57 protein-coding genes (2 of these 57 running past the window's edge) are annotated in these 55,676 nt (G+C 64.3%); 33 read left to right on the plus strand and 24 right to left on the minus strand.

What is annotated here, in order from left to right:
- A protein-coding gene (locus tag BMW89_RS13085) for a sensor histidine kinase (protein WP_177196019.1) crosses the window boundary here: on the minus strand, positions 1-1,081 show its 5' portion. It extends 716 nt beyond the left edge of the window; only the first 1,081 of its 1,797 coding nucleotides appear in the window; the start codon lies at positions 1,079-1,081; the stop codon falls past the left edge of the window.
- 116 nt (positions 1,082-1,197) lie between these two features.
- Positions 1,198-1,899, minus strand: a complete 702-nt coding sequence (locus BMW89_RS13090) for a response regulator transcription factor (protein WP_092026853.1) — start codon at positions 1,897-1,899, stop codon at positions 1,198-1,200.
- A 238-nt stretch (positions 1,900-2,137) separates the two neighbouring features.
- On the opposite strand from BMW89_RS13090, the gene BMW89_RS13095 reads away from it, so the two are divergent.
- From BMW89_RS13095 to BMW89_RS13105, 3 genes are all read left to right on the plus strand, one after another.
- Positions 2,138-2,872: a HugZ family pyridoxamine 5'-phosphate oxidase gene (locus tag BMW89_RS13095; RefSeq protein WP_092026855.1), complete on the plus strand. Its 735-nt coding sequence runs from the start codon at positions 2,138-2,140 to the stop codon at positions 2,870-2,872.
- Between the two features lie 78 nt (positions 2,873-2,950).
- Positions 2,951-5,539 carry a CHAT domain-containing tetratricopeptide repeat protein gene (locus BMW89_RS13100; protein ID WP_092026869.1) on the plus strand — a complete coding sequence of 863 codons (2,589 nt, stop codon included), beginning with the start codon at positions 2,951-2,953 and terminating at the stop codon, positions 5,537-5,539.
- Positions 5,540-5,842: 303 nt separating this feature from the next.
- Entirely contained in the window at positions 5,843-7,459 is a 1,617-nt protein-coding gene (locus BMW89_RS13105) for a phosphoenolpyruvate carboxykinase (protein WP_092026872.1), read from the plus strand.
- 163 nt (positions 7,460-7,622) lie between these two features.
- Here BMW89_RS13105 and BMW89_RS13110 read toward each other — a convergent pair whose 3' ends face one another.
- The 3 genes from BMW89_RS13110 to BMW89_RS13120 form a co-directional block, all read right to left on the minus strand.
- Positions 7,623-8,438, minus strand: coding sequence for an acyl-CoA thioesterase (locus BMW89_RS13110; protein ID WP_092026874.1), 816 nt, complete (start codon positions 8,436-8,438; stop codon positions 7,623-7,625).
- A 4-nt stretch (positions 8,439-8,442) separates the two neighbouring features.
- A complete protein-coding gene (locus BMW89_RS13115) occupies positions 8,443-8,784 on the minus strand; it encodes a hypothetical protein (RefSeq protein ID WP_092026877.1) in 342 nt (113 codons plus the stop codon).
- 98 nt (positions 8,785-8,882) lie between these two features.
- Positions 8,883-11,399, minus strand: a complete 2,517-nt coding sequence (locus BMW89_RS13120) for a glycogen/starch/alpha-glucan phosphorylase (RefSeq protein WP_177196020.1) — start codon at positions 11,397-11,399, stop codon at positions 8,883-8,885.
- A gap of 239 nt (positions 11,400-11,638) precedes the next feature.
- Here BMW89_RS13120 and BMW89_RS13125 point away from each other — a divergent pair, with 239 nt between their 5' ends.
- Entirely contained in the window at positions 11,639-11,872 is a 234-nt protein-coding gene (locus BMW89_RS13125; protein WP_177196021.1) for a hypothetical protein, read from the plus strand.
- Positions 11,873-11,896: 24 nt separating this feature from the next.
- Here the strand turns inward: BMW89_RS13125 and BMW89_RS13130 are convergent, their stop codons facing one another.
- Positions 11,897-12,760 carry a LysR family transcriptional regulator gene (locus tag BMW89_RS13130; protein ID WP_177196022.1) on the minus strand — a complete coding sequence of 288 codons (864 nt, stop codon included), beginning with the start codon at positions 12,758-12,760 and terminating at the stop codon, positions 11,897-11,899.
- Between the two features lie 110 nt (positions 12,761-12,870).
- Here BMW89_RS13130 and BMW89_RS13135 point away from each other — a divergent pair, with 110 nt between their 5' ends.
- Both BMW89_RS13135 and BMW89_RS13140 read left to right on the plus strand, forming a co-directional pair.
- A complete protein-coding gene (locus BMW89_RS13135; protein ID WP_092026887.1) occupies positions 12,871-13,779 on the plus strand; it encodes a DMT family transporter in 909 nt (302 codons plus the stop codon).
- A 12-nt stretch (positions 13,780-13,791) separates the two neighbouring features.
- On the plus strand, positions 13,792-14,568 hold the full coding sequence (locus BMW89_RS13140) for an MBL fold metallo-hydrolase (protein WP_092026889.1): 777 nt from the start codon (positions 13,792-13,794) through the stop codon (positions 14,566-14,568).
- Positions 14,569-14,667: 99 nt separating this feature from the next.
- Here BMW89_RS13140 and BMW89_RS13145 read toward each other — a convergent pair whose 3' ends face one another.
- The 3 genes from BMW89_RS13145 to BMW89_RS13155 all read right to left on the minus strand — a co-directional run bounded on the left by BMW89_RS13145 (position 14,668) and on the right by BMW89_RS13155 (position 20,145).
- A complete protein-coding gene (locus BMW89_RS13145) occupies positions 14,668-15,438 on the minus strand; it encodes a TIGR02186 family protein (protein WP_092026892.1) in 771 nt (256 codons plus the stop codon).
- On the minus strand, positions 15,435-16,352 hold the full coding sequence (locus tag BMW89_RS13150) for a sulfite exporter TauE/SafE family protein (RefSeq protein ID WP_092026895.1): 918 nt from the start codon (positions 16,350-16,352) through the stop codon (positions 15,435-15,437). The genes BMW89_RS13145 and BMW89_RS13150 overlap by 4 nt, the downstream gene beginning before the upstream one ends.
- A 280-nt stretch (positions 16,353-16,632) precedes the next feature.
- Positions 16,633-20,145: a tetratricopeptide repeat protein gene (locus BMW89_RS13155; protein ID WP_177196023.1), complete on the minus strand. Its 3,513-nt coding sequence runs from the start codon at positions 20,143-20,145 to the stop codon at positions 16,633-16,635.
- A gap of 274 nt (positions 20,146-20,419) precedes the next feature.
- Here BMW89_RS13155 and BMW89_RS13160 point away from each other — a divergent pair, with 274 nt between their 5' ends.
- Positions 20,420-20,596 carry a DUF2934 domain-containing protein gene (locus BMW89_RS13160; RefSeq protein WP_092027309.1) on the plus strand — a complete coding sequence of 59 codons (177 nt, stop codon included), beginning with the start codon at positions 20,420-20,422 and terminating at the stop codon, positions 20,594-20,596.
- A 188-nt stretch (positions 20,597-20,784) separates the two neighbouring features.
- On the opposite strand, the gene BMW89_RS13165 is transcribed toward BMW89_RS13160, so the two are convergent.
- Positions 20,785-21,162: a hypothetical protein gene (locus BMW89_RS13165; RefSeq protein ID WP_244547583.1), complete on the minus strand. Its 378-nt coding sequence runs from the start codon at positions 21,160-21,162 to the stop codon at positions 20,785-20,787.
- Positions 21,163-21,295: 133 nt separating this feature from the next.
- Positions 21,296-21,664, minus strand: coding sequence for a hypothetical protein (locus BMW89_RS13170; protein WP_092027311.1), 369 nt, complete (start codon positions 21,662-21,664; stop codon positions 21,296-21,298).
- A 161-nt stretch (positions 21,665-21,825) separates the two neighbouring features.
- Here BMW89_RS13170 and BMW89_RS13175 point away from each other — a divergent pair, with 161 nt between their 5' ends.
- Complete coding sequence (locus BMW89_RS13175) at positions 21,826-22,755, plus strand: helix-turn-helix domain-containing protein (protein ID WP_177196024.1); 930 nt, start codon at positions 21,826-21,828, stop codon at positions 22,753-22,755.
- Between the two features lie 34 nt (positions 22,756-22,789).
- On the opposite strand, the gene BMW89_RS13180 is transcribed toward BMW89_RS13175, so the two are convergent.
- On the minus strand, positions 22,790-23,392 hold the full coding sequence (locus BMW89_RS13180; protein WP_092026902.1) for a PadR family transcriptional regulator: 603 nt from the start codon (positions 23,390-23,392) through the stop codon (positions 22,790-22,792).
- Between the two features lie 207 nt (positions 23,393-23,599).
- On the opposite strand from BMW89_RS13180, the gene BMW89_RS13185 reads away from it, so the two are divergent.
- The 4 genes from BMW89_RS13185 to BMW89_RS13200 all read left to right on the plus strand — a co-directional run bounded on the left by BMW89_RS13185 (position 23,600) and on the right by BMW89_RS13200 (position 29,326).
- A complete protein-coding gene (locus BMW89_RS13185; protein WP_092026904.1) occupies positions 23,600-23,983 on the plus strand; it encodes a nuclear transport factor 2 family protein in 384 nt (127 codons plus the stop codon).
- A 39-nt stretch (positions 23,984-24,022) separates the two neighbouring features.
- Positions 24,023-25,813 (plus strand): acyl-CoA dehydrogenase C-terminal domain-containing protein, encoded by a 1,791-nt coding sequence (locus tag BMW89_RS13190; protein ID WP_092026906.1) that lies wholly within the window; start codon positions 24,023-24,025, stop codon positions 25,811-25,813.
- A 71-nt stretch (positions 25,814-25,884) separates the two neighbouring features.
- Positions 25,885-27,093 carry an acetyl-CoA C-acetyltransferase gene (locus BMW89_RS13195; RefSeq protein ID WP_092026908.1) on the plus strand — a complete coding sequence of 403 codons (1,209 nt, stop codon included), beginning with the start codon at positions 25,885-25,887 and terminating at the stop codon, positions 27,091-27,093.
- Positions 27,094-27,112: 19 nt separating this feature from the next.
- Positions 27,113-29,326, plus strand: coding sequence for an FAD-dependent oxidoreductase (locus BMW89_RS13200; protein ID WP_092026910.1), 2,214 nt, complete (start codon positions 27,113-27,115; stop codon positions 29,324-29,326).
- A 269-nt stretch (positions 29,327-29,595) separates the two neighbouring features.
- Here BMW89_RS13200 and BMW89_RS37875 read toward each other — a convergent pair whose 3' ends face one another.
- The 3 genes from BMW89_RS37875 to gstA all read right to left on the minus strand — a co-directional run bounded on the left by BMW89_RS37875 (position 29,596) and on the right by gstA (position 30,974).
- Positions 29,596-29,817 (minus strand): hypothetical protein, encoded by a 222-nt coding sequence (locus BMW89_RS37875; RefSeq protein WP_177196025.1) that lies wholly within the window; start codon positions 29,815-29,817, stop codon positions 29,596-29,598.
- 7 nt (positions 29,818-29,824) lie between these two features.
- Positions 29,825-30,133: a hypothetical protein gene (locus BMW89_RS13210; RefSeq protein WP_092027316.1), complete on the minus strand. Its 309-nt coding sequence runs from the start codon at positions 30,131-30,133 to the stop codon at positions 29,825-29,827.
- Positions 30,134-30,359: 226 nt separating this feature from the next.
- Positions 30,360-30,974 (minus strand): glutathione transferase GstA, encoded by a 615-nt coding sequence (gene gstA, locus BMW89_RS13215; RefSeq protein ID WP_092026912.1) that lies wholly within the window; start codon positions 30,972-30,974, stop codon positions 30,360-30,362.
- A 125-nt stretch (positions 30,975-31,099) separates the two neighbouring features.
- Between gstA and BMW89_RS13220 the strand changes: the two genes are divergently transcribed.
- The 3 genes from BMW89_RS13220 (at position 31,100) to BMW89_RS13230 (ending at position 33,763) form a co-directional block, all read left to right on the plus strand.
- The gene (locus BMW89_RS13220) at positions 31,100-31,597 is read left to right on the plus strand and encodes a MarR family winged helix-turn-helix transcriptional regulator (RefSeq protein ID WP_092026913.1); all 498 of its coding nucleotides are present in this window, start codon (positions 31,100-31,102) and stop codon (positions 31,595-31,597) included.
- A 102-nt stretch (positions 31,598-31,699) separates the two neighbouring features.
- A complete protein-coding gene (locus BMW89_RS13225) occupies positions 31,700-33,070 on the plus strand; it encodes a glutamate--cysteine ligase (protein WP_092026914.1) in 1,371 nt (456 codons plus the stop codon).
- A gap of 114 nt (positions 33,071-33,184) precedes the next feature.
- Complete coding sequence (locus BMW89_RS13230; RefSeq protein ID WP_092026916.1) at positions 33,185-33,763, plus strand: PAN domain-containing protein; 579 nt, start codon at positions 33,185-33,187, stop codon at positions 33,761-33,763.
- 183 nt (positions 33,764-33,946) lie between these two features.
- Here BMW89_RS13230 and lepB read toward each other — a convergent pair whose 3' ends face one another.
- Both lepB and tldD read right to left on the minus strand, forming a co-directional pair.
- Positions 33,947-34,723, minus strand: coding sequence for a signal peptidase I (lepB, locus tag BMW89_RS13235; protein ID WP_092026918.1), 777 nt, complete (start codon positions 34,721-34,723; stop codon positions 33,947-33,949).
- Positions 34,720-36,147, minus strand: coding sequence for a metalloprotease TldD (tldD, locus tag BMW89_RS13240; protein ID WP_092026920.1), 1,428 nt, complete (start codon positions 36,145-36,147; stop codon positions 34,720-34,722). Before tldD ends, lepB begins: the two co-directional genes overlap by 4 nt.
- An 89-nt stretch (positions 36,148-36,236) precedes the next feature.
- Between tldD and BMW89_RS13245 the strand changes: the two genes are divergently transcribed.
- Positions 36,237-36,725 carry a GNAT family N-acetyltransferase gene (locus tag BMW89_RS13245; protein WP_092026922.1) on the plus strand — a complete coding sequence of 163 codons (489 nt, stop codon included), beginning with the start codon at positions 36,237-36,239 and terminating at the stop codon, positions 36,723-36,725.
- A gap of 6 nt (positions 36,726-36,731) precedes the next feature.
- Here BMW89_RS13245 and BMW89_RS13250 read toward each other — a convergent pair whose 3' ends face one another.
- Positions 36,732-37,277, minus strand: a complete 546-nt coding sequence (locus BMW89_RS13250; protein WP_177196026.1) for an invasion associated locus B family protein — start codon at positions 37,275-37,277, stop codon at positions 36,732-36,734.
- Between the two features lie 446 nt (positions 37,278-37,723).
- Here BMW89_RS13250 and coxB point away from each other — a divergent pair, with 446 nt between their 5' ends.
- The 9 genes from coxB (at position 37,724) to BMW89_RS13295 (ending at position 44,760) form a co-directional block, all read left to right on the plus strand.
- Positions 37,724-38,566 (plus strand): cytochrome c oxidase subunit II, encoded by an 843-nt coding sequence (gene coxB, locus BMW89_RS13255; RefSeq protein ID WP_092026926.1) that lies wholly within the window; start codon positions 37,724-37,726, stop codon positions 38,564-38,566.
- An 88-nt stretch (positions 38,567-38,654) separates the two neighbouring features.
- Positions 38,655-40,280 (plus strand): cytochrome c oxidase subunit I, encoded by a 1,626-nt coding sequence (gene ctaD, locus BMW89_RS13260; protein WP_092026928.1) that lies wholly within the window; start codon positions 38,655-38,657, stop codon positions 40,278-40,280.
- A 59-nt stretch (positions 40,281-40,339) separates the two neighbouring features.
- Entirely contained in the window at positions 40,340-41,284 is a 945-nt protein-coding gene (locus BMW89_RS13265) for a heme o synthase (protein ID WP_092026930.1), read from the plus strand.
- Entirely contained in the window at positions 41,281-41,457 is a 177-nt protein-coding gene (locus BMW89_RS13270; protein WP_092026932.1) for a cytochrome c oxidase system small membrane protein, read from the plus strand. Before BMW89_RS13265 ends, BMW89_RS13270 begins: the two co-directional genes overlap by 4 nt.
- A gap of 5 nt (positions 41,458-41,462) precedes the next feature.
- Positions 41,463-42,095, plus strand: coding sequence for a cytochrome c oxidase assembly protein (locus tag BMW89_RS13275; protein ID WP_092026934.1), 633 nt, complete (start codon positions 41,463-41,465; stop codon positions 42,093-42,095).
- 77 nt (positions 42,096-42,172) lie between these two features.
- A complete protein-coding gene (locus BMW89_RS13280) occupies positions 42,173-43,030 on the plus strand; it encodes a cytochrome c oxidase subunit 3 (RefSeq protein WP_092026936.1) in 858 nt (285 codons plus the stop codon).
- Positions 43,031-43,126: 96 nt separating this feature from the next.
- Positions 43,127-43,528, plus strand: a complete 402-nt coding sequence (locus tag BMW89_RS13285) for a DUF983 domain-containing protein (RefSeq protein WP_092026937.1) — start codon at positions 43,127-43,129, stop codon at positions 43,526-43,528.
- Positions 43,525-44,277 carry an SURF1 family protein gene (locus BMW89_RS13290; RefSeq protein ID WP_092026938.1) on the plus strand — a complete coding sequence of 251 codons (753 nt, stop codon included), beginning with the start codon at positions 43,525-43,527 and terminating at the stop codon, positions 44,275-44,277. The genes BMW89_RS13285 and BMW89_RS13290 overlap by 4 nt, the downstream gene beginning before the upstream one ends.
- A 117-nt stretch (positions 44,278-44,394) precedes the next feature.
- Positions 44,395-44,760, plus strand: coding sequence for a Cif family virulence factor (locus BMW89_RS13295; protein WP_092027318.1), 366 nt, complete (start codon positions 44,395-44,397; stop codon positions 44,758-44,760).
- 2 nt (positions 44,761-44,762) lie between these two features.
- On the opposite strand, the gene BMW89_RS13300 is transcribed toward BMW89_RS13295, so the two are convergent.
- Positions 44,763-46,094: a histidine kinase gene (locus BMW89_RS13300; protein WP_092026939.1), complete on the minus strand. Its 1,332-nt coding sequence runs from the start codon at positions 46,092-46,094 to the stop codon at positions 44,763-44,765.
- A gap of 86 nt (positions 46,095-46,180) precedes the next feature.
- Here BMW89_RS13300 and BMW89_RS13305 point away from each other — a divergent pair, with 86 nt between their 5' ends.
- From BMW89_RS13305 to BMW89_RS13325, 5 genes are all read left to right on the plus strand, one after another.
- Positions 46,181-46,825, plus strand: coding sequence for a response regulator transcription factor (locus BMW89_RS13305; protein WP_092026940.1), 645 nt, complete (start codon positions 46,181-46,183; stop codon positions 46,823-46,825).
- 560 nt (positions 46,826-47,385) lie between these two features.
- On the plus strand, positions 47,386-48,804 hold the full coding sequence (gene thrC, locus BMW89_RS13310) for a threonine synthase (RefSeq protein ID WP_177196027.1): 1,419 nt from the start codon (positions 47,386-47,388) through the stop codon (positions 48,802-48,804).
- A complete protein-coding gene (locus BMW89_RS13315; protein WP_092026942.1) occupies positions 48,801-50,090 on the plus strand; it encodes a M16 family metallopeptidase in 1,290 nt (429 codons plus the stop codon). The genes thrC and BMW89_RS13315 overlap by 4 nt, the downstream gene beginning before the upstream one ends.
- A 39-nt stretch (positions 50,091-50,129) precedes the next feature.
- Positions 50,130-50,717, plus strand: coding sequence for a GNAT family N-acetyltransferase (locus BMW89_RS13320; RefSeq protein ID WP_092026943.1), 588 nt, complete (start codon positions 50,130-50,132; stop codon positions 50,715-50,717).
- A gap of 205 nt (positions 50,718-50,922) precedes the next feature.
- A complete protein-coding gene (locus BMW89_RS13325; RefSeq protein WP_502686391.1) occupies positions 50,923-51,519 on the plus strand; it encodes a hypothetical protein in 597 nt (198 codons plus the stop codon).
- A gap of 194 nt (positions 51,520-51,713) precedes the next feature.
- On the opposite strand, the gene BMW89_RS13330 is transcribed toward BMW89_RS13325, so the two are convergent.
- The 5 genes from BMW89_RS13330 to BMW89_RS13350 all read right to left on the minus strand — a co-directional run bounded on the left by BMW89_RS13330 (position 51,714) and on the right by BMW89_RS13350 (position 54,351).
- Positions 51,714-52,199, minus strand: coding sequence for a F0F1 ATP synthase subunit B family protein (locus BMW89_RS13330; protein WP_092026945.1), 486 nt, complete (start codon positions 52,197-52,199; stop codon positions 51,714-51,716).
- Between the two features lie 5 nt (positions 52,200-52,204).
- On the minus strand, positions 52,205-52,768 hold the full coding sequence (locus BMW89_RS13335) for a F0F1 ATP synthase subunit B family protein (RefSeq protein ID WP_092026946.1): 564 nt from the start codon (positions 52,766-52,768) through the stop codon (positions 52,205-52,207).
- Positions 52,769-52,830: 62 nt separating this feature from the next.
- Positions 52,831-53,061 (minus strand): F0F1 ATP synthase subunit C, encoded by a 231-nt coding sequence (locus BMW89_RS13340; RefSeq protein WP_007599451.1) that lies wholly within the window; start codon positions 53,059-53,061, stop codon positions 52,831-52,833.
- A gap of 53 nt (positions 53,062-53,114) precedes the next feature.
- Positions 53,115-53,864, minus strand: coding sequence for a F0F1 ATP synthase subunit A (locus BMW89_RS13345; protein WP_092026948.1), 750 nt, complete (start codon positions 53,862-53,864; stop codon positions 53,115-53,117).
- Positions 53,865-53,976: 112 nt separating this feature from the next.
- Positions 53,977-54,351 (minus strand): AtpZ/AtpI family protein, encoded by a 375-nt coding sequence (locus tag BMW89_RS13350; RefSeq protein ID WP_092026951.1) that lies wholly within the window; start codon positions 54,349-54,351, stop codon positions 53,977-53,979.
- Positions 54,352-54,426: 75 nt separating this feature from the next.
- Here BMW89_RS13350 and BMW89_RS37880 point away from each other — a divergent pair, with 75 nt between their 5' ends.
- The 3 genes in view from BMW89_RS37880 to BMW89_RS13360 are tightly spaced (at most 41 nt apart) and all read left to right on the plus strand, a layout consistent with a single transcriptional unit that may run on beyond the window.
- Positions 54,427-54,669, plus strand: a complete 243-nt coding sequence (locus BMW89_RS37880) for a hypothetical protein (protein ID WP_177196028.1) — start codon at positions 54,427-54,429, stop codon at positions 54,667-54,669.
- Positions 54,670-54,710: 41 nt separating this feature from the next.
- Positions 54,711-55,247 (plus strand): hypothetical protein, encoded by a 537-nt coding sequence (locus BMW89_RS13355; protein ID WP_092027320.1) that lies wholly within the window; start codon positions 54,711-54,713, stop codon positions 55,245-55,247.
- An 8-nt stretch (positions 55,248-55,255) separates the two neighbouring features.
- A protein-coding gene (locus tag BMW89_RS13360) for a secondary thiamine-phosphate synthase enzyme YjbQ (RefSeq protein ID WP_092026954.1) crosses the window boundary here: on the plus strand, positions 55,256-55,676 show its 5' portion. The gene runs 53 nt beyond the window's last position; the window shows 421 of its 474 coding nt (coding positions 1-421); its start codon is at positions 55,256-55,258; the stop codon falls past the right edge of the window.

The following is a 55,676-nucleotide window of genomic DNA, read 5'->3' on the forward strand; positions in this document are numbered from 1 at the left end:
TACGGCTGTAGAGGGCGTTGGTCATGTCGCGCAACGCGCCGGACAGATGCCCGATCTCGTCGCGGCGGCGGGTGAAGTCGGGGATCTCGACGCGGGTCTTGATGCGGCGGCGGACGCGCTCGGCGCTGTCGGCGAGCCGGCGCACCGGACCCGCGATCGTGCTGGCAAGCAGCAGCGACAGCATGATCATGACCGCGGCGGCGACGCCGCCGATCTTCAGGATGGCGAGGCGCTCTGCCGTCACCATCTGGTCGATCTCGTCGCCCTGGGTCGACAGCATCAACGCACCGTGGATGGCGCGCGAGCGCAGCACGGGGACTGCGACGGAGACGATCACCTCGCCGCGTGAATTGACCCGCACCATCGAGCGCTTCTGGCCCTGGAGCGCTTCACCGACTTCCGCGTAGCCATTGCCGTTCTCGCGCCCGAGTTCGCGATAGAGCGGCAGATCGCCGCGGTTCAGCCAGGTGCGGACCGCGACCATGCCGCGCTCGACCAGGCCCGGTTTCAGCGACGGCGGCGGCAGCGGGAAGGTCAGCACGTTGTCGAGGTCGCGGCTGTCGAGCAGCAGTGTCCCGTTGGGATCGAAGATCCGCGCGCGGGTCTTGGTCGGCGAGATCAGCGTGCGCAGCACCGGCGCCACGCGCTCCGGATTGATCGGGAAATCGAGTGAATCGTCCGTCCCGCCATAGCTGTCGCCTGTCTTGAGGTCGAGCAGGCGGTCGGGATCGATGGTGATGGCGTTGGTCTGCACGGTTGCGGAGGCCGCGATCGCGCCCGCGATGATCTCGGCCTGTACCAAAAGGCTCTGCGCTCGCGCGTCGATCAGGCCGGCGCGGAACTGCGACAAATACAGGATGCTCGCAACCAGCGCGACGAGGCCCGCAAGGTTGAGCGAGACAATGCGCCGGGTCAGGCTCGAGAAGGACAGCGCGAAGAAGAACTGCCCGGCGCGCTTGAGCCAGTTCAGCGGCCGCCAGCCCTGCGTAACAGGTTTGTCACCGGAAACGTGCTCCAGAGCGCCGTCGGATGCGATGTTCCCGGCGTTCTGGTTCTCGTCAGGCTGCGTTCGGTCAAGCAATGCTTACGCCCGCGTTAGGACAGCTGGTGCAACGGTCCCCGCATCCTAGAGCCATCCCGGTCCCGATGGAATCAGAACCGGCGCAGCACTCTGCTTTTGTGAAGACGCCTTGCGCCTCAGGCTTCCTTGAAGCGGTAGCCGACGCCGTAGAGCGTCTCGATCATCTCGAAATCGTTGTCCGTCACCTTGAACTTCTTGCGCAGCCGCTTGATGTGGCTGTCGATGGTGCGGTCGTCGACATAGACCTGGTCGTCATAGGCGGCGTCCATCAGCGCGTTGCGGCTCTTCACCACGCCCGGACGGGTCGCAAGCGCCTGGAGGATCAGGAATTCGGTGACGGTCAGCGTGACAGGCTCGTTCTTCCAGGTGCAGGTATGGCGTTCCGGATCCATGCGCAAAAGGCCGCGGTCGAGCGCCTTGGCGTCGTTCTCCTTCGGCGTGACGGTCGGGTCCTTCGGCGCCGAGCGGCGCAGCACGGCCTTGACGCGCTCGACCAGCAGGCGCTGCGAGAACGGTTTGCGGATGAAATCGTCGGCGCCCATCTTGAGGCCGAACAGCTCGTCGATCTCTTCGTCCTTGGAGGTCAGGAAGATTACCGGCAGGTCGGACTTCTGCCTGAGACGGCGCAGCGTCTCCATGCCGTCCATGCGCGGCATCTTGATGTCGAGGATGGCGAGGTCGGGCTGGGTGGTGCGGAAACCGTCAAGCGCGGAGGCGCCGTCGGTGTAGGTCATGATGCGGTAGCCTTCGGCTTCCAGCGCGATCGAGACGGATGTGAGAATGTTGCGGTCGTCGTCGACCAAAGCGATTGTGGGCATGAGCCTGCTTTCTGCTTTCCGTTTGGATCGTGGCTTAAACGGCGAGCAATCCAGTGGTGCGCCGCATACATGGGTGCCGAATTTGGCGTTCGAACCTTGTCACCGAGCAATGCAAGCTGGGCTGAAGTGTGACCAAGTTCCACGAAAGGCGGCAGATTCGCCGCATCTCGACCCATAACCAGACCCCCATTTACCCGAAATAAGGCCCCCCTTGCAACCACCTGAACCGAGAAAGCCGATGCAACCGACCCCCGATTTCGATCCCGGAAAGCTCGCCAAATCGCTGCTGCGGCGGTCGCGGCAGGGCGCTCTCGCAACATTGATGGTGGGGTCCGGCGATCCCTATTGTTCCCTGGTCAATCTGGCCAGCCACCCGGACGGCTCGCCCGTCCTGCTGATCTCTGGCCTGGCCGTGCACACCAGGAACATCCTGGCGGATGGGCGGGTCTCCCTGTTGCTGGATGAACGTGCCGCCGGCGATCCGCTGGAAGGCGCCCGGATCATGCTGTCCGGCCGGGCGGAACAGGCCGACGCCGAGAAGGATCTGCTTCAACGGAGGTATCTCAATGCCCATCCATCGGCGGAGGCCTTTGTTTCATTTAAGGATTTTTCGTTCTTCCGGATCCGGCCGACGGGAACCCATCTGGTCGCCGGTTTCGGCCGCATCGTCGACCTCAAGCCCGAGCAGTTCCTGACGGACCTTGCCGGCGCGGAGGATTTGCTGGCGGCTGAGGAGGGGGCTGTGGAGCACATGAATGCCGACCATCGCGATGCCATGGGCCTCTATGCAACAAAGCTCCTCGGCGCGGCCGCGGGCGACTGGCGCTGCACCGGCTGCGACCCCGAGGGTCTCGACATGCAGGACGGCCAGAGCGCCCTGCGGCTGGACTTTCCGGAGCGGGTGACCGACGGCACGGCGCTGCGCAAGATGCTGGTCCGCCTCGTGGGCGAGGCGCGCGCGAAGGCGGACTAAAGCGCGACAATTTGAACGCCGCTCCCGGTCGCTGCGACCCAACACCGTAATGGTTCGAGGTCGGCAGCGAGAGGGTTCATGACACGCCGTCGCTTGATGCTGGTCGCGGGTTTGGCGCTCGTGATCGCCGGATCGCTCACCACGCCGGTCCTCGCCCAGAAAGGTCTTGCCGCGGAGAGCGCGCGGATCAACGCGCTCATGAGCGCCGGCAAGTATTCGGAAGCGCTGCCGCTCGCGCAAGGCATGGTCGCGAGTCTGGAGAAGGACAACGGTCGCGAACTCGCCGCCGCGCTCAACAATCTCGGTCAGGTCTATGCCGGCCAGGGCCGCGACGATCTGGCCGAGCCGCTCTACAAGCGCGCCATCGCGCTGCTGGAGAAATCACTCGGTCTGGAAACGCCGCTGATTTCGGCCGAACTGACCAATCTCGCCGCGCTCTATCAGCGGCAAGGCCGCCTCATTGAAGCCGAGCCGCTGTTCAAGCGTGCGCTGTCCGTGAGCGAGAAGGGCCTGTCGCGCGAGCATCCCGATGTCGGCCGGGCCCTCAACAATCTCGCCACGCTTTATGTGAAGCAGGAACGGCAGGCCGACGCCGAACCGCTGTTCCAGCGCGCGCTTGCGATTTACCAGAAGGCCGGCGGCCCCGAGCATCCAGCCGTCGCCACAGTCCTCAACAACATCGGCCAGGTCGACCGCGACCTCAACCGCGATGCGGACGCCGAGGCGCCGATCAAGCGCTCGCTCGCGATCCGCGAAAAGGTGCTGGGGCCGGATCATCCCGATGTCGCGCGCTCGCTGAACAATCTCGCCGGGCTCTACGAGCACCAGCAGCGCTATGCCGATGCCGAGCCGCTCTATCGTCGTGCGCTTGCCATCCGTGAGCGTGCACTCGGGCCGGATCATCCTGACGTGCTGACCTCGACCGGCAATCTCGCCTATTTCCTCTATGTTTCCGGGCGCACCGCAGATGCGCTGCCGCTGGCGGAACGGACGCTTCGCGGCGATCGCGCGCAGCTGCGTGTGGTGCTGCCGATTTTGTTTGCCGCGCGGCAGCAGCATCTTCTCCCCGACGACAAGGCACTCGATGAAGCGCTGGCCGCGATCCAGCGCGGCACGCAATCCTCCGCCGCGTCCGCCGTGAACAAGCTCGCGGTGCGGCTTGCCGCCGGCAGCGACCGGCTCGCCGAGCTCGTGCGCAAGGACCAGGATCTTGCCGCCGAGACTGATGCGCTCGACAAGGCAATCATCACGGCGGTGTCGAAGCAGGCCGCGCAACGCGACGTCGCGGCCGAGCAGCGCAGCCGCGCGCGGATCGCAGCGATCGCGAGCGAGCGCGCCGGCTTGCAGAAGACGCTCGCCGTCGAGTTTCCCGACTATGCCTCGCTCTCCAACCCGCTGCCGCTCGCGGTGAAGGACATCCAGCCGCTGTTGTCGGCCGACGAAGCGATGGCGATCTATTCCGTCGTCGACAAGCGGAGCTATGTCATCGCCATCACGCGCGACGGCGTCGACTGGAAGGAGATCCCCCTCGGCGCGGACGCGTTGACGCAGAAGGTGACGGCGTTTCGCAAAGGGCTCGATGTCGGTAAGGCGCGCGATGCCTCCGGCAAATCGGGATTGTTCGACCTCGCGCTCGCCAACGAGCTCTATGTCGCGCTGCTCGGCCCGGTCGAGGCGCTGACAAAGGACAAGCGCAGCCTTTTGGTGGTGCCGTCGGCCGCGCTGACCGCATTGCCGTTTCATCTGCTCGTCACGGAGACGCCGCAAGCTGCGATCCCGGACAAGCTCGAAGGCTATCGCAGCGCGGCCTGGTTGCTCCGGCGTCAGGCCGTCTCGGTGCTGCCGTCGGTGATCAGCCTGAAATCGCTGCGTGCCTTTGCGCGCAGGGATCAAGGCGTCAAGCCGATGACCGGCTTTGGCGATCCCGTCTTCAACCCTGCGGCCGAAGGGCCTGCCGATCGTCGTGCCGCGGGCGGCAAGGTCGCCGCGCGCAGCGTCGCGACGATTGCCTATACCGACTTCTGGCGCGGTGCCGGCGTCGATCGCGCGCAGCTTGCCAAAGCGCTGCCGCAATTGCCTGACACCGCCGACGAGCTGAACGCGGTGGCCAAGGATGTCGGTGCGGGCGAGGCCGACATCCATCTCGGCCGCGATGCCAGCGAAACGACGCTCAAGCGTGCAGCGCTTGCTCAATACAGTATCATTTACTTTGCCACCCACGGCCTCGTTGCGGGCGACGTCAAGGGACTGGGCGAGCCCTCGCTTGCGCTCTCCATTCCCGATCAGCCCACGGAGCTTGACGATGGCCTGCTGACTGCAAGCGAAGTCGCCCAGCTCAAGCTCAATGCGGATTGGGTTGTGCTGTCCGCCTGCAACACCATCGCCGGTGACAAGCCCGGGGCCGAGGCGCTGTCGGGGCTGGCGCGCGCGTTCTTCTATGCCGGCGCCCGTGCGCTGCTGGTCTCGCATTGGGCGGTGGATTCGGAAGCTGCCACCCGCTTGACCATTTCGACTTTCGCTTTGCTCAAAAACGAACCAGGAATCGGTCGTGCCGAAGCGTTGCGCCGCGCAATGTTAGCCTACATCGATGACACCTCGTCGCCGCGCAACGCCTACCCTGCGATGTGGGGGCCGTTCGCGCTCATTGGCGAAGGCGAGGTACGATGAGCCGCCCCAGGGCAGAGATTGTGCGTCGCAATAGCCGTGGGAGCAATAACATCGGGAAACGCGGAATCATGCATTTGGTTGCGCGACCATCCCCGATTTTTTGATGCGCCTGCTCAGAGCTGACATGCGCGACGTTTGGCGCGGTCCTTGAATAAACCAAATCCTGCGGGATCAGCTTGGCAACGCCAGCGTTCACCGATATTAGGTCGTCCAACCGAGGCCGGATGGCCTGTTATTCACGGTGACCGCGATGGTGCCAAAGCTTGGTCGCGCTGAGTGTCGCGGGTTCTAGGAGGATTTTTCGTGCAAGAGACGGGCGTGCGCAACGGTGCCTTCGGCGCCGACAAATTCGGCTTAAAAAATCTCAAGCAGGTTCACTGGAACCTGGGTGCGCCGCAACTGTATCAATATTCGCTCGCCGCGGGCGAGGCGGTGCTGTCCGCCGACGGCGCGCTCTGCGCCGACACCGGCGAGTTCACCGGCCGCAGCCCGAAGGACAAGTTCACGGTGCGTGACGCCACCACCGACAAGAAGATGTGGTGGGCCGGCAACCAGTCGATCACTGCCGAGCAGTTCGAGACGCTCTATCAGGACTTCCTCAAGCACGCCGAAGGCAAATCGCTGTTCGCGCAGGACCTCTATGGCGGCGCCGATCCGGCCTACCGGATCAAGACCCGCGTCTTCACCGAGCTTGCCTGGCACTCGCTGTTCATCCGCACGCTGTTGATCCGCCCCGAGGCGGTCGAGCTGTCGAGCTTCACGCCGGAGCTCACCATCATCGACATGCCGAGCTTCCGCGCCGATCCGAAGCGCCATGGCTGCAAGTCGGAGAACGTCGTCGCGATCGACTTCGCCCGCAAGATCGTGCTGATCGGCGGCTCCTATTATGCCGGCGAGATGAAGAAGTCGGTCTTCACCACGCTGAACTATTACCTGCCCGAGCGCGGCGTGATGCCGATGCACTGCTCGGCCAATGTCGGCGCCAAGGGCGATGCCGCGGTCTTCTTCGGGCTGTCCGGCACCGGCAAGACCACGCTGTCGGCCGATCCGAACCGTACGCTGATCGGTGACGACGAGCACGGCTGGGGCCCGAACGGCATCTTCAATTTCGAAGGCGGCTGTTATGCCAAGTGCATCAAGCTGTCGCAGGAAGCCGAGCCCGAGATTTACGCGGCGTCGACGCGCTTCGGCGCGGTGCTCGAGAACTGCGTGCTCGACGAAGACACCCGCGTGGTGGATTTCGACGACGGCTCCAAGACCGAGAACACGCGCTCTGCGTACCCGCTCGACTTCATCCCGAATGCTTCGCGCACCGGCCGCGCGCCGCAGCCGAAGAACGTGGTGATGCTCGCCGCCGACGCCTTCGGCGTGCTGCCGCCGATCGCAAAGCTCTCGCCGGCGCAGGCGATGTATCACTTCCTGTCCGGCTACACCGCCAAGGTTGCCGGCACCGAGCGCGGTCTCGGCAACGAGCCGCAGCCGGAATTCTCGACCTGCTTCGGCTCGCCGTTCCTGCCGCTCGATCCATCCGTCTACGGCAACATGCTGCGTGACCTGATCGCCCAGCACAATGTCGATTGCTGGCTGGTCAACACCGGCTGGACCGGCGGCAAGTACGGCACGGGCTCGCGCATGCCGATCAAGGTGACGCGCGCGCTGCTCACCGCCGCGCTCGACGGTTCGCTTCGCAACGTCGAATTCCGCACCGACAAGTATTTCGGCTTCGCGGTCCCGACCGCGCTGCCCGGCGTGCCGGCCGAGATCCTCAACCCGGTCAACACCTGGAAGGACAAGGACGAGTTCGACAAGACCGCGCGCGCGCTGGTTGGCATGTTCCAGAAGAACTTTGCCAAGTTCGAAGCCCAGGTCGACGCAGAGGTGCGCGCTGCCGCGCCGGACGTGAAGCTCGCGGCGGAGTAATTTCTCGCTCTGTCTTCAATACAAAAGGGCGGCTGCAGGGCCGCCCTTTTTGTTTCTCGCGAGCTCTCTCCGTTCGTCATTGCGAGCGCAGCGAAGCAATCCAGAATCCCTCCGTGGAAACAGTCTGGATTGCTTCGCTTCGCTCGCAATGACGTGGCGGCAGCTACGCCTTGAAATACGCAATCTGCGTGCTGGTCGCGAGCAGTCTCCCGTTCGGCGACCACAGCTCGGCGTTCTGGTCGGCGTAGCTCTTGTGCATGATCTTCGAATCGGCGGTCGCCAGCACGCGCGTGATGTCCTCGGCCGCGAGCTCGTCGCTGTCGGTGTGAAAATACGTCGTCAGCGACACCGTGCCGAACGGCACCAGCTCGCGCCGGGCGTGGAAGATGCGGCCGAAGAAGGCGTCCGACATCGACATCAGCGACAGCATGTCGAGCTTGCGCGGCTCACGATCGCCGATCCAGATTTTCGAATAGGTGCTGGCGAGCTCGGCCTGCGGGGGGCCGATGCGCATCTCGCCCTCGACGAAGCGGAATTCATATTGGTTGGCCCAGACCGCCGAGATCTTTGGGAACGGCAGCGTCGCTTCGAACGGCTTTGCGCCAGGATATTGCGCCACCCTGTGCTCCCAGGACGGCCGGCGCTCGGCGAACACGGCGGTGGCGAGCGTAGCGACCTCGCCGCCGGCTTGCGACAGTTCGACGCTCCAGTGCTGGCTGGAGCGGTTAGCCTTCACCAGCCGCACATCCAGGTCAAACGGGCCCTTGGCGATCGGCGCGCAGTAATTGACGGTGAGGGCCAGTGGTTCACCGGCGCGCTGCGGATGCTCGATCAGCGCACGCAGGATGGTTGCAGCGGTGATGCCGCCGAACGGGCCGACAAAGGCCCAGTAGTCGTCACTGGTGTGCCCCTGCCAACTGCTGTCACCGGCGGTGATGCGGGTGGCGTCGTCAAAGGGGTGCGGGAGCTTGGCGTGCATGGAATTAGACCTCTACTGCGCTTCCATCCCAGCGGCGAAACTCCATCGTCTCGTCACTGGCGCCATATCGCCGCCAGCCCGAAACATCGTCGGCCGGGTCATCTGTGACCCAGACATCCGTGACCGAGCCCCCTATGCGCCTCATTGCGATGATGCTCTTGCTGCTGGTCAGGTCGGCGACGAAGTCGTCGATGGCAGCTTCCTCGTCCCTTCCCGAAAGACTGGCCAGGATGCTGCCGTGCGTATGCCAGGGGAATCCATCAAAACCCAGCGTCCAGTCACCGTCAGGACAGATGACAAGCAATCGAAGCTGACCATCCGGGCTGATGTATTCGCCGACGGGCATGATCGACTCCGGCTTGAGTGAATTCAAACCGTCATATGATGGCTATCCTGCCAAATCAATGACCTCGCAGGTAACGCCGATTTCACGCTGCGGAAAAATCAGCCGGCTGCGTCGCGCAGATTCGGCAGCAGCGGCGTGGTCGGGTTGACCGGCACGTTCCAGATCTCCTCGGCGTATTCGCGGATGGTGCGGTCGGAGGAGAACCACGCCATGCGCGCGACGTTGAGGATGGAGGCGCGCGTCCAGGCCGGCGCCACTTGCCAGCGCGCATCGACACTGCGCTGCGCCTCGTAATAGGAATCGAAATCGGCGCTGACCATGTAATGGTCGAGATAGCGCAGTGCGTGCGCGATGGATTCGAAGCGGCCGGGATCGCCGGGCGAGAACTCGCCGCCGCCGATCGCATTGATGGCGCGCTGGAGCTTCGGCGAATTGCGGATCACGTCGGAGGCGTCAAGGCCCTGCTTGCGCCGGATCATCACGTCGCCGGCTTCCATGCCGAAGATCGCGATGTTCTCGTTGCCGACATGGTCGCGGATCTCGATATTGGCGCCGTCGAGCGTGCCGATGGTGAGGGCGCCGTTCAGCGACAGCTTCATGTTGCCGGTGCCGGAGGCCTCCATGCCGGCGGTCGAGATCTGCTCGGATAGATCGGCCGCGGGAATGATGATCTCGGCGAGGCTGACATTGTAGTCCGGCAGGAACACCACCTTCAGCTTGCCGCCGATCGCGGGATCGTTGTTGACGACCTCCGCGACGTCGTTGATCAGCTTGATGATCAGTTTTGCGTATTTGTAGCTCGCCGCCGCCTTGCCGGCGAAGATCTTGACCCGCGGCACCCAATTGCCGTTGGGATCGTCCTTGATCGCCTGGTACAGCGCGACCGTCTCAATGACGTTGAGCAGCTGGCGCTTGTATTCGTGGATGCGCTTGATCTGCACGTCGAACAACGCGGTCGGGTCGACCTTGATGCCGAGCCGTTCGCCGATCAGGCGTGCCAGCGCGGTCTTGTTGTGAAGCTTGACGCTGCGGAATTTCTTCTGGAATTCGACGTCGCTGGCGCGCGCCTCGATCAGCGAGAGCTGGGTGGGATCGTCGAGCACGGCATCACCGCAGACCTCGCGCAACAAATCGGTCAGCTTCGGGTTCGCCAGCATCAGCCAGCGGCGGAAGGTGATGCCGTTGGTCTTGTTGGTGATGCGGCCGGGATAGAGATGGTTGAGATCGTGGAACACGGTCTCGCGCATCAAATCCGAATGCATCGCCGAGACGCCGTTGATGCGGTGCGAGCCGACGAAGGCGAGCTGGCCCATCCGCACGCGGCGGCCGCTCCTCTCATCGATCAGCGAGACCGAGGCGCGGAAGTCGATGTCGCCGGGGGCGCGCGCTTCGGCGAGCGCCAGATGCTGCACGTTGATGCGGTAGATGATCTCGAGATGGCGCGGCAGCAGGCGCTCGAACAGTTCGACCGGCCAGGTCTCCAGCGCTTCCGGCAGCAGCGTGTGGTTGGTGTAGGAGAGGGTGGCGACCGTGATCTTCCAGGCCTCGTCCCAGCGGAAATTGTGGTCGTCAATCAGGATCCGCATCAACTCGGTGACGGCGAGGCTCGGATGGGTGTCGTTGAGCTGCACCGCGACCTTGGACGACAGGCTGCGGAGCTGTCCGTCGGACGCGAGATGCCGCTTGATGAGATCCTGAAGCGAGGCCGAGACGAAGAAATACTCCTGGCGCAGGCGCAGTTCGCGCCCCGCGGGGCTTTCATCGTTCGGATAGAGGAATTTGCAGATCGCTTCCGCGCGCGACTGCTCGGAGCTGGCGCTGACATAGTCGCCCTTGTTGAAGGCATCGAGCTTCAACGGATCGGGCGAGCGCGCCGACCAAAGCCGGAGCGCATTGACGTGCTGGCCGCGCCAGCCGACGATCGGCGTGTCATAAGCGAGCGCCTGCACGGTCTCGGCCGGATGCCAGATCGCGCGGTCGCGGCCCTTGTCGTCGACATGCTCGACGCCGCCGCCGAAATTGATGTCGTAGATCACTTCCGGCCGCTGCAATTCCCAGGGGTTGCCGAAGCCAAGCCATTCGTCCGGATATTCCTGCTGCCAGCCCTGATTGATGATCTGGCGGAACAGGCCGTAATCGTAGCGGATGCCGTAGCCGATCGCGGGGATCGACAGCGTCGCCATGCTCTCCATGAAGCAGGCCGCGAGGCGGCCGAGGCCGCCATTGCCGAGCGCCGCATCCGGCTCGCATTTGCGCAGCTCGGGCAGCGACACGCCGAGATCGCCGAGCGCGACCTCGAAGATTTTCAGCAGCCCCATGTTGTTCAGCGCGTCGGAGAAAAGACGGCCGATCAAAAATTCGAGCGAGAGATAATAGACGCGCTTGCGCCCAGCGTCGTAGCTGTGCTTCTCGGCCGTGAGCCAGCGATGCACGATGCGGTCGCGCAGCGCCAGCGCCGCGGCCTGGTACCAGTCGTGCTTGGTCGCCATGCCCGCGTCCTTGCCGATGGCAAGGCGCAGCTTCGCCAGGATCGCGCCCTTGATCTCAGCCAGCGCGAGTTCGTCGATAGGCTGGCTCGGGGCGGGCAAATTTGGCTGGAACGATTGATCTTGCAAGGCCGTCACTTCCTGGTCGCGAGAACACCACTAAACTTACGCGTCTTGTAACTCCAAGCGTCTTGTAACTCTAAGCGTTTTGCCCCAGTCCCGGAACCATCGCTGGCGCGGCCGTGCACTGCGCTGGCGTAAAATTATGCAAGGAACGGGCCGGTTTGGGAACCCGGAGGAGCACGGGGAATCCTGAATTCGGTGCTAGATTGAGCGCAGATTCAGCCATCAGTATGGAGGAGCGCCCCATGAGACTGCTGATCGAAATCGTCGCCGCAGCCCTGCTCGTCATCTGCATCGCCACCTCGAGCGCGGCTTTTGCTGCGGGCAAGATGGGCCGCAGCGCCGACGGCCTCAGCTGCGGCTTTTCGGTCCCGCAAAATGCGTCGCCCGCCGCCCGTTGCGCCGCCATCAAGCGCCAATGCGGCGGCAAGTTCTACGCAAATGCGTGCGGGGACAGGCTGGTGTCGGCGGCGAATTGAGGCGCCGCCGTGCGGTTCGTAAGTTCAAGCCGCCTTCGCCTGCACCGCATCGCAAAACTCGGCGAGACGATCGGCAAGCCGCAGCGTTGCCGGGCTCGCATCCGGCGCGGCCATCAACGCGACCTCGGTCCTGTTGATCGGCGCAAAGCCGTCCTTCGCGGTCAGCACGCGGTGATCGGACTGGATCGACATTTCCGATAAAATGCTCAGTCCCATGCCGGCGGCGACCGCGGCCTGGATGCCGGCAAGACTCGATGACGTATAGGACATGTGCCAGATGCGCCCCGCGCTTTCGAGCGCATGGATGGCCCCGGCGCGATACAGGCAGCCGAGCGGAAAGCCGATCAGCGGCACCGACGCTGCGCCCGCATCGATCGGATGGCTCTTGCTGGTGACCCAGTGCACCCGCTCCGGCCACACCGCGATCGCGCCCTTCTCGCCGGCCTCGCGCTTGTAGAGTGCCATGTCGAGCTCGCCGCGGTCGAGATCGCGGGCGAGGTTCTTGCTCTGGTCGGCGCGCACATCGAGCCGCAGGCCCGGATGCGAGCGCGAGAACGCGCCGAGCAGTTTCGCCAGCCGGTAGGCGGCGAAATCTTCGGGGATGCCGAGCCGGATCGCGCCTTCGCTGTCGGGCTCGCGCAGCACGTCGCGTGCTTCTTCCGCAAGCGACAGCAGCCGCCGCGCATAGGACAGCAGCCGCTCGCCGGCCTCGGTGGGGCGCACGTCCTTGCCGTCCCGGTGCAGCAGCACCTGGCCGACATCCTCCTCCAGCCGCTTGATCTGCTGGCTCACGGTCGATTGCGTGCGGTGGACCCGCTCGCCGGCGCGGGTGAAGCCGCCGGCTTCGACCACCGAGACGAAGCTGCGCAGAAGCTCGAGATCGAGCATATCCACCTCCATTCGAAAATCCACTGAATGGCAGTTAATCATTTAATTTCCAAATGGCAAGCCGGCGCCCTAGATCGGAGGCCAGACAAAAAACATCCGAGAATGCCCCCATGTCGCTCGCCACCTCGCTCCCCGCAGCCCCCAGCCGCTTCAACACGCTGCCGTTCGCCATCGGTTTGTTTTGCCTGCTCTGGAGCTATGCCTTCGTCGCCGGCAAGATCGGCGTCACCCATTGCCCGCCGCTGATCCTGCTCGCCGCGCGTTTCTCGCTCGCCGGCATTTTGATCCTGGGGGCCACGATGGTTCGTGGTGACTGGTCGCTGTCGTGGCGCGATGCCGCGATCTTTGCCGTGCTCGGCATCGCCAACAACGCGCTCTATCTCGGGCTCGGCTATACCGGCCTGCAATCCGTCTCCGCCGGCCTCGGCGGCCTGATCGTCTCCGCCAATCCGGTATTCACCGCGGCGCTAGCCGCGCTGCTGCTCGGCGAGGGCATGACCTGGCGCAAGGCAAGCGGCCTCCTGCTCGGCATTGTCGGCGTGACGGCCATCGTCTGGCATCGCCTGGCGGTCGGCACCGACTCGTTTCACGGCATCGTCTTCACCCTGGCCTCGCTCGCTTCCATCGTCGCCGGCACCATCCTGTTCAAGCTGCTTGCGCCGAAGGGAAGCCTGTGGATCGGCAACGGCGTGCAGAATCTCGTGGCCGGCATCGTGCTGACGCCGGTCGCGCTCACCTTTGCCGATTTTCACGCGATCGATGTCACGCCGGGCCTGATCGGCGCCTTTGCGTTTCTCGTGCTCGGCGGCTCGATCCTCGCCTACTGGCTCTGGTTTCATCTCCTGAAAGTGTGTGGCGCGACCGCTGCCAGTGCCTATCATTTCCTGATGCCGCCGCTCGGCATGCTGTTCGCCTACATCGTGCTCGGCGAGCATGTCGAGGCGCGTGATCTGCTCGGCATCATCCCGGTCGCGCTCGGCATCTATCTCGTGACGCGGCCCGCCAAATCGGTCTCTTAAGAGGAGTTCATCATGCCCATTTCCATCACCCTGATCGGCGGCCCCACTGCGCTGATCGAGATCGACGGCTTTCGCCTGCTCACCGATCCGACCTTCGACGACGCGCACACCGCCTATCAGCTCCCGCATGTGACGCTGGAGAAGACGATCGGACCGGCGATGAAGGCCGACGCGATTGGCCCGGTCGATGCCGTGCTGCTCAGCCACGACCAGCATTCGGACAATCTCGACAATGCGGGCCGCGAATTCCTGAAGCACGCCAAGCGCGTGCTGACGACCGAGGCGGGCGCAAAACGCCTTGGCGGGCATGCCGAGGGTCTCGCGCCCTGGGCGGTCTCGCATCTGAAAGACCGTGACGGCAATTCGCTGACGATCACGGCAACGCCGGCGCGCCACGGCCCGGCCGGCATCGAGCCGCTGTCGGGCGACGTCATCGGCTTCGTGGTGTCCTCGAGCCGCAAGGACACCACCTCGGTCTATATCAGCGGCGACACCACCTGGTTCGACGGCGTCGCCGAGGTCGCGCGGCGCTTCAAATGCGGCGTGGTGCTGCCCTTCGCCGGCGCGGCGCAAACGCGCGGGCCGTTCCATCTCACCATGGACACCAACGACGCCATCGAGACCGCGCGCGCCTTTCCCGATGCGGTGATCGTGCCTGTTCATACCGAAGGCTGGGCGCATTTCCGCCAGAACAGCGAGGATCTGCGCAAGACGTTTGATGTGCTGGGTTTTGGGACAAGGTTGCGGCTGCTGGAGCCGGGCGTGCCGACGGTGGTGGAGGCGCCGTGATCGCACCACACCCGTCATTGCGAGCGTAGCGAAGCAATCCAGAGTCTTTCCGCAGAGGCAGTCTGGATTGCTTCGCTGCGCTCGCAATGACGGAGGAGGTCAGTCCTTCCGAAACACAATCGACGCCATCCATCCCGTCATCAGGGCCATCGCCGCCGTGACGAGGCCGTAGATCAGCCCGTTCTGCCGCGCGGTCGTTGCGACGAACTGCTCGAAGCCGACCTTGACGATCTCGAAGGCGGTCTCGGTCTTGCCGATGAACGCGCCGTTGGCAAACAGCTTGATCTCGACCTCATAAGTGCCGATCGGCACCTCCGCCGGCAGCGGAATGCCGGTGCGGAACAGTGTCGGCGTCAGGAACGTTACCGCGCTCGCATCCTCGCGATAGAGCCCGCGCTGGGTGCGCAAGCGAATGAACGCGGACCGAAAAGCGTCGTTCGGCACCACGTCGGCATAGTCGCCGCTGACCCGCTGGGTCAGGAGCACGTTGTTCAGCCCGATCTGCTGCCGCCGCGCGATCTCTGGCGAGGTGATGATTTCGAAGGAGCGGTTCGCGAACAGCGCCAGATAGCTCGGCACCTGCAAAAATTGTCGGTAGTCGGTGTTGATCCAGATCCCGAAGGTGCGCTCCTTGCGCCGCGTCACCATGTCGGCGCGCGGGCCCATCACGGTGACGACGAGATCGTAGGCGGTGCGGTCGGCAGGCGTCGTGGCGTCCTTCTCGACCGAGCCGAACAGCACCAGCTCCTCGCCCGAATAATTCGGCGTCACCGTGACACGGTGGTTGGAGACCGACACGATCAGCCGCTCGGCGTGCGCGACTGAGCCGAGCAGCAGAACAAGCAGGGCTGCGAGAGCTGCGCGTTTCATCCGCTCACCCCGAGCTCACGGATGGTGAAGAGATCCTCGGGCCGGATCACCAGCTCGACCGCGAAGCGGACGCCGACCGAGAGGATCAGCAAGCCCAGCAGCAACCGCAGCTGCTCGCCGCGGATCTTCTGGCCGGCACGGGCGCCGAACTGCGCGCCGGTGACGCCGCCGACCATCAGGATCAGCGCCAGCACGGCATCGACGAGATGATTGGTGACCGCATGCAGCATGGTCGCGAACAGCATGGTGACCAGCGTCAGGACCATCGAGGTCCCGATCACTGTCGATGTCGGCACTCGCAAGACATAGATCATGATCGGCACCAGGATGAAGCCGCCGCCGATGCCCATGACGGCGCCGATGAAGCCGATCACGATGCCGACGACCACGATCGGAATCACCGAGAGATAGATTTTCGAGCGCTTGAACCGCATCTTCAGCGGCAGGCCGTGGATCCAGTTGTGGGTGCGGCGCGGCGGCACGGTGCCGCGGCGGGTCCGCATCAGGGCGCGCAGGCCCTCGGAGAACATCAGGCTGCCGACGGTGGTGAGCAGCACGACGTAGGACAGCGCGATCATCAGATCGAGCTGGCCGAGCGCGCGAAGCTGCGTGAAGGTCCACACGCCGAGCGCAGTCCCGGTCACGCCGCCGCAGAGCAGGACGCCTGCCAGCGCCGGATCGATCGCGCGCCGCCGCCAATAGGTGAGCGCGCCGGAAAACGAGGAGGCCGCGATGTGGCTCGCAACGGAAGCGACCGCGGCCGCCGGCGTGATGCCGATGAAGATCAGCAGCGGCGTCATTAGAAAACCGCCGCCGATCCCGAACATGCCGGACACGAAGCCGACCGCCGCGCCCATCGCCAGCACCAGGAAAACATTGACCGGAAGATCGGCGATCGGGAGATAAAGCTGCATTGAACCACGCACCGGCGAGATGGATCGATTGCGCGGAATGCTCGCGGGAAGGACGGAACGATTGCCGCGTCCCTCAATAGCGGAAATCAGAGCGGTGCGGATCAGGAAATTTGGGCGTGGTGAATGGGAGTGTCGTCGGCCCCGACGCTCTCACTCCTCACCCTGAGGAGCCTGCGCAGCAGGCGTCTCGAAGGGCGAGGCCCGGATCGAGAGGCGGGCCTGCATGGTTCGAGACGCGCGCAAGAGCGCGCTCCTCACCATGAGGGGAGAGAGATGGGGCTCAACGCACCGCCGAAGCCGACTTCTTGGTCGCGACGGGCTTCGGCGCGGGCTTCGCGTTTGCCTGCGGCGCGCTGTCCCAGCCGCCGTTCGGGGCCGCAACATTGACGGCGTCGTCGGGCTGCGGTTCGGCGCTGAAGGTCTGGATCGCGAGCTTGGCGGCCGCGAGCGATTGCGGGTCGAGGCGCTTCGCCACATCGTCGCGCTTGGTCGCGGCGTCCGCGTCGCCCTGTGCGGCTGCGAGGGTGAACCATTTGTAGGATTCGGCGAGGTTCTGCTCGACGCCGATGCCGCGGGCATAGAGGATGCCGAGGTTGAACTGGCTGTCGGCGACGCCGCGATCGGCGGCTTTGCGGAACCACTGCGCCGCGCTCTTGTAATTGGCGCCACGTCCGCCGCCGTCGGCATCGAGCACCGCGAGATTGTGCATGGCCTTGGCGTTGCCGCGCTCGGCGGCCTGGGTGTAGTAGCGGCGGGCGATGTCGGCGTCCTTCTTCACGCCGAGGCCCTTTTCGTAGAGCGTGCCAAGGCGGAAGGTCGCGGGCACTACGCCGGCCTGCGCCGCGCGGTCATACCATTTCGCGGCTTCGTCGTAATTCGCAGCGACGCCCTTGCCTTCGGCAAAGCGCACGCCGACTTCATAGGCCGCGGTCGCGTCGCCCTTCATCGCGGCGGTGCGCAAGCCGGGGCCGCCGATACCGTCGGGCAGCCTCTCGCTCGGCGGCACCTGGATCATGCTGAGCCTGGCGCGGCTGGCGCCCGACAGCGCGCCGGTGACGTCGCTGGACGCAGGCGACGGCGCGACTGGGGCCGGCGGAATTTCAACCGAAGCCGAGCTGCCGGCGTTGGCGGGCAGGGCCGGCGCGGCATTGTTCTGCGACTGCTTGCCGATCGGCGTCGGCGAAGTCATCGATGGCGTGATCTGCTCGGGGGTCGCAGGCCTGGTCTCGACCGGCGGAGGAGCCTGCGGTGCGGGTGCCGGCGCGGAATTCTCCATGGCCTGCGGTGACGGCGGTGGGCTGCCGCCATCGAGCAGGTTCATCGCCATCTTGAAGGTGCCGAGCACGATCACGACCACGCTCGCGCCGACCAGCAGCGAGCGGATTTTTGAGGTGATGGTCGAGGCGCCTTCCTGGCCCTTGTCCTTGGCACGGGCGATGGCGGCCTTGGCGCCACGGGTGGGCTTTTCCGGCGGCTGCGCGGCCGCAGCCTGCGCGGCGCGGCGCGCGGCGGCGATGAAGCTCGACGACGACACCGGCTCCTTCGGCGCGGCGGGGATTTCGCTGATCGCACTCTCGGACGCGGCAATGCGCTCCGATGGCGTGGCAACGCGGCCGCCCGGCCGTGTGCCCGGCTCGAGCGGATGATCCGGCGGCAATTCCGGCGCGATCGCAGCACGCGCGGGCGCCGTGTGCGGCTCCAGGATTTCGCTGATCGCACGCGGCGGCAAGGGGGGTGTGAGTTGCTGCGCCATCGGCACTGGCGGCGGCGGTGCGGCCGATGCGGCGGCAGCGTGGAATTCGCGCGGCGCAGCGACGAATGCGGACTGCGCGTGTTGTGCAGCTGCCGGGTTGGGAAGCTCCGGCTTCGGATCGTAGTTCGGCTGCTGGTGATGCTGCTGCTGTGGCCGCGGCTCACGCGCCATCGGCGCGGGCTCCATCGGGGCGGCCATCGGCATCGTCATGGGCATCGGCGCAGGGGCCGGCGGCGTGCTGCGCACCGCGCGCAGATCGCCCTCGATCATCGACAGGCGATCGACGACATGGCCGAGCGCGCTGTGGACGGCGTCGAGCGAGTCCTGGGTGCTGCGGTTGGTCTCGGCGTGGCTAAAGCGGATGTCGGAGAGCTCGCGCTTGACGAGATCGGCCATGCCGGAATCGGCGGGCGGCGCTGAACTGCGGCTCTCGGCGAGTGCCGAATAGGTCGCCTGCTGCCGTTCCAGGTGCCTGAGGATGTCGTGTAACCCGTCCTCGACGCGGCTCAAATTGCCGTTGCGCGGATCGGAGGCGGCCTCGATCCGCTCCAGCAGATACGAGACCCGCTGTTCGAGATGCGCGAAGGTCGAGGCGGAATCGTTGCCCACCTGCATGCGGTCGAAACGGTCCGACAGCGCGCGGATCGCGGCTTCCAGATGTTCGCTGCTCTCGGTAGGCTGCGGCCGTTCGCGCGTTTCCAGCGCGGCGGTGAGCGCTGCGATGCGCTGCTCCAGCACCGCAAAGCTGTCGCCGGGGCCTGTCGAACGGGTGACCTGGTCGACCTTGGATGACAACAGCTGCACGTCGTCCGAAAGCCGTGCCAGCGCTTCGTTGGAGGCGACGTTGGAGACGATGCCGCGTAGCGCGGCGATCGCGCCTTCGAGCTGGCGCACCGTCGATGGATCGTCATTGGCGCGCAGGATCAGATCGAGCTTGGCGCCGAGATTGCGGATCGCCTCGTCATAGCCGGTGAGCTGCTCGGCCGGCGTCAGCGTGCGCAGCACCTGCTTGATGTCGGACAGCGCGTGCTCAATGCCGGACAGGACCTGACCGTCTGTGCCGGACGAGCGCGTCTCGTCGATGCGACGGTGCAGCGAGCGGATTTCGTTCTCGATCGATTCGATCGCACGGCGCGGCATCGCCTCGATGATGGCGTTGCGGATCTCGGCGAGCTCGGAACGGAAGCCGTTGATCGCCTGCTCGGTATTGTCAGGACGCTGGAGCGATTCGATCTGGCTCGTGATCTTGAGCAGATGGCGCTCGAGCGACGAGAAATCCGGCCCTGCTTGCGGAGGTGGCGGAGCATAGGCCGGTGCGGGCGGCGCCATCGGTGGCGCGTAAGGAGCGGGCCAGGGAGCAGCACTGGGCGCAATCGAGGGCGCAGCGCGCGGCGGCATCTGGCGCGGCGCGAAGCCGTCGAGCTCGCTCTGGCGCGCCGTGATCTCGGCAACGGCCACATCGAACGACGCGGGGCTCAAGGGAGGCGAGCTGCGATAGACCTGGGCTGCCGCGCGCTCGACCGCATCGGCCTGGCGCTGGCGCGTTTCAACGGGGGCCGGTGCCTGCCGCGGAGCCTGAGGCTGTTGCTGCGGCTTTGAAATTTGCGACAGGCGCGCGTCGAGCCGCGAGATCGCGTCGTTGAGCTGGCGCGCAACGCCCTGCTCGCGCGAGACGTCCGGTCGCGAAGCGTCCTGTCGTGAACCTTCCTGTCGTGAACCGTCCTGGCGCGGCGCGGGCTTTGAAATCCGTTCGATCTGCTGGGTGATCGCGTCGAGCCGCTGATGGATGTCGGCGACTTCGCGACTCTCCTGGCTCGGTGCTTGGCCCGGCATTTGCTGCGAACGCGGATCGGGACGCTGGTCCTGACGTGGATCTTGTCGCTGGTCGTAAGGTCCGCGAAAGTTTGGCGGGGCAGTCTCGCCGAGCGTGGAGTTGAGCCAATCGTTGAGTGACATGCCGGCGCGACGCGCAGCAGCTTCGGCCCGCTCCCTGACGGATGGATCGATACTGTCAACACTCCACGATACGCGCGAATTCATGACTCTGTCCGGTTCCGACTCCGGCGCCCCACCCGGCGCCTCCAGTCTCCCCACGCGTGCCGGTTGCAAGACAATCGGATTTGGCGCGGGTCGTCTGCCTCGAAAACCGACTTTTTCCTGTTACGGTAAATAACGGGTTAAGGAATGGGGGGCCGGTGTCTTAAAGTTGGGCGACCTCTGCCTGCCAGCCCGTCGGATACGATCGGAATCTCGCCTGCCAGGAACTCTGTGCGTGCTGGCAGCTTGGAACTGCGGCAACGAAGGATGGCTCAGGATGGCAGGTCTGACCGAGGAAGATGTTCGCAAGCGCGCCTATGAGATCTGGACACGTGCCGGTGAGCCCAGCGGGAAAATGGACACCTTCTGGTACGAAGCCGAAAAGCAGCTTCTGGCCGAGCGGTCAGCGCAAGGCGAGGTGCCGCCCGGGATGACCGACAATTTGCCGGTCTAGGGCGTGTATTCATGACGGTCGCTCACAAACGCGAGGCGGACGTCACCCGCTTTCGTGGATGCGACGGTCTTGACGACCGGCGCGCTCGTCACCTGGGTCGTCCCCACCGGATCCGCGAAAGCTCCTCGTGAAGCATTTTCGTGAACCGTCTATGAGTTCCTTTATTGGCGTCCCGTCGCAACATACGGCTACCGCGGCTCTACGGCGATGCGATAGGTCTGATGGCAGGCGACACAGTTGCGCATGGTATCGGCGAGCGTCTTGCTGATTGTCGCCGCGGGTGCATGGGCCTGGGCCTGATCGGCAACGGCATCGAATCCGTTTCGCACGGAGAGGAACATTGCCTTCCACGCATCGCTTTCCTTGGCCGCCAACGAGGGCGGCCGCGCCAGCGTGATATTGGCTTTTCGGCCGCGCGCGGCGGCTTCGCGCGCGACCAGATTCAAATCGCCGGTTCCGAGCCCTTCCTCGATTTCCGTGATCGAACTCAGAAGCAGCCGCATTTGATCGAGGACGAAGGCTTGCTCGGCCTCCGTCCGGAAAGCCTGCTCGCGCTGATCGACCATGTCATCCGCGCGACCGAAAGATGCGAGTGCGCCGAGGAGCAGGCAAGGAACGGCAAATGCCAAAGCCACGGAATGGCGCATCGTATCGTCTCCGGATGGTAAAGCAGTCGGTCGCTTGATTTCTTTGCGCTGCCTATTTGCGCTCGATTAGAAGGCCGTGGCAGTCCGCGTCCGTGACATTTTCGGCTGCATGCGAGGTCGTCATCGGACCGGTGCGGGCCTCGCCGGCTTTGGCCTTCAACTCACGTGTCGTGCCGTCGGAATTATGGACCTTCACCGTACAGTCATCGAGCGCGTAAGTAACAAAGGCAAGCGGGTGGGAATGCTGCTTGTCGGTCACGCCCTTCTTCCAAGTGGCTGAAATCACACGGAAGTTCTGATCTTCAAAGATGACCTTGTAGACGGTTGGGTCGGCCTCATAGGAGGGCGGCGCACTTTGCGCTGCCGCCGCACCAACCGAGACAAGGAACGCGCTCAGGCCAAGCAATACATATCGAGCCATGATCAACTCCAATGAAAATAATGTCAGAAATGCAAAGCGTCCCGCCACGGTGGGTCGCTCGACAAGACTATTCGCAGCTGTCCTCCCGTGGTCGGAAAACATTGCGCACATCAGAACTCGCGGATAGCGTTTCGACGGGGAATGGCAGCCTGGGGCAAACTGTGGAAAGAGACGAACTTGAGCGCCTCGTCGGCGGTCGATTGCGGCATAGCTTCGAGGAAATCTTGAACCATGCGTTGCTGCCGCAGGCTCGGCGGGCGTATCTGCACAGCTTTCTCAACGTCTACGAGGGCGATCCCTTTTTGGTCCGCCTTCTTTTGCAGGCCGGGCGCTTCCTGGTCTTTCACTGCGCCATGGTTCTGGAATCCTCCCATGACCTCACGCGACGCGAGACCTGGTTCACGGTCGCGGCGTTGAAGCAACAGTTGGCGATGTTCGGTTATGCCAGCGCGAGACAGGTGGATCATCTGCTGGCGCGTCTGCAGGAGGTCGGCTTCATCGAACAGCGCCGCGCGCCAAGCGACGGGCGCGTGCGGCTGCTCGCTACGACGGACAAGCTTCGTTCGCATCACACAGATTGGCTGGCGGCGCATTATGTGCCGCTTGCGACGCTCTATCCCGCGCATGATTATACGCCAGTGCTGACAGGCGACCGCGCTTTCCATGCACTCCATTGCAGTGCTTGCCTGCCGTTTACACCCCTAAGCGCGCGGATGATGGTGACGCTGCCCGATACGATGCTGTTCTTCAGCCATGCCGCCGGGCCACTGATCCAGAATGCGGTCCTGAAGGCGGCGATGGATGCCGGGGACCTGACCGCGGTGGTGCCGTATCTCGACGCTGCCGATCGCTTCGGCGTTTCGCGAACGCATGTCCGCAACTTGATGGAGACGGCTCAATCGGCGGGGCTGGTCGAAATCGTCGGTCGCGGCGGGCGCGGCATCGTGATCCTGCCTCGCTTCTGGTCAAGCTTCGACCGCGGGCTTGCCGTGGGCATGTATCTGCACGACGCCGTCAACTGCGTGGTCATGGCGCAGTGGACCAAGCAGAAGGCTGGGGTTGTGGCACACGAAGTGATGGCGGCAGGCTGAGGCGCTTCTTTGGAAGCCGGCTGCGCGAGCAGGCTCAGCCCTTCCCTTCGCGCTTGCTGTCCTCCAGCGGCACCACCGTCCCCATTCCCTTGTCCTTGCTGCTCATCGCCGACAGCGCCTCGAGTGCCTCCTCGCAAAAATCCGCCACCAGCTGCTCGTGGCGGGCGCCGAGCTGGAGCAGCAGCAGATTACCGAGGTCGAGCACGCCGGACGCCGTCCCTTCCGGAAAACGCTTCTTCAGGATGCGCTCGTAATTGGTGTGGCGGTCGCGGTGGTGCTCCAGCCGGGCCATCAGATCGGTGCGCATGGGCTCGATGTCGATGCTGTCGAGCGCATGCAGGCGGACCAGGAGGTCGTCCTTGATCGAGGGGGGTGTGCTTGGCCGCGCGGCCCAGTGCCGCAGCGCTGTTCGCCCTTCCGGAGTGAGCGTATAGATGAGTTTATTGGGTTTGCCTGATTGCACGACCTCGCGGCCCTGGATGTAGCCGCGGTCGCGCAGCTTGGAGAGCTCGCGGTAGATCTGCTGGTGGTCGGCCTTCCAGAAGAAGCCGATCGAGGAGTCGAACGTCTTGGCGAGCTCGTAGCCCGTCATCGGACGTTCCGTCAGGCATGCGAGGATTGCGTCGCCCAGCGCCATGACACCAGCTCCCTATTAGAAGTCTCGACCAATTGACTTGACTTTATGCGCATTGGTGCATATGCGTCAATGTGCATATGAGGTGACTTGAGATCGGGCCAAAGACCCGACCTGAAAACCTAGCGGAATCAACCTTCGCGCTACTGTGCATGGGGTTGTTTTCGCTTTTTTTGCCAAGGCCTTTGATCCACGGGAGGCACCCAGACAATGACCGGCCTCGATTCCTGGTACGGCTACATGAAGTCCCATGACAGCAAAGCGCTCTGGGACTTGCTGCATCCTGACGCCGTCTTTGAAAGCCCCGTCGTGCATTCGCCGCAGCGTGGCCGCGACATCACCTTCAAATATCTCGCCAGCGCCGAGAAGGTGCTCGGCGGTCCCGGCTTCACCTATGTCGGCGAATGGAAAAGCGCTGACGGAGCCGTGCTCGAATTCAAGAATGTCATCGACGGCATCGAGATCAACGGTGTCGACATCATCACCTTCGACGCCGAGGGACGGATCACCCATTTCAAGGTGATGGTGCGTCCACTCAAGGGGATCAACATGCTGCATCGCCTGATGGCGGAGCAGTTGGCCGCTCAATCGTAGAGAAATTCTTTCAATCAAAGCCCACGCCGGGAGACCACCATGCCGATCTATAAAGCACCCGTCGAAGACGTGAACTTCCTGCTCAACGACGTCTTCCAGATCGATCGCTACGACAATCTCGCCGGCTTCTCCGACGCGTCGAGCGACGTGCGCGAGGCGATCCTGGGCGAGGCCGCCAAGCTCGCGGAAGAAGTGCTCCAGCCGCTCAATCGTGTGGGCGATCTCGAAGGCTGCAAGCGTGCCGATGACGGCAGCGTCACCACGCCGAAGGGGTTCAAGGACGCGTTCAAGCAGGTCGCCGAGGGCGGTTGGCTTGGCCTGTCGGCGCCGACCGAGTTCGGCGGGCAGGGCCTTCCGGTGACGCTCTCCCAGGCGGTCAACGAATTCCAGATCTCCGCCAACATGGCGTTCTCGATGTATGGCGGCCTCACCATGGGCGCGACCGCGGCGCTGATCGTCCATGGCACGCCGGAGCAGAAGCAGACCTACGTACCGAAGATGGTGGCGGGCGAATGGACCGGCACCATGAACCTGACCGAGCCGCAATGCGGCACCGATCTCGGCATGCTCCGCACCAAGGCCGTCCGCCAACCCGACGGCAGCTTTGAGATCACCGGCACCAAGATATTCATCTCGGCCGGCGAGCATGACCTTGCCCCCAACATTATCCACCTCGTGCTCGCCCGCATCGAGGGCGCGCCCGCCGGCATCAAGGGCGTGTCGCTGTTCGTGGTGCCGAAATTCATGGTCAACGCCGACGGTTCGGTCGGGCAGCGCAACGGCGTGGTCTGCGGCTCGATCGAGCACAAGATGGGCATCCACGGCAATTCGACCTGCGTGATGAACTATGACAGCGCCACCGGCTGGCTGATCGGCGAAGAGAACAAGGGCATGCAGGGCATGTTCGTGATGATGAACGAGGCCCGCCTCGGCGTCGCTGTGCAGGGTCTCGCGCAGTCCGAGGTTGCCTATCAGAACGCGGTCGCCTACGCGCGCGACCGTATCCAGGGCCGTTCGCTCACCGGCGTGAAGGCGCCGGACAAGCAAGCCGACCCGATCATCGTGCATCCGGACGTCCGCCGCACGCTGCTCTCGATCCGCGCCTTCAACGAGGCCGCGCGCGCCTTCGTGATGTGGACTGCGCTGAAGAGTGACGTCGCTCACCGCTCGGAGGATCCCAAGGACCGCCAGGCCGCCGACGATCACATGGGCCTGATGACGCCGGTGCTGAAGGGCTTCCTCACCGAATACGGCTTCGCCAACGCGGTGCAGGCGCAGCAGATGTATGGCGGCCACGGCTACATCGCCGAGCAGGGCATGGAGCAGTTCGTGCGCGATGCGCGTATTGCGATGATCTATGAAGGCGCCAACGGCATCCAGGCGCTCGACCTCGTCGGCCGCAAGCTGCCGCGCGACGGCGGCCGCGCCATCATGGCGTTCTTCGGCGAGGTCGGCGCGTTCGCCAAGGAGAATGGCGGCGACGAGGCGATGAAGCCGTTCGTCACCCCGCTCTCGACCGCGCTCGGCCATCTCCAGCAGGCCACGACGTGGCTGATGCAGAACGCAATGATGAAGCCGGACAATGCGGGCGCCGCCGCAACCGATTTCATGCATCTCTTCGGCTTTGTCGCGCTCGGCTACATGTGGGCGAAGATGGCGAAGGTGACGCAAGGGAAGATTGTCGAGAGCGGGGCGACGCCCTATCTCTCGACAAAACTCGTCACCGGTCGCTTCTTCATGGAGCGGATGCTGCCGGAAACCGCGGCCAATCTCGCGCGCATCCAGGCCGGCTCCGCCACCATCATGGAACTGCCGGCGGAAGCGTTCTGAAAATTCACGCGCGGCCAATGATTCCGGCCGCGCGACGGTCATGACAAAATAACTGCAATCAGGAGGCTCCCATGGCAGATGCCTATATCTACGATCACGTCCGCACCCCCCGCGGCCGCGGCAAGGCCGACGGCGCGCTGCACGAAGTGACGGCGCTGGCGCTCGCCACCGTGCCGCTGAAGGCGCTCAAGGATCGCAACAACCTTCCCGAAGATTCCGTCGACGACGTCATTCTCGGCGTGGTCGATCCCGTCGGCGAAGCCGGCAGCGACATCGCGCGCTTCGCCGCGCTGAAGGCGGGTCTCGGCGAAGCCGTCCCCGGCGTGCAGATCAGCCGCTTCTGCGCCTCCGGCCTCGACGCCGTGAATTTTGCTGCAGCGCAGATCATGAGCGGACAGCACGAGCTGGTGATCGGCGGCGGCGCGGAATCGATGAGCCGCGTCGGCATCGGCGCCTCCGGCGGTGCCTGGCCGATGGACCCCTCGATGGCGGTGCCCTCCTATTTCATGCCGCAGGGCGTCTCGGCCGATCTGATCGCCACCAAATACGGCTTCTCGCGTGACGATGTCGATGCCTACGCCGTGCAGAGCCAGCAGCGTGCGGCGAAGTCCTGGGAAGAAGGCCGCTTCAACAAGTCAGTGGTGCCGGTGAAGGACATCAACGGCCTCACCATCCTTGCCAAGGACGAGCACATGCGTCCGTCGACGACGATGCAGTCGCTGGCGCAGCTGCAGCCGGCGTTCACGATGATGGCGCAGATGGGCGGCTTTGACGGCGTCGCGGTGCAGTCGCACCCGGAGATCGAGCGCGTCAATTACGTGCACCATGCCGGCAACTCCTCGGGCATCGTCGACGGCGCCGGCGCCGTGCTGCTCGGCAGCAAGGAGGCCGCCAGCAAGTACGGCCTGAAACCGCGTGCCAAGATCCGCGCCTTTGCGAATATCGGCTCGGAGCCGGCGATGATGCTGACCGGCCCGGTCGACGTCACCGAAAAGCTGTTCGCGCGCTCCGGCATGAAAAAGTCGGACATCGATCTGTTCGAGCTCAACGAAGCCTTCGCCTCCGTCGTGCTGCGTTACATCCAGGCCTTCGACATCGACAACGCCAAGATCAACGTCAACGGCGGCGCGATCGCGCTCGGCCATCCGCTCGGCGCCACCGGCGCGATGATTTTGGGCACCGTGCTCGACGAGCTCGAGCGCACCAACAAGTCCACCGCCCTGGTGACGCTGTGCATCGGCGGCGGCATGGGTACCGCGACCATCATCGAACGCGTCTAAGGGTAGGGGAGCAACCAACATGGCTTACAAGAACTTCAAGGTTGAGACCGATTCCGACGGCATCGCGCTCGTCACCTGGGACATCCCGGGTCGTTCGATGAACGTGCTCGACGAGACCTCGACCAGCGAGCTCGACGCGATCGTCAAGGACACCACGGCCGACGCCGCGGTGAAGGGCGTCGTCATCACCTCCGCCAAGGAAGCTTTCTGCGCTGGTGCTGACCTCTCGATGCTCGAAGGCATGAACCAGGCTTACGCCAAGGTGCTGAAGGAGCAGGACGAGACCGCGGCAAACCAGATGTTGTTCGACCAGGCCCGCCGCTTCTCGCAGGTGCTGCGCTCGATCGAGACCTCGGGCAAGCCGTGGGCGGCTGCGATCAACGGCCTCGCGCTCGGCGGCGGTTTCGAGATCACGCTGTGCTGTCATTATCGCGTGGCGGCTGAAAATCCCAAGACGCGTCTCGGCCTGCCCGAGGTCAAGGTCGGCCTGTTCCCCGGCGCCGGTGGTACGCAGCGCGTGCCGCGCCTGGTGCCGCCGCAGGACGCCATGACGATCCTGCTCAAGGGCGATCCTGTCACGGTCGAGAAGGCCAAGGCGCTGAATCTGATTCACGCTATCGTTCCGGCTGCTGATCTCATCAAGGCGGCAAAGGACTGGATCAAGGGCGGCGGCAAGGCCGTCGCGCCCTGGGACGAGAAGGGCTTCAAGCTGCCGGGCGGTCCGGTGTTCTCCAAGGCCGGCATGATGATGTTCCCGGCCGGCAACGCGATCTATCGCCGCGAGACCTACGACAACTACCCGGCCGCCCGCGCGATCATGAGCTGCGTCTATGAAGGCCTCCAGTTGCCGATCGACGCCGCGCTGCGCGTCGAGTCGCGCTACTTCACGTCCGTGCTGCGCTCGAAGGAAGCGGCGGCGATGATCCGCAGCCTGTTCCTGTCGATGCAGGAGCTCAACAAGGGCGCGCGCCGTCCGAAGGACGTGCCCGCGACCAAGGTGAAGAAGATCGCCGTGATCGGCGCCGGCTTCATGGGCGCCAGCGTTGGCTACGTCTCGGCCCGTGCCGGCCTCGATGTGATCCTGATCGACCGCGACCAGGAAAGTGCCGACAAGGGCAAGGCGCATGCGCAGAAGATGATCGAGGAGCAGATCAAGAAGGGGCGCGCCAAGCCGGCTGATGCCGAGGCCCTGCTCGCGAGGATCACGCCGACCGCGGACTATGCCGCACTGAAGGACGTCGATCTCGTCATCGAGGCCGTATTCGAGGACCGCAAGGTCAAGGCCGATACCTTCGCCAAGGCGCAGGAGCATATGAAGCCGGACGTGATCTTTGCGTCGAATACCTCGACGCTGCCGATCACCTCGCTCGCCGAGGGCTTTAGGGATCAGGGCAAGTTCGTCGGCATCCACTTCTTCTCGCCGGTCGAGAAGATGATGCTGGTCGAAATCATCAAGGGCAAGAACACCGGCGATGTCGCGCTCGCGACCGCGCTCGACTACGTCCGGCAGATCGGCAAGACGCCGATCGTGGTCAATGACAGCCGCGGCTTCTTCGCCAATCGCTGCGTCGGCCGCTATGTCGCCGAAGGCAACGAGATGTTCCTCGAAGGCGTGCCGCCGGCGATGATCGAGAACTGCGCCAAGATGGCCGGCATGCCGGTCGGCCCGCTCTCGCTGTCCGATGAAGTCGCACTCGACCTCGGCCTCAAGATCATGAAGGCGACGGAAGCCGATCTCGGCCCCAACGCCATCAATCCCGATCAGAAGAAGCTGATGGTGGAGATGGTCGAGAAGCAGGGCCGCCTCGGCCGCAAGAACAGCAAGGGTTTTTACGACTACCCCGAGAAGGGCAAGGGCTCGAAGAGCCTGTGGCCGGGTCTCTCCGCGCTGCAGCCGAAGCAGCTCGATCCTGACACGCTCGACATCGAAGAGCTGAAGCAGCGCTTCCTGGTGGTGCAGGCGGTGGAAGCCGCGCGCACGGTGGAGGATCACGTCATCACCGATCCGCGCGAGGCCGATGTCGGCTCGATCCTCGGCTTCGGCTTCGCGCCGTTCACCGGCGGCACGCTGTCCTACATCGACTTCATGGGCACCAAGACCTTCGTCGAGCTCTGCCACAAGCTCGAGGCGAAATACGGCTCGCGCTTCACGCCGCCGAAACTGCTCGAGGAGATGGCGGCGAAGGGCGAAACCTTCTACGGCCGCTTCGCACCGAAGAAGGCGGCTGCCTGAGGCGCGCTGTAGCCCGGATGGAGCGCAGCGAAATCCGGGCTACGCATCAAGGTTGTGAAACAGCTGAGGCCGGATCACCGATCCGGCCTTTTTCTCTTGCGCAACCGAATCACGGTTGCGTCAGATATGTTCCCGCTTGTGGAACCGGTCACAGAATCCGCGTAGGAACCGTGCCAGAGTCCCCGCTGCCGCGGTGTCGCGCAATTGTCATAGGCGCGTCAAAGCGGCGCCGTTCTTTCGCTTGGCCCTGGCACTAGTTTTGCTCCGGGTCAGGGGCACGAATCCGGTTGGGACGCTTGCCGATCCATCGGCAAGTCGAAGACGAAATAAGAAAATAAGAAAGTGTCCTTGATGAACTCTTTGGTGCTGCGGAAGATCGCGCGCGATCGCGATCTTCCCGGAAAATACGCTGTTGCGTCCGCGCCGGCGCGCCCCATGCCGGCGCAGAAGCCCGCGCGCTTGCGGCGCAAGGGGCCGGTGTTTTGGGCCATGCTGGCGTTACTCGTGCTGGCGGCCGATTTTGCGCTCGCCCTGCTCGCCTGGCTGGCCGTTGATCTCGTCATGAATTGAGATGTGCCGCGCATCCAGCAGAAAGGTCGCAGCCAGATAGGCGAGCTGGCAGATGGCCAGGCAGGCGGCAATGACGCTCACGCCTGCGAGCATCCCGAACTCGTAGGATCTGAGCACGACTGCGGAAAGGATTGCGATGACCGGCGCGATCACAACCAGCGCCCAGATCCTGAAAAAATAACCTGTCGCTATTCCCACCAATGCGCTTGCAACGATCAGGACGATGGCAATCGTCAAGTTCAACCCCGATGCGAGTCCAAATATTCTTTAATCAATCCCGGCAAGCTCGCCCGCTTTGCGGGTACTGACAAGACAGCACTACTTACTTTTGGCGAACAGTAGTCCATAAGTCTAATCAAGGTGCGATGATCCGGCGACGACGGGCCGCCGCCGCATTGTCCTCCGGCAGCAAAAAGGGCCGGATCGTCGACCCGGCCCTTCGTTGATTGATCGCTGTCGCGTCTCAGGCGGCCTGGATCAGCCCTTCCTTCTTCAATGCCTCCTGCACCTGCGGCCGCGCGGCGACGCGGGCCTTGTAGGCGGTCAGGTTCGGCATCGCCGAGAGGTCGAACTTCATCCGGTCGCCCCAGGTCAGCATCGTGAACAGGTAGCCGTCGGCCACCGTGAACTGCTTGCCCATCAGGTAATCGCGGCCGCCGAGCTGGCTGTCGATGTATTTCAGCTTGCCCATGACACGGTCCTTGAAGAAGGCCTTGGCCTCGTCGTTCAGCGCCGGCGCGAACATCGGACCGAAGCTCTTGTGCACCTCCGAGGTGAGGAAGTTCAGCCATTCGAGCAGCTTGTAGCGCTCGGAGCTGCCATGGGCCGGCGCCAGCGCCTTGGCGGAGGCCTGGTCAGCGATCATCTGGACAATGACCGGGCCTTCGGTCACGATCTCACCACTGTCGAGGCCCAGCGCGGGGACCTGACCCTTCGGATTTACCTTCAGATAATCCTCACCATTTTCGAGCTTCTTGGCCCGGAGATCGACCTTGACCAGCTCATAGGGCAGGCCGGCTTCCAGGAGCGCGATGTGGGGGGAAAGCGAGCAGGCGCCGGGCGCGTAATAGAGTTTCATGGAATTTCCTCCTCTTTTGTCTTGGCTCAGGCGAAACTACGCCTACATGCACCTGCATGAAATAGCAAGATTGATGCAGATGCATCGAATGGGGTAAGAAGCGGGCGACGAGTTTGAGCGGGACCATGAAACGAAAGCCATCGACCGAGGCAACTTCCGCCTGGATCCGCCTGATGCGGGTGCAGAGCCGTGTGCTCGATTGCGTCGAGCAGGACCTGAAGAAGGCGGGCTTCCCGCCACTGGCCTGGTACGACGCGCTGCTCGAATTGTCGCGCGCGCCGAGCGGAGAGCTGCGGCCGGTGGAACTCGAACGGCAGATGCTGATCCCGCAATATTCCACCTCGCGCCTGATCGACCGCCTGGTCGACGAGGGCCTCGCCTGCCGGCGCGAATGCAAGATCGACAAGCGCGGCCAGTTCGTGGAGATCACGGAGGCCGGCCGCGAATTGCAGAAGCGGATGTGGGGCGCCTATTCGGCCGCGATCGAGAAATATGTCGGCTCGAAACTGTCCGATGCGGATGCCGTCAAGCTCAGCGGTCTGCTCGACCGCCTCGGCTGCTCGTGCGGCGAGATGAAGCTGCCGCCCATCGTCCACGCCAACGAAACCACGCCGTCGCGATGATCGCGCGGCATACCAGCTCGTCCGTGCGCCCGGTGGGTTCGCGGACCATCCCACCTCACCCGCGCGCCTTCGGTCGAAGCGCCCTTTTGATTAGAGTTTGATATGGCGCGAGACCAGATCGATATGACGCCGCTGCAATCGCGCGACGAGCTCGTCGCGTGGTTCGAGGCCGGCTGCAAGCCGCCGTCCGAGTGGCGGATGGGCACCGAGCACGAGAAGACCCCGTTCACGCTCGATGGCCACCGTCCGGTGCCTTACGAAGGCCCGCGCGGCATCGGCGCGTTGCTCGAAGGCATGAAGCTCCTGCTCGGCTGGGAGCCGATCATGGAGAAGGGCAACATCATCGGCCTCTACGACGTCACCGGCGGCGGCGCGATCTCGCTGGAGCCCGGCGGACAGTTCGAGCTCTCCGGCGCGCCGGTCGAGAACGTGCACCAGACCCAGAGCGAGTTGATGGCGCACTTGGCGCAGGTGCGCGAGATCGCGACCCCGCTCGGCATCGGCTTCCTCGGCCTCGGCATGACGCCGTCCTGGTCGCGCGCCGACATTCCGGTGATGCCCAAGGGCCGCTACAAGATCATGACCAATTACATGCCGAAGGTCGGCCAGTACGGTCTCGATATGATGTACCGGACCTGCACGGTGCAGACCAATCTCGACTTCTCCTCGGAAGCCGACATGGTCAAGAAGCTGCGCGTCTCGCTCGCGCTCCAGCCGGTGGCGACCGCCTTGTTCGCCAATTCGCCTTTCACCGAAGGCAAGTCGAACGGCTTTCTGTCGTTCCGCTCCGAGATCTGGCGCGACACCGACAATGCGCGCGCCGGCATGATGCCGTGGGCGTTCGAGGATGGCATGGGCTTTGAGCGCTATGTCGACTACGCGCTGGACGTGCCCATGTATTTCGTCAAGCGCGACGAGGATTACATCGACGTGTCGGGCTCCTCGTTCCGCGCCTTCTTCGACGGCCGCAACAACAATCTGCCCGGCGAGCGTCCGACGCTGTCGGACTGGGCCAACCATCTTTCGACGATCTTCCCGGAGGTGCGGCTCAAGCGCTATCTCGAAATGCGCGGCTCCGACGGCGGCCCGTGGGGCCGTTTGCCCGCGCTGTCGGCGTTCTGGGCCGGGCTGCTCTATGACGACGTGTCGCTCGATGCGGCCTGGGATATCGTAAAGCACTGGACCACACCCGAGCGCCAGGCGCTGCGCGACGACGTGCCGCGCTTCGGCTTCAAGTCGCGGATCAAGGACCGCTATCTGTTCGAGATCGCCAAAGAATGCCTCGTTCTGGCACATGCGGGCCTGCGCCGGCGCGGCCGGATCGACCAGCTCGGTCGCGACGAGACCCGACACCTGGAGCCGCTCGACCGCATCATCGATTCCGGCCGGACTCCGGCCGAGGAAATGCTCGAGAAGTTCAACGGCCCCTGGAACGGCTCCGTGGAACCGGCCTACGCGGAATACGCGTTCTAGGCCGCGAGACCGACGAGCAGGACTATAGGCCGTTCATCGCCCATACAGGTTTGCGGCGATCAAATGACCGGCTGAAAAAACCTGAGCGTCGTCAATAACTCGAAAGCTGTTCCGATGGGGAAGGGCCGCCTGTCCGGGGCCGTCATGGCAAAGGTCATGGCAAGCGTCGTGGCTTTTGCCACGCTGCTTTCGCTCGTGCTTGCGAGCTGGCCTGCGCGCGCCCAGACGGCGTTCGACCGGCCCGGCGGTGACTATTTCAGTCAGCCGATCACATCAGGCGATCCCGAGGATTGCGCGCTGCTCTGCGAGCGCGACCGCAAGTGCCGCTCGTGGAGCTTCAGCTATCCCGACATCGACGGTGCCGCTGCGGTGTGCTGGCTCAAGAACACGGTGCCGGCGCGCGTGCCGGGCAGCTGCTGCATTTCCGGTGTGCGCGGCGCCGGCGTGATCGAGCCGCGCGTCGAAGGTGTCGAGACCTCCATCGACCGCCCCGGTGGCGATTTGCGCAACTTCGACCTCAAGGAAGGCGAGGGCGAGGATGTCTGCAAGGCCGCCTGCACCGCCGACAACAAGTGCCGCGCCTTCACCTATGCCCGCCCCGGTTACACCGGCCGCGAAGCGCGCTGCTTCCTGAAAAAGGACATCAAGCCGCCGCGCAGGAAGGCGGGGTTCACGTCGGGCGTGGTGCGATAGGCCTTGGTCTCGTGCCCCGGACGCAACGCAGCGCCCTTCAGCGCTGCGTTGCAGAGCCGGGGCCCATGTCACCGGGCTTTCCGTTGCATCCTGGGTCCCGGCTCGGCGACGCATCGCTTCGCAATGCGTCTTGTCCGGGACACGTGAGAACTACAAGTCCGCCGAATGTTCCGCGCTTGGGGCTCAATGCACGGCGGTGAAGAACCGCGCCATGCGGAAGCCGGAGAGCCAGGTCCAGACCGGCTGGCCGCGCATGCCGAGATCCCAGGAGCCGAGCACGGCATCCGCGCGACCGACCAGATTGTCGATCGGCAACAGGCCGACGCCGCCGGAGCGCAACGGCACGCGGCTGTCGGCGGAATTGTCCCTGTTATCACCGAGCACGAAGAGATGGCCGGGTGGCACTTTCACTTCCTGCGTGTTGTCGAGCGGGCCGTTGTCGCGCATCTTGAAGATCAGGTGCGACACACCGTTCGGCAGCGTCTCGACATAGCGGTAGGCGGGCTCGCTGCCACCATTGTCGTCCTCGGCTGCGCCAAGGCCATCCGGCTTCAGCTCGGCGGGACGGTCGTTGACGAAGAGCTGGCCCTGACGCATCTGGATGCGGTCGCCGGGAAGTCCCACGACGCGCTTGACCCAGGCCTGCGAGCGGTCGCCCGGCCAGCGGAACACCACGACATCACCCTGCTTCGGCGTTTCGGCGAAGACGCGACCGGTCTCGGGCAGGTTGATCTGGATCGGCAGCGACGAGGTGCCATAGCCATAGGGGAATTTCGAGGCGAGCAGCGCATCGCCGATGAGCAGCGTCGGCTCCATCGAGCCCGACGGCACGTAGAACGGCTCGGCGAGCGCGCCCTTGGCGATGAACACGGCGGCGACGATGCCAGCAAGCTGCATCAGCTGGCCAGCCCAGCCGCTGCTCTTCCGCTTGGGAGCGACAGTTACCTTCTCAACGCTCATGCGCCCGTTCCACCCACCGTAATGCGTTCCATCAGAAGTGACGGCTGGCCGACGCCGACCGGCACGCCCTGGCCGTTCTTGCCGCAAGTGCCGATGCCGGTGTCGAGCGCGAGGTCGTTGCCGATCATGCGGATGCGATGCAGATCGGTCGGCCCGTTGCCGATCAGCATGGCGCCCTTCAGCGGCGCGCCGATCTTGCCGTTCTCGATTTTGTAGGCCTCGGTGCACTGGAACACGTATTTGCCCGAGGTGATGTCGACCTGACCGCCGCCGAAATTCGCGGCGAAGACGCCGTTCTTCACCGAGGCGATCATCTCGGCCTGCTCGCGGTCGCCCGCGAGCATGTAGGTGTTGGTCATGCGCGGCATCGGCACATGGGCGTAGCCCTGGCGGCGGCCGTTGCCGGTCGGCTTCATGTTCATCAGCCGCGCGTTCTGGCGGTCCTGCATGTAGCCGACGAGGACGCCGTCCTCGATCAGCACGGTGCGGTTGGTCGGCGTGCCCTCGTCGTCGATCGACAGCGAGCCGCGGCGCGAGGCAATGGTGCCGTCGTCGACCACGGTAACGCCCTTGGCCGCGACTTGCTGGCCCATCAGGCCGGCAAACGCAGACGTCTTCTTGCGGTTGAAGTCGCCTTCGAGGCCATGGCCGACCGCTTCATGCAGCATCACGCCGGGCCAGCCGGCACCGAGCACGACGTCCATCTCTCCAGCGGGGGCGGGGATCGATTCCAGATTGACCAGGGCCTCGCGCAGTGCGCCGTCGGCGGCGTCGCGCCAGTTCTTGCTCTCGATGAATTCGGCATAGCCGGCGCGGCCGCCATAACCCTTGCTGCCGCTCTCCTGACGATCGCCCTGGCCGGCGACGACGGAGACGTTGACGCGCACCAGCGGGCGGATGTCGCGATAGCTCTCGCCATCGGGCCGCAGGATCTCGACCACCTGCCAGGTCGCACCCAGGCTGACGCTGACCTGCCGCACCCGCGGATCCTTATCGCGCAGGTAAGCGTCGATCTCGGCGAGCAGTTTGACTTTCGTCTCGAAGCCGGGCGCATCGAGCGGATTGTCGTCACTATAAAGCCGCACGTTTGTATGCGCTGGCGGGGCCGCAAAGTTGCCTGAGTAGCCGCCTCGCACCGCCGCGACCGCGTCAGCGGCGCGAATCAGCGCCGGCAGCGACACGTCGGAGGAGTGGGCGTAGCCGACCGCGTCGTCCTTGACGGCGCGCAGGCCAAAACCCTGCGAGGTGTCATAGGTCGCCTGCTTCAGCCGCCCATTGTCGAACATCAGCGCTTCGGTCTGGCTGTATTCCAGGAACAATTCGCCGTCGTCGGCGCCGGCAAGCCCGCGCGCGAGCTCGAGGCGAACCTGGTCGCGGTCGAGATTGGCGCGGTCGAGCAGGGAGGTTGTGGCAGGGTTGGTCATCGATCACCCATTGTCGGAGAGATGTCAGGCAAGATAATGGCTTCCCGGCCGTTCGGCGAGAGGGTGGACCGTCACATTACGGAAACGACATGATTGAAATCATTGCAATATCTGAAGCGCATATCGAAAGCTATCATCTGGCGCTGGATACGGTCGCGCGGGAACGGCGCTATCTCGCCTTTCTGGAAGCACCGCCGCTGGAGGCGACGCGCAGCTTTGTCCTCAACATGATTGCGCAGCGAAATCCGCAATTCGTCGCCCTCTCCGGCGCTGTCATCGTCGGCTGGTGTGATGTCCAGCGGTTCTCGCGCCCGATGCATGCCCATGCCGGCAGCCTCGGTATGGGCCTTTTGCCGCCGTTCCGCGGTCAAGGCCTCGGAACGCGTTTGATCACGACGACCCTCGCCGCCGCGCAGGCTGCCGGCTTGTCGCGGGTCGAACTGTCCGTTCGCGAAAACAATTTGAGCGCGATCGCGCTCTACGAAAGGGTCGGCTTTACTGTCGAGGGATTGTCGCGCAATGCCGTCAAGGTCGACGGCACGTATGAGAACGTGATGCAGATGGCGCTGCTGTTCTAACTAGCCCTACGGCAGCTTGTCATACCCCTCACCCAGCCCATTCAAGCTGAGCGGGAAGCCAATTCCCTCTTCCGGCGTCTCGAAGATGATGAATGTCGCGGTCTTGGCGCTGCGGAGTTGGCCGAGCAGCTTGTCTTCCAGCACGACCTCGGCGACGCAGCCATTGGGCAGGCAGCGGACGAACCCTGCCTTGCCGACGTCCTGGTTGTCGAGCTTGAGACCGAGGCCGGAGGGCAGCAGGACGCCGAGCGGGGCGACCACACGCATCAGGCGGCTCTTCTGGTCGGCAGTCTTCAGAAGGATCACGGTGAGCCCGGCATTGGAGCGGTCTTCGGCCACCACGCTCTGGATCAGTGCGCATTGCTCGGTCTGGGCGCCCGGCGGGGTGTCGCAGCGAATCTGCCAGTCGCCATGGACGGAGCGCACCGCGCCCTGCGCATGGGCGAGGCCCGGCAGCGCCATAAGGGTGACCGCAGCCAGCAGAGCGGCCAGAACGGTGAGGCCGCTAGCCTGCTTTTTGGCCCGCCTTGCCATGCCTCTCGAAAACCCCATCGGGTCGGTCCCTTTGCTCGCCTGGGTCGCTCGCGCCTGGCGGACTGATACGGGAATGACGGCGTCTTGAAGGCGATTCGCAAGCAAATTCCGCGCCGCCCACACCGCCATCGCCCGCACGAATCAGGTTCCTGCGCGGCTGTCTGCCAGTGCCTACCGCGCGCAATTCCGCTGTCAAGCCACGGCATCCCGGGAAACGGTATTTTTGTCTGATCTTACTAGGAAATATCTTGCGGGTGATGGCTGGCAGGCGTGCTTCAAGACTGCATTGCGATAGATCAAGAATTATGGTTTGAGAGGCTTGATTTCGGCGTTCTCACGATCCGGCCCCAACTCCTCTTAGAGGTATTCTTGCGTGGCGGTTTGTCAGACGGACGGATCGAATAAGCGTTTCCCGCAAATAGGGGAGTGCACTTGGGGTGATTTCGTTAGGGGAGCGCGACGGCATGAGGATGTCGATGGGCCGGGTCGGCCGACACTTGCTGGGATTGGCCGTGGCGGGTCTGACGCTGGCGACGGGTGGCGCGGCATACACCGCTGAGCTCGGGCAACCGGCGCCGTGGGAGTGGACGCTTCAGCAATCCGCCTCCCCGGTGATGGACAACATCGTCTGGTTCCACAACTTCCTGTTCGTGCTGATCACCCTGATTACGCTGTTTGTTCTGGCGTTGCTGGTGATCGTGGTCGTGAAGTTCAATGCGAAGGCCAATCCGGTGCCGTCGCGGACCACGCACAACACGCTGATCGAGGTGGCCTGGACGCTGGTTCCGGTGCTGATCCTGGTCGGTATCTCGGTGCCGTCGTTCCGCCTGCTGTTCCTCGAGCTCGACGTGCCGAAGGCGGATATCACCATCAAGGCGACCGGCAAGCAGTGGTACTGGTCCTATGCCTATCCTGATAACGGCAAGTTCGAATTCGACTCGCTGATGGCCCAGGACAAGCAGCCCCGGCTGCTCGGTGTCGACAACGAGATGGTGGTGCCGGTCAACAAGGTGATTCGCGTCCAGGTCACCGGCGCGGACGTCATCCACGCCTTCGCGCTGCCGGCTTTCGGCGTCAAGATCGACGCCATTCCGGGCCGGCTGAACGAGACCTGGTTCAAGGCAACCAAGGTCGGCATGTTCTACGGTCAGTGCTCGGAGCTCTGCGGCAAGGACCACGCCTTCATGCCGATCGCGATTCGCGTCGTGGAGGACCAGGAGTTCGCCTCCTGGGTTGAGACGGCGAAGAAGAAATATGCGAGCGGCGGCACCAGCAGCTACGCCTCCGCGGCCGGCCCGACGCAGTAAGCGCCGGGCGGCGGCTCGAGGGGACTGAAAGCGATATAAAGGGCGGGACCGCATAAGGTCCGCATGGGACGCAAGGCAGGATTTGAAAATGGCAACGAGCGCAGCGGCACACGGCGATCACGCGCAAGACCACGGACATGACGAGCACGCCCATCCGACCGGATGGCGGCGCTACGTCTATTCGACCAACCACAAGGACATCGGCACGATGTACCTGATCTTCGCGGTCATCGCCGGTGTCATCGGTGCCGCGATGTCGATCGCGATCCGTGCCGAGTTGATGTATCCGGGCGTGCAGATATTCCACGAAACGCACACCTATAACGTGTTCGTGACCTCTCATGGTCTGATCATGATCTTCTTCATGGTCATGCCCGCGATGATCGGCGGCTTCGGCAACTGGTTCGTGCCGCTGATGATCGGCGCGCCTGATATGGCGTTCCCGCGCATGAACAACATCTCGTTCTGGCTGCTGCCGGCCTCCTTTGCGCTGCTGCTGATGTCGACCTTCGTCGAGGGCGAGCCGGGTGCCAACGGTGTCGGCGCCGGCTGGACCATGTACGTGCCGCTGTCGAGCTCCGGCCATCCGGGCCCGGCCGTCGACTTCGCGATCCTGTCGCTGCATCTGGCGGGCGCCTCGTCGATCCTCGGCGCCATCAACTTCATCACCACCATCTTCAACATGCGCGCGCCGGGCATGACCCTGCACAAGATGCCGCTGTTCGTGTGGTCGATCCTGGTGACGGTGTTCCTGCTGCTGTTGTCGCTGCCCGTGCTCGCCGGTGCGATCACCATGCTGCTCACCGACCGCAACTTCGGCACGTCCTTCTTCAACCCCGAGGGCGGCGGCGATCCCGTGCTGTTCCAGCATCTGTTCTGGTTCTTCGGCCACCCCGAAGTGTACATCCTGATCCTGCCGGCTTTCGGCATGGTCAGCCAGATCGTCTCGACCTTCTCGCGCAAGCCCGTGTTCGGCTATCTCGGCATGGCCTACGCCATGGTCGCGATCGGCGGCATCGGCTTCGTGGTGTGGGCGCATCACATGTACACGGTCGGCATGTCCTCGGCGACGCAGGCCTATTTCGTCGCTGCGACGATGGTCATCGCGGTTCCGACCGGTGTCAAAATCTTCTCGTGGATCGCCACGATGTGGGGCGGCTCGATCGATTTCCGCGCGCCGATGATCTGGGCGGTGGGCTTCATCTTCCTGTTCACGGTCGGCGGCGTCACCGGCGTCGTGCTGGCGAATGCCGGCGTCGACCGCGTGCTGCAGGAGACCTATTACGTCGTCGCGCACTTCCACTACGTGCTGTCGCTCGGCGCGGTGTTCGGGATCTTTGCCGGCTGGTACTACTGGTTCCCGAAGATGTCGGGCTACATGTACAACGAGACGCTGGCCAAGGCGCACTTCTGGGTCACCTTCATCGGCGTCAATCTGGTGTTCTTCCCGCAGCACTTCCTCGGCCTGTCGGGCATGCCGCGCCGCTACGTCGACTATCCCGACGCGTTCGCGGGCTGGAACCTGGTCTCGTCGGTCGGCTCCTACATCTCCGGCTTCGGCGTGCTGATCTTCCTCTACTGCGTGATCGACGCCTTTGCGAAAAAGGTGCCGGCAGGCGACAATCCGTGGGGTGCAGGTGCGACCACGCTGGAATGGACGCTGCCCTCGCCCCCGCCCTTCCATCAGTTCGAAGTGCTGCCCCGCGTGCAATAATCGATCTCCCGCGGCGCCCGTCACGGGCGCCGCGGCTCTACAACGAAGCGAGTCAAATAGTGTCCGTCCTCGACCACAACGCCATCGACATCAATCCCCGCATCTCCGAAGCGGAGGTGGGCGACTATCTCGCGCTGCTCAAGCCGCGCGTGATGTCGCTGGTGATCTTCACCGCGCTGGTCGGGATGGCGATGGCGCCCGGGCATTTCCACTGGGTGCTGGCGATCACCTCGCTGCTTTGCATCGCGGTCGGCGCCGGCGCCTCCGGGGCGCTCAACATGGCGCTCGAAGGCGACATCGACGCCAAGATGTCGCGCACGATGAACCGGCCGATCCCGCGCGGCCGCATCACCCGCCCCGAGGCGATGGCGTTCGGCATGACGCTCGCCTTCTTCTCGGTGATGACGCTCGGCATCCTCGTCAACTGGATCGCGGGCGCGCTGCTCGCCTTCACCATCTTCTTCTACGTCGTGATCTACACGATCGGCCTGAAGCGCTGGACCGCGCAGAACATCGTGATCGGCGGCGCCGCCGGCGCGCTGCCGCCGGTGGTGGCCTGGGCCGCGGTCACAGGCACGGTCGACGTCGAGCCGCTGCTGCTGTTCGCCATCATCTTCTTCTGGACGCCCCCACATTTCTGGGCGCTGGCGCTGTTTCGTTCCGACGACTACGCGCGCGCCGGCATTCCGATGCTGCCCAACGTCGCCGGTCCCGACGCGACGCGCCTCCAGATCCTGCTCTACACAATCGTGCTGATCGCGGTGGCTGCGGCGCCCTGGGCGCTCGGCTATTTCGACGCTGTCTACGGCGTGGTTTCGCTGATCCTCGGTGCCGGCATGCTGGTGCTCGCGATCAACGTCTACATGCGCCGTGAGCGCAGCCAATCGCTGCGTGCGACGCGAAAACTGTTTGCCTTCTCGATCCTGTATCTGTTCGCGCTGTTCGCGACCCTGCTGGCCGAGGTCGTGGTCCGGGCGCTTGCTCCGATGGTTGGGGGCGCATGATCGCAGAGATGGCCGACAAACCCGAGATTGATGGAATCGTCCTCACCGAGGCGCAAAAGAAGAGCCGTCGTCAGCGCTCCATTGCCATTGCTTTGGCGCTCGGCGTGCTCGTGGTGCTGTTCTTCGCCGTCACCATGGTCAAGGGACCGGCAGTTCTAATCCGGCCGATGTAGGGAAGATGGATCGAGAGCCCACCATATCGCGGGATCAGAGCCGTAAGGCCAGCAAAGGTATCGGCCGCGATGTGCTGGTCGCCTCGATCTGCGGCGGCGTGGTCGCGCTGATGGTCGGCGCCTCCTACGCGGCGGTGCCGTTCTACAACTGGTTCTGCCGCGCCACCGGCTTCAACGGCACGACCCAGGTCGCGACCTCCGCGCCCACCACAGGGCCGATCGCCCGGAAGATTGCGGTTCGCTTCGATTCCAATGTCGCGCCCGGCCTGCCCTGGAAGTTCGAGCCGGAGCAGAACGAGATCGAGGTCAATATCGGCCAGGTCGTCACCGTCTTCTACACGGTGACCAACCAGGCCGCGCGCACCACCGCAGGTCAGGCCGCCTACAACGTCGCGCCGCTGACGGTCGGGTCGTACTTCCAGAAGATCAACTGCTTCTGCTTCACCGAGCAGACCATGGCGCCCGGAGAGAAGCGCGAGATGCCGGTCGTGTTCTATGTCGATCCGTCGATTGCCGCCGATCACGAGAACGACGGGCTGAACACGATCACGCTGTCCTATACGTTCTATCCCGTGAAGGATCCGGTGGTGAAGCCGCTGGCATCGGGCAACGACGACAAACGCAAGGGAAATCTCTGATCGCGGGCTCACGCCCGAGGGGTTGGACACAAGGGGATAAGTGCCGGACAGGCACGGGTTGAGGAGAGAGACCGCAAATGGCAACGGCGCACACCAAGCATCACGACTACCACCTGGTCGATCCGTCTCCCTGGCCGGTGGTCGGCTCCGTCTCGGCCTTTGTCATGGCGGTCGGCGCGGTCACCTGGATGCACCACATGTTCTCGGCCGCGCCGATCATCTTCGGTGCCGGCACCATCGGTGTGCTCTACACCATGGCGAGCTGGTGGGGGGATGTGATCAAGGAAGCCCAGTACAAGGGCGACCACACCCGCGTCGTGCAGATCAGCCACCGCTACGGCATGATCCTGTTCATCGCCTCCGAGGTGATGTTCTTCGTTGCCTGGTTCTGGGCCTATTTCAACGCCGCGCTGTTCCCGGCCGATCCCGTTCATGCGACCCGCGAAGTCCTGTTCGGCGGCGTGTGGCCGCCGAAGGGCATCGAGACCTTCGATCCCTGGCATCTGCCGCTGCTGAACACGCTGATCCTGCTCACGTCAGGCACCACGGTGACCTGGGCGCATCACGCCCTGCTCGAGGGCGACCGCAAGGGCCTCAAGTACGGACTGATCATCACCGTCGTGCTCGGCGCGCTCTTCACCTGCGTGCAGGCCTATGAGTATAGCCACGCGGCGTTCTCGTTCGCCGGCAATGTCTACGGCGGGACGTTCTTCATGGCGACCGGCTTCCACGGCTTCCATGTGCTGGTCGGCACCATCTTCCTGCTGGTCTGCCTGTTCCGCGCTTACGCCGGCCACTTCACGCCGACGCAGCACCTCGGCTTCGAGTTCGCCGCCTGGTACTGGCACTTCGTCGACGTGGTGTGGCTGTTCCTGTTCCTCTGCATTTATGTGTGGGGACACGGCGCCGAGGCCATGGCGCACGGCGCGCACTGAGCCGCGATTGATCGATCAGAAAGGGCGGCCGCAGTGCCGCCCTTTCGCTTTTCGGCCGCCGGAAGTTTTGGCGGAAACTGTGATAGAGTTCGCGACATGAACGACACCGCCGGCAAGTCCGAGCCCGAGACCACCGTCCTGCAAAGCGCGATGCGCGGGCTTGCCTGCAAATGTCCGCGCTGCGGCCAGGGCAAGCTCTATGCAGGCTTCCTGACGCTCGCGCCCAGCTGTAACCGCTGCGGCCTCGACTATGCCTTCATCGACACTGGCGACGGTCCGGCGATTTTCATCATCATGCTGGCTGGCGCGATCGTGGTCGGCTGCGCGCTCGTCGTCGAGGTCAAATACCAGCCGCCGTACTGGCTGCACGCGGCGCTCTGGCTGCCGTTGATCCTCGCCACCACGCTGCTGCCGCTGCGCGCGATGAAGTCGCTGCTGATCGCGCTGCAATTCCATCACAAGGCGGCGCCGGGCCGGCTGGTCGACCGCGCGAAATGAACGAGACGGCACGCAAGCCTCGCGTGGCCGGCTTCGCGCTGTTCACGCTGTTCCTCACCGCCGTCTGCGTCGCGCTCGGCCTCTGGCAGTTGCAGCGCCGCGTCGCCAAGCATGAACTGATCGCAGCGTTGACCGAGCGACTCGCGACGGCGCCCGTTCCGTTACCGCCGCCCGCGCAATGGAACACACTGACGCCGGAACGGGACGAATTCCGCCGCGTCGCCTTTACGGCGACCTACGAGTCCCGTCTGGACGCGATGGTCTACAGTTCCGGATCCGCGGTCCGCCCCGACGTTTCCGGTCCGGGTACTTGGGCTTTCCTTCCAGCGCGGCTGCCTGGCGGCGATACGGTCGCGGTCAACGCGGGCTTCGTGCCGAACACCCAGCAGGACCGCGCCCTGCAGGATCGGGCAGTCGCGCGACTCATCACCAACAAGCCGGCGATGTTGACCGGCTACATCCGTTTCCCCGAAGCGGCCAGCGTGCTGATGCCTGACGCAGAGCACGACAAGCGGCTGTGGTTCACCCGCGATCATGTCGCCATGTCCCAGGCGCTCGGTTGGGGTGCCGTCGCGCCGTTCTACATCGACCTGGAGCAGCCGGTGCCCGAGAACAGCATCCCGCGTCCGGGCCCGCTCGACGTGCATCTGAAGGACGATCATCTGCAATACGCCATCACGTGGTTCATGCTCGCGGGTGCTGTGCTGATCGCATTCGGCGTGTGGGTAAGAGGGCGGAGACCGGGTTGAATTGTCCGTAGGTTCCCGGAGGGAACCCGGTATCGCCCGGGGTTTATTATTCAGCGCATATTCACGAGGGTGATCCTAAGCCGCACGCAAATTTTCGCGGCAGTCAGGATGTTGGCGTTGAGCGATTTTGATCAGATGGGAATTGTCGTCGATTGGGTGGACGCCTGCCGCAAGGGCGACCTCGCGACGCTGCTCGATCTCTATGAGGACGACGCCCAGGTCGAATGCACCTGCAACGGTACGCGGTACTATCGCGGACGGCGCGAGCTCGAAACCTATTGGGGACCGCGGCTCAGCGCCTACTCGTCGGCGGGCTTCGGCCTGGAAGAGATCAATCCCGTGCCGCATGGCATCGATCTCGAATATTCCGTCGCGGGCTCGCTGCGTATCCACGCCTCGTTCCGCTTCAGTGCGGAAGGCAAGATCTACAGCACGCTGTGCGAGCCTGCGCGGCAGACCGGACACGGCGGCGGTGCGTGCTAGCTTCACGGCTCGTCTCGCATCGTTGCCACCGGCAAACGGCAACGCACGTAGGTTCGGTCATCCGCGCGCAACAATGACAGCGATCCGCTGAGCGCGCGCGCGCGCTCGTGCATCCCGGTCAGGCCGCGGCCGAAGACATTATCGGCGGGAAAGCCGCCGCCGTCGTCGGAGATTTCGAGCGTGAGCGCTTCGTCGGCGATGGTGGCCTGGACATGGGCACTGCGCGCCCCGGCATGGCGCAGCACATTGGTCAGCGCCTCCTGGATCACGCGATAGACGGTCTGGGCCAGCGGCCCGTCGATCCCGTTGAGATCGGGATCGACATTGGCCGTCAGGCCGATATGCGGCGCCTGCCTGCGAAAGTTCTGGAGCAGCGTCTGCACGCTGGTCTCCAGTCCCAATTCCTCGATGTAGAGCGGCCGCAGCCGGTCGAGGATGCGGCGGTTGGTCTGCTGGAGCGCCTCGACCGATCGCATCACCTCCTGCGCCGAATTGTCGAGATATCCCACTGGCGTCGAGGCTTCGCTCAACGCGATCGTGCCGGCGCGGATGCTGAACAGCAGCGGGCCGAGCTCGTCGTGCAGCTCGCGGGCGAGATCGCGCCGCTCGTCGTCCTGAAGCGAGACCAGGCGGTGCAACAGGTCGCGATTGTCTTGGCTTAATTGCGCGAGCGTCGCGGCCAGCGCATTGGCTTCCTCGCAGCTTTGCCGGATTTCCGGCGGTCCTCCGACCGGGATCGGCATGGTGTAGTCGCCGCGCCGCATCCGTGTCAGCCCGTCGCCGAGATGGCGCAGCGGGCGCACGGCCGATCCCGCGAAGGCATAGGCAATGGCGCCGGTGATCGCCATCAGCACGACGACGAGGCCAGCCAGCGCGAGGAAGCCAATCCATTTCTCGAACAGGTCGGCCGACATGTCCGGCATGAACACGATGTCGCCGACGCGCTTGCCGTCGATGAGGACAGGAGATGCCGCGTCCATGTCCGGGATGGCGATCAGGTCCACGAACCATTGCGGCACGCCATGCACGCCGCGCAGGCCGTCCTTCAAGATGGGCGCAGGACCCGCTTCCACTGAACGGAATTGGATATCAGAGGAGTTGCCCAAAGAATGGACAAATGCGTCGAGCATCTTCCGCGGATTGTCCGACGCGCTCAGGGTGCTGTTGAGCGCGATGGCGACGGTCCGGGTCGAGCGTCGCCCCGGCTCATTCTCGTCGGCCAGCTGGCCGGTCGCAAAGGTCTGGAGCAGCACGCCGCCCATGGCCAGCGCGGCGAGAAAGCTCAGTCCGAGCGGAAGAAACAATTGTGTCCTGAAGGAGAGCCGTTGCCACATTAGGTCAATTCTAACGCGCATTGGCGGGATTTTCTCTTTCCATTTGTTCCCGCCGGTCTATGAGTCGCAAAACAAGAGAGCGCGCGATGCAAGATACCGCCAAGCCGGCGACCAGGGTTTTGATCGTCGACGACCATCCCGTAGTGCTGTCAGGTTGCCGCACCCTTTTCGCATCCGACCATTCGATCCGCATTGACGAGGCGACGGACGCCAAATCCGGGCATCGCGCTTATATCAACAAGCGGCCCGACGTCACCGTGATCGACATCAGTCTGCCCGATGTTTCCGGCTTCGAGCTGATGCGGCGGATCCGCAAGGACGATCCCGACGCCAAGATCATCATGTTCAGCATGAACGACGATCCGGCCTTCGTGGTGCGGGCGGTCGAGCTGGGGGCGCAGGGATATGTCTCCAAGGGCGACGACCCCAGGATCCTGCTGAAAGCGGTGCGCAAGGTGGTCGCGGGCGACAATTACATCTCGCCGCAGCTCGCGGAGGCCGTGACCTTCTCCGGCGCCGCGATCAAGGCCAATCCAGCCTCGCAGATGACGCCGCGGGAGCTCGAAATTCTCCGCCTGCTCGGCCGCGGCGACAAGATCGTCGAGGTCGCCGAAGCGCTCGGCATCTCCTACAAGACCGTCGCCAACACCACGTCCCTGCTCAAGCAGAAGCTGGGGGCGAAGAACCACTCCGACCTGATCCGGATTGCGGTGGAAATCGGCATGAATTGACGCCCCGGGCACTGGCGGCCTGAGCACCGAACCGGCTGCTCCAGGATGCAAGCCGGTTCGGTGGGGGCGGAGTGGTCTCGGCGTGCAGCCGGGCAATGCATGGACACCGCCGATACCATCCGCCGACACAATCGGCCGAGGCGGCAAACGTTCCTGGGGCGGCTTAAGGTTTCGGGAAAAAGTAGCATCGCAGGTGGGGTAGCCGCCACGATGCGCTCACGGAAGCTGAAGCGCATCGGGAAAAACAGGAACATCTTGCCGGCCTCGTCGTTTTCGCCCTTGACGATTTCGTGACAGGCGACGAAAGCTTGGGTCGACAGTTTTAGCGGGCGGCGCCCCGGACGAGCCAAACTGGTCTGCGCACAACGACAGACCTTCCAAGAGAAGGGCTGCGGCATCGCCGCAGCCCTTTTTCATTGGAGAGGTCCGGCTGCGAAGCGGTTTCCCGATGCCGCAAAACACTTTATGGTGGCGGAAAGCCTCTGGCTGTTGACAAGTAGTTTCATAAAATCAAAGGCTTATGGGTCGAGCTTCGGCGCGGCCGGCCTTTGGAGGGCAGTTTGACTCGTTATATCTCGACCCGGGGCGAAGCCCCCGAACTCGGCTTCTGCGACGTGATGCTGACCGGGCTCGCCCGTGACGGTGGCCTGTATGTGCCGGCGACATGGCCGCAGCTTTCGGCCGAGACCATCGCCGGCTTCTTCGGCCGCCCCTATTGGGAGGTTGCGGTCGACGTGATCCGTCCCTTCGTCGGCGGCGAGATCTCGGATGCCGAGCTCGGCCGCATGGCCAACGAGGCCTATGGCACCTTCCGCCATCCGGCCGTGGTGCCGCTACGCCAGATGTCGCCGCACCAGTTCGTGCTGGAGCTGTTCCACGGTCCGACGCTCGCCTTCAAGGACGTGGCGATGCAGTTGATCTCGCGGCTGATGGATCATGTGCTGGCCAAGCGCGGCCAGCGCACCACCATCGTGGTCGCGACGTCAGGCGATACCGGCGGCGCCGCGGTCGATGCCTTTGCAGGCCTCGAGAACGTCGACCTCATCGTGCTGTTCCCGCACGGCCGTATCTCCGAGGTGCAGCGGCGCATGATGACGACGACGGGCGCGGCCAACGTCCATGCGCTCGCCATCGAAGGCAATTTCGACGACTGCCAGGCGCTCGTGAAGGGCATGTTCAACAACCATCGCTTCCGCGATGCGACCTCGCTCTCCGGCGTCAATTCCATCAACTGGGCACGCATCGTCGCCCAAGTTGTCTACTACTTCACCTCTGCCGTTGCCGTCGGTGCGCCGGCGCGCGCGGTGGACTTCGTGGTGCCGACCGGCAATTTCGGCGATATCTTTGCGGGCTATGTCGCCAAGCGCATGGGGTTGCCGGTGCGGACGCTGCGCATCGCCGCCAACGTCAACGACATCCTCGCTCGCACGCTCAAGACCGGCATCTACGAGGTCCGCGAAGTGCATGCCACTGCTTCGCCGTCCATGGACATCCAGATCTCCTCGAATTTCGAGCGGTTGATGTTTGAAGCAGGCCGGCGCGATGCCGCCAGCGTGCGCCGTCTGATGGAGCAGCTCAAGCAGTCCGGGCGCTTCGTGCTGCCTGACACGACGCTGGCCGCGATCCGCGAGGAGTTCGACGCCGGCCGTGCTGACGAGACCGAGACCGCGGCTGCGATCCGCGCCGCCTGGCGCGAGGCGGGCGAACTGGTCGATCCCCATACCGCGGTCGCACTTGCTGTCGCTGACCGCGACACCACGGATACGAAGGTTCCCAGCATCGTGCTCTCCACAGCTCATCCGGCCAAATTCCCTGATGCGGTTGACGCGGCCTGCGGCCAGCGGCCGCAACTGCCGGCCTGGCTCGATGGCCTGATGACCAAATCCGAACACATGAAGGTGATGAAGAACGATCAGGTCGAGATCGAGCGGTTCGTGCTGTCGGTCAGCCGCGCTGCAAAACAAGGAGTTGCCGGATGAGCGTCGAGATTTCCAAGCTTGCCTCCGGCCTGACCGTCGTCACCGACAAGATGCCCCATCTCGAGACTGCATCGCTCGGCGTCTGGGCCGGCGTCGGCGGGCGTGACGAGAAGCCGAACGAGCACGGCATCTCCCATCTGCTCGAACACATGGCGTTCAAGGGCACGACCAAGCGCACCTCGCGCGAGATCGTCGAGGAGATCGAGGCGGTCGGCGGCGACCTCAATGCCGGCACCTCGACCGAGACGACCTCTTACTACGCGCGGGTGCTGAAGGCCGATGTGCCGCTGGCGCTCGACGTGCTCGCCGACATCCTCGCCAATCCCGCTTTCGAGCCCGACGAGCTCGAGCGCGAGAAGAACGTCATCGTTCAGGAGATCGGTGCTGCGCAGGACACGCCCGACGACGTCGTGTTCGAGCATCTCAACGAGCTCTGCTATCCCGACCAGCCGATGGGCCGCTCGCTGCTCGGCACCGCCAAGACCTTGCGCGCCTTCAACCGCGATTCGCTGCGCGACTATCTCTCGACGCATTATCGCGGCCCCGACATGGTGGTGGCGGCGGCGGGCGCGGTCGATCACGAGCAGGTGGTCGCCGAGGTCGAGAAGCGCTTTGCGAGCTTTGAGGGGACGCCGGGTCCGAAGCCACAGGCGGCCATGTTCGGCAAGGGCGGCGCCAAGGTAGTGCATCGCGAGCTCGAGCAGGCGCATCTGACGCTGGCGCTGGAAGGCGTGCCGCAGAGCGACCTGTCGCTGTTCTCGCTCCAGGTCTTCACCAACATCCTCGGCGGCGGGATGTCGTCGCGGCTGTTCCAGGAGGTGCGCGAGAAACGCGGCCTCTGTTACTCGATCTACAGCTTCCACGCGCCCTATACCGACACCGGCTTCTTTGGCCTCTACACCGGCACCGATCCGGCCGACGCGCCGGAGATGATGGAGGTCGTGGTCGACATCATGAATGAATCGGTGGAGACCCTGACCGAGGTCGAGATCGCGCGCGCCAAGGCGCAGATGAAGGCGGGCCTCCTGATGGCCCTGGAGAGCTGCTCGTCCCGCGCCGAACAACTCGCCCGGCACGTGCTGGCCTATGGCCGGCCGCAGACGGTCGAGGAGCTGGTGGCCCGGATCGACGCCGTCAGCGTCGAATCGACCCGGGATGCGGCGCGTGCACTGCTTTCGCGCAGCCGCCCTGCGGTTGTCGCATTAGGCAGTGGCAGGGGTCTGGACACGGCGGTGTCTTTTGCGGAAGGATTGACGCGGGCACGTGCCAAGGCGCGGCTGCATTAGGAGCCGCGCACGGGCTGATCTGCCCCGGGAAGCATCACCATGGCCCTTTTTCGACTGCCATCCAGTGGACCCGCCGCCCTCGCACCGCGCGGCAACGGGCTCCTGCTACGTGCGCCGCAGATGTCGGACTTCTTGCAGTGGGCGCATCTGCGAGAAAACAGCCGCGACTACCTCACGCCCTGGGAGCCGATCTGGCCGTCGGACGATCTCACCCGGTCCGGCTTCCGCCGCCGCCTGCGGCGCTATTCCGAGGACATCTCCGCGGACCGCTCCTATCCCTTCCTGGTCTTCCGCGAACTCGATGGCGCCATGGTCGGCGGCATCACGCTCGCCAATGTCCGCCGCGGCATCGTCCAGGCCGGCACCATCGGCTATTGGGTCGGCAAGCCCCATGCCCAGCGCGGCTACATGACGGCGGCGCTCCGGGTGCTGCTGCCGACGCTGTTCGGCGAGCTCAATCTGCACCGGGTCGAGGCCGCCTGCATTCCCACCAATGCGCCGTCGATCCGGGTGCTGGAGAAGTGCGGCTTCTCCCGCGAGGGGCTGGCGCGCCGCTATCTCTGCATTAACGGGGTCTGGCAGGACCATTTGCTGTTCGGCCTGCTGCACGAGGATTTCCGCGGCTGAGCCCGTTCATTCATGTGGCCAAAGTCTCGTCGCGCTGCCTTGCTTGCTGCCTTCTTGCTTGCTGCCTTGGGTTCGCCGATTTTGACGATATAACGCGCATACGCCGGCCGGCGATCGGCCGGACAATTGTCATGGAGTACGGGCGTTGAGAGTGCAGGAGCTTCGGTCAGCGCGGAATGCGTTGTGGCGTGGGACGGGGATCGCGCTGGCGGTGTCACTTGCGCTTGCCTCCGTCTCGCCGGTGGCGGCCCAGTCGCTAACCGACCGCTTCAAGGGCCTGTTCGGCGGCAAGTCCGACGAACCGGCCCAGCCCAAGCCGCCGCCGGCGCCCGGGCAGCCGGCCGAGGACGACCTCGATTGCCCGCAGGTCACGGTGCGCGCGGGGGCCTCGACCTACGCGGTTGGCGCCACCGGCAAGCCGGCCGTCGGCAATGAGATCCGCTTCCAGGCCTCGATCACCAAGATGGCGCGTGAATGCGCCCGCAGCGCCGAGGGCATCACGGCCCGGATCGGCATCCAGGGCCGCGTCATCGCTGGTCCCGCCGGTGCGCCCGCGACCGTCGAGGTGCCCTTGCGTATCGCCGTGGTGCACGGCGGCGTCGGTGAGAAGGTGATCGCCTCGAAGGCCTACCGGACCACGGTCGAAATGACCGACGGCGGCAGCGTGCCCTTCACCTTCGTCGCCGAGGATCTGTCCTATCCGGTGCCCTCGGCCAAGGATGCCGATTCCTACGTCTTCTATGTCGGCTTCGACCCGCAGGCGCTTGCGCCGGAGCCGAAGGCGAAGGGAAAGAAGAAGTAAGGTCTCGTGCCCCGGACGCGGCGCAGCGCGTAGCGGTGCGACGCAGAGCCGGGGCCCAGAAATTGTGAGCGGCTTGGGTCCCGGCTCTGCGGAGCAGCGTTGCGCGCTGCACCGCGTCCGGGACACGGGAAGACCAACAAACAAAAAAGCCGGCGCTCATCGCGCCGGCTTTTTGATTGGTGAGGTCAAATCCCTCAGTTCAGCTTCTGCCGGACTTCGGTGATGCCCTTGGCGAGCAGATCGTCGGCGACCTGACCCTTGACCGAATGCGACAGGATCGTGGAGGCGGCCTGAACGGCGGCTTCCGCGGCTGCGGCGCGAACATCGGCCACCGCCTGGGCCTCGGCGAGCGCAATCTTGCTCTCCGCGGTCTTGGTGCGACGTGCCACGAAGTCTTCCATCTTGGCCTTGGCTTCGGTCGCGATGCGCTCGGCTTCGGACTTGGCGTTGGCGATGATGTCGGCAGCCTCGCGCTCGGCCGTGGCGCTGCGTGCCTTGTAGTCGGCAAGCACCTTGGCCGCTTCCTGCTTGAGGCGCGTCGCGTCGTCGAGCTCGGCCTTGATGCGGTCGGCGCGATGGTCGAGCGCAACCATCGCCTTCTTGAAGACCCCGAGATAGCCGAACACGACCATCAGGATCACGAAGGCGATGGCGACCCAAGTTTCAGGATCAAAGAACATATCGACTAACCCTTCAAGGACGCATCAACGGCGGCACTGACCGATGCTGCATCCGGAACGACGCCCGTGAGTTGCTGCACGATCTGGCCAGCCGCATCGGCCGCGATGCCGCGGACGTTGCTCATGGCGGTCGCGCGCGTCGCGGCGATGGTCTTCTCCGCCCCGGCGAGCTTGGCCGCCAGCTGCTCTTCCAGAATCTTGCGCTCGGCGTCCGCCTGCGCGTTCGCCTTGTCGCGGGATTCGTTGCCGATCGCCTGCGCCCGCGAGCGTGCCGAAGCGAGCTCGCCTTCGTAGGCCTTCAGCGCCGCGTCGGACTGGTCCCTCAGCGTCTGCGCCTCAGTGAGGTCGCCCTCGATCTTGTTCTGACGCGCCTCGATCGCACCGCCGACCTTCGGCAGAGCGAGCTTGGACACGATCACATAAAGCACGACGAAGAAGATCGCGAGCGACACCAGCTGCGAAGCATAGGTGCTGCTCTCGAACGGCGGAAAACCGCCACCGTGACCGCCTTCGGCCTCGGTGTGGGCGCCCGCCGCCGGACCTTTCGCCCCGCCATGACTCTCAGCCATGGAGTTCTCCTGTTGCTGTCATGCGCGCCGCTTCGGTCGAAGCGGCGCGAAACACGTCGTCCTCAGAGCGGAACGAACAGCAGCAGCAGCGCGATCAGCAGCGAGAAAATGCCGAGCGCTTCGGTCACGGCGAAGCCGAAAATCAGGTTGCCGAACTGGCCCTGAGCAGCCGACGGGTTGCGAACGGCTGCGGCGAGGTAGTTGCCGAAGATCACGCCCACGCCGACGCCCGCGCCGCCCATGCCGATGCATGCGATGCCCGCGCCGATAAGTTTTGCTGCTGCCGGATCCATTTTAGACTCCTTGGAAGAAAGATTGGGTTTTGGGTGGAAATTCCCCGGACCGCTTAGTGTCCCGGATGAATGGCGTCGTTGAGGTAGATGCAGGTCAGGATCGCGAACACATAGGCCTGCAGGAACGCGACCAGAATCTCGAGAGCGTACAGCGCGACCGTGAGCGCCAGCGGCAGCACGCCGCCGACCCAGCCCAGTGCGCCGAGCGAGAAGCCGAGCATGGCAACGAAACCCGCGAACACCTTCAGCGCGATGTGGCCGGCCAGCATGTTGGCGAACAGACGGACGCTGTGGGAGACCGGCCGCAGGAAGAACGACAGGATCTCGATGAACATCACCAGCGGCAGGATGTAGACGGGGACGCCGTGGGGCACGAAGATCGAGAAGAATTTCAGGCCGTTCTTGGCAACGCCGTAGATCAGGACGGTGAAGAAGACCAGGAGCGCAAGCGCTGCGGTCACGATCAGATGGCTCGAGATCGTGAAGGTATAGGGGATGATGCCGACCAGGTTCGAGACGCAGATGAACATGAACAGCGAGAAGATCAGCGGGAAGAACTTCATGCCTTCCGAGCCGGCCGTCGAACGGATGGTCGAGGCGACGAACTCGTAGGAGATCTCGGCGACCGACTGGAGGCGCCCGGGAACCAGCTGCGTGCCGCTGGCAAGCATCAGGAGCGAGATGATCGCCACCGCGACCAGCATGTAGAGCGATGAATTGGTGAAGGCGATCGTGTGATTGCCGATTTGGCCGATCGTGAAGAGAGGCTCGATGTTGAACTGGTGGATCGGGTCGATTTTCATCAGCGCGGCATCTCTTGGTCTGCCGGGCTATGCCGGCGGGTCTCGGTCTGCCGGCCGGGCCGGCCCGTACCGGCAAAGGCCGGTACGATCATTCCTCTCCTGGGCGGATCGCTTAAGAACCACCGCGCCTGTTTTGACCCGCACCTGCCGTTCTCACCACATTCACAACGCCGGCCACGAAGCCCAGCAGCAGGAACACGATAAATCCGAAAGGCGACGTCGACAGCAAGCGGTCGAAACCCCAGCCAATCCCCGCTCCGACAACGACACCGGCGACCAACTCGGAGGATAACCGGAAACCAAGCGCCATCGCCGAAGCTCTGGCCGCTCTGTCTTCACCGTCACCTGCGGGTTGCTCGGTCTTGATGTGGCGGCCGCGAAATTCGGACAACCGCTGATCAAGATTTCCGAGCCGTTCGGAAAGCGCAGCTTCCTCGGGCGGTCTATCGCGATCTCCATTCTCGCCGTGTCCCGTGCCTTTTGTCATGCAACGAAGACCCGAAACGCCGCGGCTGAATGGAAATTACGCCCGCCACCCTCAAAAGCCGCGCGGACCATACTGATGGCCTATAATCAAGTCAAGCCAAGTCACGATTGCATCTCTTTCTATTATGTATCTGATTTAATTGACGATATTGGCGCGTGCGGCAACGCCGCGCACAGCGTGACGCCGCACCGCAGCAGCTGTCCTCATGATCGGCGGATGTGGCCGCCATTTCGCCCTGCTGACGGGATCAAAGGGATCGCCGCGATCGTTGATATCGGCTGCGCGTTTTGGGCGGCAGATCGCCCCGCCGGGGTGTAGAATTGAAGAGAAGCCGCAGAAGCGCCATGGCGGAGAGCGCGATGAGACCAGCGAAATCATCCACAGCATCATGGCTTGCGGCAGCGGCATTCGCTGCGGTGATGGCCGTCGGTGGTGGCCTCGTCGCCGCGCAATCCGCGCCTGACAGCGAAAACGGCCGCTACAGCATGACGCCCATCCCCGAGGGCGTGCTGCGGCTCGACACCCGCACCGGCACGGTATCGACCTGCAGCCGGAACGGCGCCGGCTGGGCCTGCTATGCGGTGCCCGACGAACGCACCGCGCTCGACGCCGAGATCGGTCGGCTCCAGGCTGAAGTCGAGAAGCTGAAGGGACAGCTCGCGGCAGGGCCGACGGTGTCGGGCAAGATCGACGACGCGCTGCCGAAATCCGATCCGCTCAAGAAGGCGGAGCCGCAAGCACGAGAACCAAAGGTCGCCGAGGGCGACCGCAAGATCGAGATCCCGCTGCCGAGCGACCAGGACATGGACCGCGTGATGTCGTTCCTGGAAAAGGCCTGGCGCCGGCTGATCGACATGGCCAATCGCGTGCAGAAGGACGTGTCGGGGAAGATTTGAGAGTTTGAATGAGATCTGAGAAGCACCTGACGCGTTCGGCGCCGTCGACCATACAGGCTGCGTCCATCAGTACCGCTCTATTGACGGTGTCGACGGCCGGCCGAGGCTTCACAGATCTCACTGCTGAAGCCGCGAAGTTCATCAATGAGGCCCAGGCGCGCGAGGGCGCGCTGACGCTGTTCATCCGCCACACCTCGGCCTCGCTGACGATCCAGGAGAACGCTGATCCGTCCGTGCTCGTCGATCTCACCACGGCGCTGTCGCGGCTGGCGCCAGAGAATGCCGGCTGGACCCACGACACTGAAGGGCCGGATGACATGCCGGCCCACGTCAAGACGATGCTGACGCAGACCTCGCTTCAGGTCCCGGTCCTGAACGGCAAGCTCGCGCTCGGCACCTGGCAGGCGATCTATCTGGTCGAGCACCGTG

The organism is Bradyrhizobium sp. OK095 (assembly GCF_900109945.1).
In the GTDB taxonomy this organism is placed as follows: Bacteria; Pseudomonadota; Alphaproteobacteria; order Rhizobiales; family Xanthobacteraceae; genus Bradyrhizobium.

Coding starts and splice junctions, on each gene's coding strand:
- BMW89_RS13320 (WP_092026943.1), top strand. CDS start 50,130: ATGGCCCTTTTTCGACTGCCATCCAGTGGACCCGCCGCCCTCGCACCG.
- BMW89_RS13305 (WP_092026940.1), top strand. CDS start 46,181: ATGCAAGATACCGCCAAGCCGGCGACCAGGGTTTTGATCGTCGACGAC.
- BMW89_RS13285 (WP_092026937.1), top strand. CDS start 43,127: ATGAACGACACCGCCGGCAAGTCCGAGCCCGAGACCACCGTCCTGCAA.
- coxB (WP_092026926.1), top strand. CDS start 37,724: ATGAGGATGTCGATGGGCCGGGTCGGCCGACACTTGCTGGGATTGGCC.
- BMW89_RS13280 (WP_092026936.1), top strand. CDS start 42,173: ATGGCAACGGCGCACACCAAGCATCACGACTACCACCTGGTCGATCCG.
- BMW89_RS13165 (WP_244547583.1), bottom strand. CDS start 21,162: ATGGTCGATCAGCGCGAGCAGGCTTTCCGGACGGAGGCCGAGCAAGCC.
- BMW89_RS13130 (WP_177196022.1), bottom strand. CDS start 12,760: ATGCTCGATCTCGAGCTTCTGCGCAGCTTCGTCTCGGTGGTCGAAGCC.
- BMW89_RS13110 (WP_092026874.1), bottom strand. CDS start 8,438: ATGCACGCCAAGCTCCCGCACCCCTTTGACGACGCCACCCGCATCACC.
- BMW89_RS13095 (WP_092026855.1), top strand. CDS start 2,138: ATGCAACCGACCCCCGATTTCGATCCCGGAAAGCTCGCCAAATCGCTG.
- BMW89_RS13335 (WP_092026946.1), bottom strand. CDS start 52,768: ATGGCTGAGAGTCATGGCGGGGCGAAAGGTCCGGCGGCGGGCGCCCAC.
- BMW89_RS13290 (WP_092026938.1), top strand. CDS start 43,525: ATGAACGAGACGGCACGCAAGCCTCGCGTGGCCGGCTTCGCGCTGTTC.
- BMW89_RS13245 (WP_092026922.1), top strand. CDS start 36,237: ATGATTGAAATCATTGCAATATCTGAAGCGCATATCGAAAGCTATCAT.
- ctaD (WP_092026928.1), top strand. CDS start 38,655: ATGGCAACGAGCGCAGCGGCACACGGCGATCACGCGCAAGACCACGGA.
- BMW89_RS13100 (WP_092026869.1), top strand. CDS start 2,951: ATGACACGCCGTCGCTTGATGCTGGTCGCGGGTTTGGCGCTCGTGATC.
- BMW89_RS13220 (WP_092026913.1), top strand. CDS start 31,100: ATGAAACGAAAGCCATCGACCGAGGCAACTTCCGCCTGGATCCGCCTG.
- BMW89_RS13185 (WP_092026904.1), top strand. CDS start 23,600: ATGACCGGCCTCGATTCCTGGTACGGCTACATGAAGTCCCATGACAGC.
- BMW89_RS13340 (WP_007599451.1), bottom strand. CDS start 53,061: ATGGATCCGGCAGCAGCAAAACTTATCGGCGCGGGCATCGCATGCATC.
- lepB (WP_092026918.1), bottom strand. CDS start 34,723: ATGAGCGTTGAGAAGGTAACTGTCGCTCCCAAGCGGAAGAGCAGCGGC.
- BMW89_RS37880 (WP_177196028.1), top strand. CDS start 54,427: ATGGCCTATAATCAAGTCAAGCCAAGTCACGATTGCATCTCTTTCTAT.
- BMW89_RS13125 (WP_177196021.1), top strand. CDS start 11,639: ATGAGACTGCTGATCGAAATCGTCGCCGCAGCCCTGCTCGTCATCTGC.
- BMW89_RS13300 (WP_092026939.1), bottom strand. CDS start 46,094: ATGTGGCAACGGCTCTCCTTCAGGACACAATTGTTTCTTCCGCTCGGA.
- BMW89_RS13270 (WP_092026932.1), top strand. CDS start 41,281: ATGATCGCAGAGATGGCCGACAAACCCGAGATTGATGGAATCGTCCTC.
- BMW89_RS37875 (WP_177196025.1), bottom strand. CDS start 29,817: ATGGCCCAAAACACCGGCCCCTTGCGCCGCAAGCGCGCGGGCTTCTGC.
- BMW89_RS13250 (WP_177196026.1), bottom strand. CDS start 37,277: ATGGGGTTTTCGAGAGGCATGGCAAGGCGGGCCAAAAAGCAGGCTAGC.
- BMW89_RS13145 (WP_092026892.1), bottom strand. CDS start 15,438: ATGAAACGCGCAGCTCTCGCAGCCCTGCTTGTTCTGCTGCTCGGCTCA.
- gstA (WP_092026912.1), bottom strand. CDS start 30,974: ATGAAACTCTATTACGCGCCCGGCGCCTGCTCGCTTTCCCCCCACATC.
- BMW89_RS13350 (WP_092026951.1), bottom strand. CDS start 54,351: ATGACAAAAGGCACGGGACACGGCGAGAATGGAGATCGCGATAGACCG.
- BMW89_RS13355 (WP_092027320.1), top strand. CDS start 54,711: ATGAGACCAGCGAAATCATCCACAGCATCATGGCTTGCGGCAGCGGCA.
- BMW89_RS13345 (WP_092026948.1), bottom strand. CDS start 53,864: ATGAAAATCGACCCGATCCACCAGTTCAACATCGAGCCTCTCTTCACG.
- BMW89_RS13275 (WP_092026934.1), top strand. CDS start 41,463: ATGGATCGAGAGCCCACCATATCGCGGGATCAGAGCCGTAAGGCCAGC.
- BMW89_RS13170 (WP_092027311.1), bottom strand. CDS start 21,664: ATGGCTCGATATGTATTGCTTGGCCTGAGCGCGTTCCTTGTCTCGGTT.
- BMW89_RS13330 (WP_092026945.1), bottom strand. CDS start 52,199: ATGTTCTTTGATCCTGAAACTTGGGTCGCCATCGCCTTCGTGATCCTG.
- BMW89_RS13195 (WP_092026908.1), top strand. CDS start 25,885: ATGGCAGATGCCTATATCTACGATCACGTCCGCACCCCCCGCGGCCGC.
- BMW89_RS13160 (WP_092027309.1), top strand. CDS start 20,420: ATGGCAGGTCTGACCGAGGAAGATGTTCGCAAGCGCGCCTATGAGATC.
- BMW89_RS13140 (WP_092026889.1), top strand. CDS start 13,792: ATGCCCATTTCCATCACCCTGATCGGCGGCCCCACTGCGCTGATCGAG.
- BMW89_RS13155 (WP_177196023.1), bottom strand. CDS start 20,145: ATGAATTCGCGCGTATCGTGGAGTGTTGACAGTATCGATCCATCCGTC.
- BMW89_RS13115 (WP_092026877.1), bottom strand. CDS start 8,784: ATGCCCGTCGGCGAATACATCAGCCCGGATGGTCAGCTTCGATTGCTT.
- BMW89_RS13200 (WP_092026910.1), top strand. CDS start 27,113: ATGGCTTACAAGAACTTCAAGGTTGAGACCGATTCCGACGGCATCGCG.
- BMW89_RS13090 (WP_092026853.1), bottom strand. CDS start 1,899: ATGCCCACAATCGCTTTGGTCGACGACGACCGCAACATTCTCACATCC.
- BMW89_RS13225 (WP_092026914.1), top strand. CDS start 31,700: ATGGCGCGAGACCAGATCGATATGACGCCGCTGCAATCGCGCGACGAG.
- BMW89_RS13190 (WP_092026906.1), top strand. CDS start 24,023: ATGCCGATCTATAAAGCACCCGTCGAAGACGTGAACTTCCTGCTCAAC.
- BMW89_RS13315 (WP_092026942.1), top strand. CDS start 48,801: ATGAGCGTCGAGATTTCCAAGCTTGCCTCCGGCCTGACCGTCGTCACC.
- BMW89_RS13135 (WP_092026887.1), top strand. CDS start 12,871: ATGTCGCTCGCCACCTCGCTCCCCGCAGCCCCCAGCCGCTTCAACACG.
- tldD (WP_092026920.1), bottom strand. CDS start 36,147: ATGACCAACCCTGCCACAACCTCCCTGCTCGACCGCGCCAATCTCGAC.
- BMW89_RS13150 (WP_092026895.1), bottom strand. CDS start 16,352: ATGCAGCTTTATCTCCCGATCGCCGATCTTCCGGTCAATGTTTTCCTG.
- BMW89_RS13230 (WP_092026916.1), top strand. CDS start 33,185: ATGGGGAAGGGCCGCCTGTCCGGGGCCGTCATGGCAAAGGTCATGGCA.
- BMW89_RS13180 (WP_092026902.1), bottom strand. CDS start 23,392: ATGGCGCTGGGCGACGCAATCCTCGCATGCCTGACGGAACGTCCGATG.